The 54344-nt window shown below is 71.2% G+C and carries 59 protein-coding genes (1 of these 59 running past the window's edge); 29 read left to right on the top strand and 30 right to left on the bottom strand.

What is annotated here, in order from left to right; translation table 11 throughout:
* The 6 genes from QBJ89_RS05260 to QBJ89_RS05235 all read left to right on the top strand — a co-directional run.
* Nucleotides 1-637, top strand: the 3' portion of a protein-coding gene (locus QBJ89_RS05260; protein ID WP_277979486.1) for a gamma-glutamyl-gamma-aminobutyrate hydrolase family protein. The gene continues 119 nt to the left of window position 1, outside the view; only the last 637 of its 756 coding nucleotides appear in the window; its start codon lies beyond the left edge, outside the window; it ends in the stop codon at nt 635-637.
* 368 nt (nt 638-1005) lie between these two features.
* Entirely contained in the window at nt 1006-2706 is a 1701-nt protein-coding gene (locus QBJ89_RS05255) for a DUF885 domain-containing protein (RefSeq protein WP_277979682.1), read from the top strand.
* Nucleotides 2707-2781: 75 nt separating this feature from the next.
* Nucleotides 2782-3696 (top strand): dihydrodipicolinate synthase family protein, encoded by a 915-nt coding sequence (locus tag QBJ89_RS05250; protein WP_277979485.1) that lies wholly within the window; start codon nt 2782-2784, stop codon nt 3694-3696.
* Nucleotides 3697-3709: 13 nt separating this feature from the next.
* On the top strand, nt 3710-4708 hold the full coding sequence (locus tag QBJ89_RS05245; RefSeq protein ID WP_277979484.1) for a 4-hydroxyproline epimerase: 999 nt from the start codon (nt 3710-3712) through the stop codon (nt 4706-4708).
* Nucleotides 4709-4834: 126 nt separating this feature from the next.
* Nucleotides 4835-5140 carry a hypothetical protein gene (locus tag QBJ89_RS05240; protein WP_277979483.1) on the top strand — a complete coding sequence of 102 codons (306 nt, stop codon included), beginning with the start codon at nt 4835-4837 and terminating at the stop codon, nt 5138-5140.
* The gene (locus QBJ89_RS05235) at nt 5137-6729 is read left to right on the top strand and encodes a methyl-accepting chemotaxis protein (protein ID WP_277979482.1); all 1593 of its coding nucleotides are present in this window, start codon (nt 5137-5139) and stop codon (nt 6727-6729) included. Before QBJ89_RS05240 ends, QBJ89_RS05235 begins: the two co-directional genes overlap by 4 nt.
* 117 nt (nt 6730-6846) lie before the next feature.
* On the opposite strand, the gene QBJ89_RS05230 is transcribed toward QBJ89_RS05235, so the two are convergent.
* Nucleotides 6847-8019 (bottom strand): phospholipase D-like domain-containing protein, encoded by a 1173-nt coding sequence (locus QBJ89_RS05230; RefSeq protein ID WP_277979481.1) that lies wholly within the window; start codon nt 8017-8019, stop codon nt 6847-6849.
* Nucleotides 8020-8155: 136 nt separating this feature from the next.
* Here QBJ89_RS05230 and rpoZ point away from each other — a divergent pair, with 136 nt between their 5' ends.
* Entirely contained in the window at nt 8156-8500 is a 345-nt protein-coding gene (rpoZ, locus tag QBJ89_RS05225; protein ID WP_183922344.1) for a DNA-directed RNA polymerase subunit omega, read from the top strand.
* A gap of 286 nt (nt 8501-8786) precedes the next feature.
* Here rpoZ and QBJ89_RS05220 read toward each other — a convergent pair whose 3' ends face one another.
* From QBJ89_RS05220 to rpmI, 6 genes are all read right to left on the bottom strand, one after another.
* A complete protein-coding gene (locus tag QBJ89_RS05220) occupies nt 8787-9662 on the bottom strand; it encodes an aldose 1-epimerase family protein (RefSeq protein WP_277979480.1) in 876 nt (291 codons plus the stop codon).
* On the bottom strand, nt 9655-12045 hold the full coding sequence (gene pheT / locus QBJ89_RS05215; RefSeq protein ID WP_277979479.1) for a phenylalanine--tRNA ligase subunit beta: 2391 nt from the start codon (nt 12043-12045) through the stop codon (nt 9655-9657). The genes QBJ89_RS05220 and pheT overlap by 8 nt, the downstream gene beginning before the upstream one ends.
* A gap of 25 nt (nt 12046-12070) precedes the next feature.
* Entirely contained in the window at nt 12071-13180 is a 1110-nt protein-coding gene (pheS, locus tag QBJ89_RS05210; RefSeq protein ID WP_277979478.1) for a phenylalanine--tRNA ligase subunit alpha, read from the bottom strand.
* Nucleotides 13177-13494: a GIY-YIG nuclease family protein gene (locus QBJ89_RS05205; protein WP_277979477.1), complete on the bottom strand. Its 318-nt coding sequence runs from the start codon at nt 13492-13494 to the stop codon at nt 13177-13179. Before QBJ89_RS05205 ends, pheS begins: the two co-directional genes overlap by 4 nt.
* A 311-nt stretch (nt 13495-13805) precedes the next feature.
* Nucleotides 13806-14171, bottom strand: coding sequence for a 50S ribosomal protein L20 (gene rplT, locus QBJ89_RS05200; protein WP_183922336.1), 366 nt, complete (start codon nt 14169-14171; stop codon nt 13806-13808).
* 20 nt (nt 14172-14191) lie between these two features.
* Complete coding sequence (rpmI, locus tag QBJ89_RS05195; RefSeq protein ID WP_223011588.1) at nt 14192-14395, bottom strand: 50S ribosomal protein L35; 204 nt, start codon at nt 14393-14395, stop codon at nt 14192-14194.
* Between the two features lie 193 nt (nt 14396-14588).
* On the opposite strand from rpmI, the gene QBJ89_RS05190 reads away from it, so the two are divergent.
* Nucleotides 14589-16739, top strand: coding sequence for an AsmA family protein (locus QBJ89_RS05190; RefSeq protein WP_277979476.1), 2151 nt, complete (start codon nt 14589-14591; stop codon nt 16737-16739).
* Between the two features lie 7 nt (nt 16740-16746).
* Here QBJ89_RS05190 and QBJ89_RS05185 read toward each other — a convergent pair whose 3' ends face one another.
* From QBJ89_RS05185 to QBJ89_RS05175, 3 genes are all read right to left on the bottom strand, one after another.
* Entirely contained in the window at nt 16747-17400 is a 654-nt protein-coding gene (locus QBJ89_RS05185; protein WP_277979475.1) for an NADPH-dependent F420 reductase, read from the bottom strand.
* Nucleotides 17401-17479: 79 nt separating this feature from the next.
* Nucleotides 17480-18712, bottom strand: coding sequence for an MFS transporter (locus tag QBJ89_RS05180; protein WP_277979474.1), 1233 nt, complete (start codon nt 18710-18712; stop codon nt 17480-17482).
* Nucleotides 18713-18717: 5 nt separating this feature from the next.
* Nucleotides 18718-18945 (bottom strand): hypothetical protein, encoded by a 228-nt coding sequence (locus QBJ89_RS05175; protein WP_277979473.1) that lies wholly within the window; start codon nt 18943-18945, stop codon nt 18718-18720.
* 377 nt (nt 18946-19322) lie between these two features.
* Between QBJ89_RS05175 and QBJ89_RS05170 the strand changes: the two genes are divergently transcribed.
* The 6 genes from QBJ89_RS05170 to QBJ89_RS05145 all read left to right on the top strand — a co-directional run bounded on the left by QBJ89_RS05170 (nt 19323) and on the right by QBJ89_RS05145 (nt 25001).
* Complete coding sequence (locus QBJ89_RS05170; RefSeq protein ID WP_277979472.1) at nt 19323-20456, top strand: hypothetical protein; 1134 nt, start codon at nt 19323-19325, stop codon at nt 20454-20456.
* 196 nt (nt 20457-20652) lie between these two features.
* Nucleotides 20653-21849, top strand: coding sequence for a hypothetical protein (locus QBJ89_RS05165; RefSeq protein WP_277979471.1), 1197 nt, complete (start codon nt 20653-20655; stop codon nt 21847-21849).
* A 65-nt stretch (nt 21850-21914) separates the two neighbouring features.
* Nucleotides 21915-22262 (top strand): hypothetical protein, encoded by a 348-nt coding sequence (locus QBJ89_RS05160; protein WP_277979470.1) that lies wholly within the window; start codon nt 21915-21917, stop codon nt 22260-22262.
* A complete protein-coding gene (locus QBJ89_RS05155; RefSeq protein WP_277979469.1) occupies nt 22259-22987 on the top strand; it encodes a C39 family peptidase in 729 nt (242 codons plus the stop codon). The genes QBJ89_RS05160 and QBJ89_RS05155 overlap by 4 nt, the downstream gene beginning before the upstream one ends.
* Nucleotides 22984-23664: a hypothetical protein gene (locus QBJ89_RS05150; RefSeq protein ID WP_277979468.1), complete on the top strand. Its 681-nt coding sequence runs from the start codon at nt 22984-22986 to the stop codon at nt 23662-23664. The genes QBJ89_RS05155 and QBJ89_RS05150 overlap by 4 nt, the downstream gene beginning before the upstream one ends.
* Nucleotides 23664-25001 carry a transporter gene (locus QBJ89_RS05145; protein ID WP_277979467.1) on the top strand — a complete coding sequence of 446 codons (1338 nt, stop codon included), beginning with the start codon at nt 23664-23666 and terminating at the stop codon, nt 24999-25001. The genes QBJ89_RS05150 and QBJ89_RS05145 overlap by 1 nt, the downstream gene beginning before the upstream one ends.
* Nucleotides 25002-25019: 18 nt before the next feature.
* Here QBJ89_RS05145 and QBJ89_RS05140 read toward each other — a convergent pair whose 3' ends face one another.
* A complete protein-coding gene (locus QBJ89_RS05140) occupies nt 25020-25754 on the bottom strand; it encodes a hypothetical protein (protein WP_277979466.1) in 735 nt (244 codons plus the stop codon).
* Nucleotides 25755-25838: 84 nt separating this feature from the next.
* Entirely contained in the window at nt 25839-26573 is a 735-nt protein-coding gene (locus QBJ89_RS05135) for an SDR family NAD(P)-dependent oxidoreductase (RefSeq protein ID WP_277979465.1), read from the bottom strand.
* 89 nt (nt 26574-26662) lie between these two features.
* Here QBJ89_RS05135 and QBJ89_RS05130 point away from each other — a divergent pair, with 89 nt between their 5' ends.
* The 5 genes from QBJ89_RS05130 (at nt 26663) to QBJ89_RS05110 (ending at nt 29848) form a co-directional block, all read left to right on the top strand.
* Entirely contained in the window at nt 26663-27079 is a 417-nt protein-coding gene (locus QBJ89_RS05130) for a winged helix-turn-helix transcriptional regulator (protein WP_277979464.1), read from the top strand.
* Between the two features lie 94 nt (nt 27080-27173).
* Nucleotides 27174-27752, top strand: a complete 579-nt coding sequence (locus QBJ89_RS05125; protein ID WP_431522510.1) for a LemA family protein — start codon at nt 27174-27176, stop codon at nt 27750-27752.
* Between the two features lie 144 nt (nt 27753-27896).
* Complete coding sequence (locus QBJ89_RS05120) at nt 27897-28703, top strand: TPM domain-containing protein (protein ID WP_277979463.1); 807 nt, start codon at nt 27897-27899, stop codon at nt 28701-28703.
* Nucleotides 28703-29362, top strand: coding sequence for a TPM domain-containing protein (locus tag QBJ89_RS05115; protein WP_277979462.1), 660 nt, complete (start codon nt 28703-28705; stop codon nt 29360-29362). The genes QBJ89_RS05120 and QBJ89_RS05115 overlap by 1 nt, the downstream gene beginning before the upstream one ends.
* Nucleotides 29363-29419: 57 nt before the next feature.
* Nucleotides 29420-29848, top strand: coding sequence for an acyl-CoA thioesterase (locus QBJ89_RS05110; protein WP_277979461.1), 429 nt, complete (start codon nt 29420-29422; stop codon nt 29846-29848).
* Between the two features lie 241 nt (nt 29849-30089).
* Here the strand turns inward: QBJ89_RS05110 and QBJ89_RS05105 are convergent, their stop codons facing one another.
* The 5 genes from QBJ89_RS05105 to QBJ89_RS05085 all read right to left on the bottom strand — a co-directional run bounded on the left by QBJ89_RS05105 (nt 30090) and on the right by QBJ89_RS05085 (nt 34873).
* Nucleotides 30090-30281 (bottom strand): hypothetical protein, encoded by a 192-nt coding sequence (locus QBJ89_RS05105; RefSeq protein WP_277979460.1) that lies wholly within the window; start codon nt 30279-30281, stop codon nt 30090-30092.
* A gap of 47 nt (nt 30282-30328) precedes the next feature.
* Nucleotides 30329-30979, bottom strand: a complete 651-nt coding sequence (locus tag QBJ89_RS05100; RefSeq protein WP_277979459.1) for a peptidylprolyl isomerase — start codon at nt 30977-30979, stop codon at nt 30329-30331.
* Nucleotides 30980-31020: 41 nt separating this feature from the next.
* Nucleotides 31021-32145 (bottom strand): alpha/beta fold hydrolase, encoded by a 1125-nt coding sequence (locus QBJ89_RS05095; protein ID WP_277979458.1) that lies wholly within the window; start codon nt 32143-32145, stop codon nt 31021-31023.
* A gap of 41 nt (nt 32146-32186) precedes the next feature.
* On the bottom strand, nt 32187-33413 hold the full coding sequence (locus QBJ89_RS05090) for a histidine-type phosphatase (protein WP_277979457.1): 1227 nt from the start codon (nt 33411-33413) through the stop codon (nt 32187-32189).
* Nucleotides 33414-33562: 149 nt separating this feature from the next.
* Nucleotides 33563-34873: a gluconate:H+ symporter gene (locus tag QBJ89_RS05085; protein ID WP_277979456.1), complete on the bottom strand. Its 1311-nt coding sequence runs from the start codon at nt 34871-34873 to the stop codon at nt 33563-33565.
* A 123-nt stretch (nt 34874-34996) separates the two neighbouring features.
* Between QBJ89_RS05085 and ubiA the strand changes: the two genes are divergently transcribed.
* The gene (gene ubiA / locus QBJ89_RS05080; protein WP_277979455.1) at nt 34997-35902 is read left to right on the top strand and encodes a 4-hydroxybenzoate octaprenyltransferase; all 906 of its coding nucleotides are present in this window, start codon (nt 34997-34999) and stop codon (nt 35900-35902) included.
* A 16-nt stretch (nt 35903-35918) separates the two neighbouring features.
* On the opposite strand, the gene msrA is transcribed toward ubiA, so the two are convergent.
* From msrA to pabB, 4 genes are all read right to left on the bottom strand, one after another.
* On the bottom strand, nt 35919-36581 hold the full coding sequence (gene msrA, locus QBJ89_RS05075) for a peptide-methionine (S)-S-oxide reductase MsrA (protein WP_277979454.1): 663 nt from the start codon (nt 36579-36581) through the stop codon (nt 35919-35921).
* An 89-nt stretch (nt 36582-36670) separates the two neighbouring features.
* Nucleotides 36671-36811 (bottom strand): hypothetical protein, encoded by a 141-nt coding sequence (locus tag QBJ89_RS05070; RefSeq protein WP_277979453.1) that lies wholly within the window; start codon nt 36809-36811, stop codon nt 36671-36673.
* 205 nt (nt 36812-37016) lie between these two features.
* The gene (locus tag QBJ89_RS05065; RefSeq protein WP_277979452.1) at nt 37017-38216 is read right to left on the bottom strand and encodes a pyridoxal phosphate-dependent aminotransferase; all 1200 of its coding nucleotides are present in this window, start codon (nt 38214-38216) and stop codon (nt 37017-37019) included.
* 49 nt (nt 38217-38265) lie between these two features.
* Nucleotides 38266-40011, bottom strand: coding sequence for an aminodeoxychorismate synthase component I (pabB, locus tag QBJ89_RS05060; RefSeq protein ID WP_277979451.1), 1746 nt, complete (start codon nt 40009-40011; stop codon nt 38266-38268).
* Between the two features lie 191 nt (nt 40012-40202).
* Here pabB and QBJ89_RS05055 point away from each other — a divergent pair, with 191 nt between their 5' ends.
* The 6 genes from QBJ89_RS05055 to QBJ89_RS05030 all read left to right on the top strand — a co-directional run bounded on the left by QBJ89_RS05055 (nt 40203) and on the right by QBJ89_RS05030 (nt 44180).
* On the top strand, nt 40203-40862 hold the full coding sequence (locus QBJ89_RS05055) for an MBL fold metallo-hydrolase (protein WP_277979450.1): 660 nt from the start codon (nt 40203-40205) through the stop codon (nt 40860-40862).
* Between the two features lie 262 nt (nt 40863-41124).
* Nucleotides 41125-41304, top strand: coding sequence for a 50S ribosomal protein L32 (gene rpmF, locus QBJ89_RS05050; RefSeq protein WP_056633974.1), 180 nt, complete (start codon nt 41125-41127; stop codon nt 41302-41304).
* A gap of 43 nt (nt 41305-41347) precedes the next feature.
* A complete protein-coding gene (plsX, locus tag QBJ89_RS05045; protein WP_277979449.1) occupies nt 41348-42382 on the top strand; it encodes a phosphate acyltransferase PlsX in 1035 nt (344 codons plus the stop codon).
* Nucleotides 42379-43359 (top strand): beta-ketoacyl-ACP synthase III, encoded by a 981-nt coding sequence (locus QBJ89_RS05040; protein ID WP_277979448.1) that lies wholly within the window; start codon nt 42379-42381, stop codon nt 43357-43359. The genes plsX and QBJ89_RS05040 overlap by 4 nt, the downstream gene beginning before the upstream one ends.
* Nucleotides 43360-43452: 93 nt before the next feature.
* Entirely contained in the window at nt 43453-43752 is a 300-nt protein-coding gene (locus tag QBJ89_RS05035) for an integration host factor subunit alpha (protein ID WP_183922282.1), read from the top strand.
* A gap of 5 nt (nt 43753-43757) precedes the next feature.
* A complete protein-coding gene (locus tag QBJ89_RS05030) occupies nt 43758-44180 on the top strand; it encodes a MerR family transcriptional regulator (protein ID WP_431522509.1) in 423 nt (140 codons plus the stop codon).
* On the opposite strand, the gene QBJ89_RS05025 is transcribed toward QBJ89_RS05030, so the two are convergent.
* A complete protein-coding gene (locus QBJ89_RS05025) occupies nt 44177-44623 on the bottom strand; it encodes a MarR family winged helix-turn-helix transcriptional regulator (RefSeq protein WP_277979447.1) in 447 nt (148 codons plus the stop codon). The genes QBJ89_RS05030 and QBJ89_RS05025 overlap by 4 nt on opposite strands.
* A 126-nt stretch (nt 44624-44749) precedes the next feature.
* On the opposite strand from QBJ89_RS05025, the gene QBJ89_RS05020 reads away from it, so the two are divergent.
* The gene (locus QBJ89_RS05020) at nt 44750-45175 is read left to right on the top strand and encodes an organic hydroperoxide resistance protein (RefSeq protein WP_277979446.1); all 426 of its coding nucleotides are present in this window, start codon (nt 44750-44752) and stop codon (nt 45173-45175) included.
* A 13-nt stretch (nt 45176-45188) separates the two neighbouring features.
* Complete coding sequence (gene gloA, locus QBJ89_RS05015; RefSeq protein WP_277979445.1) at nt 45189-45701, top strand: lactoylglutathione lyase; 513 nt, start codon at nt 45189-45191, stop codon at nt 45699-45701.
* A 138-nt stretch (nt 45702-45839) separates the two neighbouring features.
* On the opposite strand, the gene QBJ89_RS05010 is transcribed toward gloA, so the two are convergent.
* From QBJ89_RS05010 to argH, 5 genes are all read right to left on the bottom strand, one after another.
* Nucleotides 45840-46793 (bottom strand): zinc transporter ZntB, encoded by a 954-nt coding sequence (locus tag QBJ89_RS05010; RefSeq protein ID WP_277979444.1) that lies wholly within the window; start codon nt 46791-46793, stop codon nt 45840-45842.
* On the bottom strand, nt 46790-47578 hold the full coding sequence (locus tag QBJ89_RS05005) for an NAD(P)-dependent oxidoreductase (protein WP_431522508.1): 789 nt from the start codon (nt 47576-47578) through the stop codon (nt 46790-46792). The genes QBJ89_RS05010 and QBJ89_RS05005 overlap by 4 nt, the downstream gene beginning before the upstream one ends.
* Before the next feature lie 4 nt (nt 47579-47582).
* Nucleotides 47583-48839: a diaminopimelate decarboxylase gene (gene lysA / locus QBJ89_RS05000; protein ID WP_277979443.1), complete on the bottom strand. Its 1257-nt coding sequence runs from the start codon at nt 48837-48839 to the stop codon at nt 47583-47585.
* Between the two features lie 172 nt (nt 48840-49011).
* Nucleotides 49012-49257 (bottom strand): hypothetical protein, encoded by a 246-nt coding sequence (locus QBJ89_RS04995; protein WP_277979442.1) that lies wholly within the window; start codon nt 49255-49257, stop codon nt 49012-49014.
* Nucleotides 49254-50633, bottom strand: a complete 1380-nt coding sequence (gene argH / locus QBJ89_RS04990) for an argininosuccinate lyase (RefSeq protein WP_277979678.1) — start codon at nt 50631-50633, stop codon at nt 49254-49256. The genes QBJ89_RS04995 and argH overlap by 4 nt, the downstream gene beginning before the upstream one ends.
* Nucleotides 50634-50649: 16 nt before the next feature.
* Here argH and QBJ89_RS04985 point away from each other — a divergent pair, with 16 nt between their 5' ends.
* Nucleotides 50650-51246, top strand: a complete 597-nt coding sequence (locus QBJ89_RS04985) for a TlpA family protein disulfide reductase (protein ID WP_277979441.1) — start codon at nt 50650-50652, stop codon at nt 51244-51246.
* Nucleotides 51247-51467: 221 nt separating this feature from the next.
* On the opposite strand, the gene QBJ89_RS04980 is transcribed toward QBJ89_RS04985, so the two are convergent.
* From QBJ89_RS04980 to QBJ89_RS04970, 3 genes are all read right to left on the bottom strand, one after another.
* Nucleotides 51468-52583 carry a lactonase family protein gene (locus tag QBJ89_RS04980; protein WP_277979440.1) on the bottom strand — a complete coding sequence of 372 codons (1116 nt, stop codon included), beginning with the start codon at nt 52581-52583 and terminating at the stop codon, nt 51468-51470.
* A 19-nt stretch (nt 52584-52602) separates the two neighbouring features.
* A complete protein-coding gene (locus QBJ89_RS04975) occupies nt 52603-52977 on the bottom strand; it encodes a response regulator (RefSeq protein WP_277979439.1) in 375 nt (124 codons plus the stop codon).
* Nucleotides 52974-54344 (bottom strand): sensor histidine kinase (locus QBJ89_RS04970; RefSeq protein WP_277979438.1); only part of this gene is annotated, 1371 nt, incomplete at its 5' end. The genes QBJ89_RS04975 and QBJ89_RS04970, both read right to left, overlap by 4 nt.

The following is a 54344-nucleotide window of genomic DNA, read 5'->3' as shown; positions in this document are numbered from 1 at the left end:
GCTGCTGGTGCCGGCGCTGACCGGCGCCAACGACGCCGCCGCGCTCGCCGCGCCGCTCGACGGGCTGTTGCTGACCGGCTCGCGCTCGCATGTCGCGCCGGAACGCTACGGCGGCACGCTCGACCTGCCGCCCGAGGCGCTCGACCCCGAGCGCGACGAGGTGGCGCTGTCGCTGGCGGACGCGATGATCGCGGCGGGCAAGCCGGTGTTCGGCATCTGCCGCGGGTTGCAGGAGATCAACGTGCTGTTCGGCGGCTCGCTTTCGGCCGAGCCGTGCTGCGGCCGCCACCTGCGCGGCGGCAGCTGGACGCAGCGCGACTATGCCGAGCTGTTCACGCTGCGCCACGACGTCAGCCTGGCCCCCGAGGGGCAGCTGGCGCGCGCGACCGGGGAGCGGCAGCTGACCGTCCACTCCGTCCATGAGCAGGCGATCGACCGGCTCGGCGGCGGCTTGCGGGTGGAGGCGCGGTCGAGCGACGACGGCGTGATCGAGGCGGTCGCGGCGCCGGGCTGCGGCGCGGAGGTGCTGGCGGTGCAATGGCACCCGGAGTGGGACGTCGAGTCGAGCGCGGGCAGCCAGGCTTTCTTCACGCTGATCGGCGCGGCGCTGCGCGGTGAAGGCGGGCGGGCGAGCTGAGGCGATGTGGCGCGGTGACGTCGCGGTGTCCGCTCCCGCGGGAAGAGCGATGGGCGCCGCCACCCCCGGACCCACTGCCACCGTCCCGAACTCGTTTCACGGTCCACGATCCCGCGGACCAGCCGGCTGTTGAACAAACGGTGTGGTGGATCCTGAACCAAGTTCGGGATGACGCAGGAGGGGCGGGGCGCGACGGGGCGACGCTTGCGCCCCACGCGACGCGGCACGCGCGGGGACGAGAAAGAAGGTGTGGGAACGCTCGCCGCACTCTACGCCGACGTCATGGCGATCGGGGAGGGAATGTGAGCACTCGTTGGACTGCGCTGCTGGGCGCGACCGTGCTGGCGGCGGCACCCTATACTTCTGCGATGGCCGCCCCGACCCGCGGCAGTGCCGACGCGGCGCTGCGCCAGCTTTACACCGGCGAATATAGCTGGCGGCAGCAGCAGCTCGCCGCCGACGAGGACAGCCGCCGCGAGGCGCGCGCGCATCTGCCCGATGTCGGCCCGGCGGCGCAGGCGGTGCGGCTGAAGCGGTGGGAGGACACTGCGGCGCGGCTTCGCGCGATCCGCCCCGCCGATCTCTCGCCCGCCGAGCAGGTCAACTATGCGGTCTATCGCCAGCAGATCGACGCGCTCCTCAACGAGCAGCGCTTCCGCGACTATGAGAAGCCGCTCACCGCCGACACCAGCTTCTGGGGCGACGTCGCGGCGGCGGCGCGCGACCCGCTCGCGAACGAGAAGGAATATCGCGCCTATCTGTCGATGCTCGGCGAGCTGCCGCGCTACTTCGACCAGCAGATCGTCAATATGCGCGCCGGGCTTCGGCGCGGCTTCACCCCGCCCAAGGTGACGATGGCGGGGCGCGACATCGGCGTGGCGCAGGTGGTCGAAGCCAAGACGATCGCCGACAATCCCTTCTACGCGCCGTTCGTCACCATGCCCAAGCAGATCCCGGCGGCGACCCAGGCCGAGCTGCGCCGCGCCGGCGAGGCGGCGATCGGCGATTCGGTGCTGCCCGCCCACCGCAGACTGCTCGCCTTCCTCCGCACGGAATATTTCCCGGGCGCGCGCACCGCGCTGGCCGCCTATGACCTGCCCGACGGCAAGGCCTATTATCAGTCGAAGGTGGCGGAATATACGACGCTGCCGCAGACCCCCGAGCAGGTCCATGCGATCGGCCTCGCCGAGATCGCCAAGATCCGCGCGCGCATGCTTCAGGTGATGGCGCTGGTGAAGTTCCAGGGCGACCTGCCCGCCTTCCTGACCTTCCTGCGCACCGACCCACGCTTCTACGCGACCACGCCGCAGCAATTGCTCGACCGCGCGGCGTGGATCGCCAAGACATTCGACGGCAAGGCGGCGCGCTATTTCGGCCGGCTGCCGCGCAGCCGCTTCGCGATCCGGCCGGTGCCCGAAGACGTCGCGCCCTTCTACACCGCCGGGCGCGGCGGACCGGGCGTGTACCTCGTCAACACCTATGACCTGCCCGCACGCTCGCTCTACGCCCTGCCCGCGCTGACGCTGCACGAGAGCGCGCCTGGCCACGCCTTCCAGATGCCGCTCGCGGCCGAGAACAAGGACCTGCCGCCGTTCCGCCGCGACACCTACCTTTCGGTCTACGGCGAGGGCTGGGCGCTCTATTGCGAGACGCTGGGCGAGGAGATGGGGATGTACGAGACGCCCTATGACCTCTTCGGCATGCTCAGCTATCAGGCGTGGCGCGCGTCGCGGCTGGTGGTCGATACCGGCATCCACGCGATGGGCTGGAGCCGCGAGCGCGCGCAAGCTTATCTGCGCGACAATACCGCGCTGTCCGACCACGAGGTCACCACCGAGGTCGATCGCTACATCTCCTGGCCGGGGCAGGCGCTGAGCTATTACATCGGCCAACTCGCGATCCAACGCGCTCGCGCCCGCGCGGAGCAGGCGCTCGGCCCCAAGTTCAACGTGAAGGCCTTCCACGACGCGGTGCTGGCGCTCGGCTCGGTCCCGGTCAGTGAGATCGATCGCCGGGTCGACCAGCTGATCCGCGACGGCGGCCGCGGCCCCTACCCCGAGGAGGAGTAGTCGGACAGGTTGCGCCTACGTAATATACTTAGTATACGATCCAGCCTCGAGAAACTGAGAGGGGCAGGGTCGGCGATGACGATCGGTTGGAGGGGCGTGTTCCCGGCGGTGACGACCCAGGTGCGCGAGGATCTCACGCTCGACCTCGCCGACACCCAGCGCGTGGTCGACGATCTGATCCGCGACGGCGTCACCGGGATCATCGCGCTGGGCACGGTGGGCGAGAACAACTCGCTCGACTTCGACGAGAAGGTCTCGGTGCTCTCCGGCATCGTCGAGGTGGTGAAGGGGCGCGTGCCCGTGATCACCGGCGTCTCCGAATATGACACGCGCCGCGCGGTGCGTTACGCTCAGGCGGCGGAGAAGGCCGGCGCGGACGGGCTGATGCTGCTGCCGCCGATGGTCTATGTCCCCAAGCCCGACGAGCTGGTGGCGCATTTCCGCGGCGTGGCGGAGCGCACCGCGCTGCCGATCATGCTGTACAACAACCCGCCGGCCTATCGCACCGTGATCGACCGCTACGTGCTCGAGCAGCTGGTGCCGGTGGAGAATATCGTCGCGGTGAAGGAGTCGGCGCCCGATACGCGCCGCTTTACCGATTTCCGCAACGATCTCGGCGACCGCTACGTGCTGTTCGCGGGCCTCGACGACGTCGCGCTCGAAGGGCTGTATCTCGGCGCGCGGGGCTGGGTCTCCGGCCTGACCAACGCCTTCCCCAAGGAGTCGGTCGAGCTGGTCGCGGCGGTCGAGCGCGGCGATCACGCCAAGGCGCTCGAGATCTATCGCTGGTTCATGCCGCTGCTCCACCTCGATGCCGAGCACGACCTGGTCCAGTCGATCAAGCTGGCCGAGCAGGTCATGGGGCGCGGCTCGGAGCGCGTACTGCCGCCGCGCTACGTGCTCACCGGCGCACGCCGGGCCGAGGTGATCGCGATGGTCGAACATGCCGCGGCGACGCGCCCGAGCTTGTCGCTGCCCGCCGCAGCCTGATAGCCTGCGCTGCATGCGCCACACCTTCTTCTGCGTCGACGGCCATACCGCGGGCAACCCGGTGCGGCTGGTCGCCGGGGGAGCGCCGCTGCTGCGCGGCGCCTCCATGTCCGAGCGCCGGCAGGATTTCCTCGCCCGCTACGACTGGATCCGCACCGGGCTCTGCTTCGAGCCGCGCGGGCACGACATGATGTCGGGCGGCTTTCTCTACCCACCCACCACCGCCGACGCCGACATCGGCATCCTGTTCATCGAGACGAGCGGCTGCCTGCCGATGTGCGGCCACGGCACGATCGGGATCATCACCTTCGGGCTGGAGCACGGGCTGATCCAGCCGGTGACGCCGGGGCGACTCAGGGTGGAGGTGCCCGCCGGCGTGATCGACATCGCTTACGCGGTCGCGGGCGAGAAGGTGACGTCGGTGCGGATCACCAACGTGCCGAGCTATGTCGCGGCGCGGGGAGTGGAGGTGGAGGTGGCCGAGCTCGGGCGGCTCCGCGTCGACGTGTCCTACGGCGGCAATTATTATGCGATCGTCGAGCCGCAGGGGGCATATGCGGGGCTCGACCAGATGGGCGCGGACCGACTGATCGCGGCATCGCGACTGGTACGCGCGGCGGTACGCGAGAAGGTCGAGCCGGTGCACCCGCTCGACCCGACGATCCGGGGGGTCAGCCACGTGCTCTGGGCCGACCGCCCGCGCGGCAACGACGCCGATGGGCGCAACGCGGTGTTCTACGGCGACAAGGCGATCGATCGCTCACCCTGCGGCACCGGCACCTCGGCGCGGCTCGCGCATCTCGCCGACCGCGGCGATCTTCGCGTCGGCGACCGCTTCGTCCACGAAAGCTATATCGGCAGCCGCTTCATCGGGCGGGTCGAGGCCGCGACGACCCTCGGCGACGTGCCCGCGATCGTCCCCTCGATCGAGGGATCGGCCGTGGCGACCGGCTTCAACACGATCTGGATCGACCGCGCCGACGCGTTCTGGGCGGGGTTCCAGGTGACGTGAAGGGAGTGCCCGCGTTGCTCAAGGACAATCGCGGGGCGCCGACCGGAAGACACGCAGCGGCTCGGACGCGACGCTAACCTAGGTGAGATAAGGGGCGCGTTAACTAAAGTCGGCTAGACGGTCTGCATGGCGCGCCGTCTTCCGCTCCCGCTTCTGCTTCACGCCACGCTCTTCGCGGCCATGCTGCTGGTGCTGGCCCTGCGACCGCCGGCCGAGGGAACGCTGCTGATCGTGCCGCTCGCCGCCGCCCCGGGCGTACTTGCTTCGGCCGCGCTCGCCGCCGACGCGCGGCTGGTCGGGCGCGGTCCGGGACGAAGCCTGGTGGTGCGCGGCACGCGCGACCGGATCACCGCGCGGCTGCGCCTCGGCGACGCGCTGCTGCTCGCCGCACCCTCGCCGCTCTGCGGCGATGATATCGGAGTGACGGCATGACCGTGATCGGCTGGCGCGCGCTCGACACGCTGACGCTCGAGCAGATGCGCCTTCTCGGCATGCGGCTGATCGCCGCGCTCGGCTGGCTCGCGCTGGCTGCGGTGGCGGTGATCCAGCTGGCGCTCACCGGCGCGATCGATCCGATCGTGCTCGGCGCGGGGCTCGCGCTCACCGCGGCGCCGACGTGGCTCGCCATCAAGGGCCGCACCGACGCGCAGGCGCGCACCATTGCCGGCACGCTTGCCGCCACCGCGCCCGCGCTGCTTGTGTATGTGCTCGAGGGCCATCCCTGGCAGATGGACGGGCATATGTTCTTCTTCGTTGCACTCGCCGCTCTGGTGGTGCTGTGCGACTGGCGGCCGATCGTCTTCGCCGCGGGGCTGATCGCGCTTCACCATCTGCTGCTCGAATGGTTCGCGCCGGCCTGGGTGTTCGCGGGCGAGGGGCGGCTCGGCCGCGTGCTGGTTCACGCGCTGGCGGTGGTGATGCAGGCGGGCGTGCTATGGCTGGTGACGGGCGCGCTCGAGCGGCTGCTCGAACGCCAGCGGCTCTCGCTCGAGCGCAGCCGCGCGCTGGTCGCCGAGGCGGATGAGGCGCGAACCGCCGCCGAGCAGGCGCGCGCCGTCGCCACCGAGGCGTTGCGCCAGGCGCGCACCGCCGAGGACGCCGCGGCCGCCGAGCGCGCACGCTTGCGCGGCGTCGAGCAGGACGCGTCCGCGCGGCGCCGCGACGAGCTGCTCACCGTCGCCGAGGCGTTCGAGGGCTCGGTGGCGCAGGTGGTGCGCGCGATCGGCGCTGCCGCGGACCAGCTCGAGCGCTCATCGATCGCGCTCGACGATCTCGCCGCGGGTGCCGGCGTGCAGGCCGCGGCGGTGGCGAGCGAGGCGGTCGAGGCGACCGCGCAGATCCGGCACGTCGCCGACTCGATCCGCAATCTCGGCGGCTCGATCCGCGCCATCGCCGACTCGGCCGACCAGCAGAGCGCGCTCACCGCGGTGGCGCAGGCAGCGGCGGGCAGCGGTGTCGGCCGCATCGGCGAGCTCGAGGAGCATGGCCAGCGCATCGGCCAGTTGGTCGGCGATATCCGGGACATCGCCGAGAAGACCAACCTGCTCGCGCTCAACGCGACGATCGAGGCGGCACGCGCGGGCGAGGCGGGGCGCGGCTTCGCCGTGGTCGCGGGCGAGGTGCGCTCGCTCGCGGCCGATTCGACGCGCGCCAGCGATCGGATCAGCGCCTTGCTCGGCGCGATCTTCGCCGGCGTCGGTGACGCTGCCGCGGCGCTGACGCGCGCCGACTCGGCGGTGGCGCAGGTCTCCAGCGCCGCCGGCGGGATCGCCGCCTCGGTGTCGGATCAGCGCCAGCTCGCTGCCGGGATCGAGGCGGGCGCGTCTCGTACGGCGAGCGGTGCCGAGCTGATCGAGCGCCGCATCGACGAGGTCGCCGCCGCGGTGCGCACCACCGCCTCGCTGTCGCAGACGGTGCGCGGCAGCGCCGGCGAGCTCGCCGCCAGCGCGCGCGCGCTGGACGGCGCGACCGAGCGCTTCGTCGGCTTCCTCAAGGGCGAGGTGCCGCGCCGCGCGGCATAGCGGACTAGCGCCGACGATGTGCCCCCGCGCACGCGGGCCTAGGGCGGAGAGCGTGATGCCCGCGAGCTTGGGCTCCGGCGTCCGCCGGAGCATGATCCACGCTGCGCGGTACGATCCCTAGCCCTCGTCTATCCCCCAGTTGAGCCCGCGCGAGATGGCGGGGTCCGCCACCGCGGTGAGCGCATAGGCGACCAGCTGCTTGCCGCGCTGCCACCAGCCTGTCGCGGCGCGATAGCCCTCGGGCGTCACCTCGTTCGATTGCGCGATCTCGCCCTCGACATAGGCGCGCGCGTGCGCGGCGAAGGCGGGATCGTCGACCCGCAGCATCAGCTCGAGGTTGATGAAAAGGCTGCGCATGTCGAGGTTGGCGCTGCCGATCCAGGTGGCGTTGTCGACCACATACAATTTCGTGTGCAGCTTGGTGGCGGCATATTCGAACACGCGTACGCCGCGGCGCAGCAGGCCCGCATAGGTGAAGCGCGCCGCCGCGATCGTGACGTTGTTGTCCGATTTGGACGCGGTGATCACACGCACCGCCGCGGCGCGGCGACCAGCGCGATCGAGCGCGCGCAGCAGCGTCGGGCTCGGCGTGAAATAGCCCGCGATGACGTCGATGCGCGTGGCGCGCCGCATGTCGTCGCGGATCGCGCGTGCCCAGGGCGACAGTTGGCGGGTCGGCCCCCCGATCAGCCAGCGCAGCCTGCCCTCGCTCTCGCTCCACCGCGCCAGCGCGCGGTTGAGCCGGCGTACCCGGCTGCGGCCGTGGATGCCCTGTTCCAGCGCGTCGAAATAACCCGCCATCCGCGCCGCGGCGGGACCGTCGACGAGCAGGCCGAGGTCGCGCCACGCCTGCTCGCGCGGCGTGCCGAAATAATCGTCCTCGATGTTGAAGCCGCCGATGATGATCCGCGCACCTTCGGTCTCCGCGTCGGCGAGCGCGAGCTTCTGGTGGTTGCGCAGCAGGTAGCGTCGCCCCAGCCGCGGCGAGAAGCGACACACCGACACGCCTGCGCGCTCCAGCGGCGTGAAGAACTCGGGGTCCGCGCCCTCGCTGCCGAAGCCGTCGACCACCAGGGCCACGCGCACCCCGCGCCGCGCCGCGGCCGCGAGCGCGGCCTTGACGCGGCGGCCCGAGTCATCGTCGGCGTAGATATAATAGAGGACGCGCAGCGAGCGGCGCGCGCCGTCGATCAGCGCGATCAGCGCTTCCAACCGGCGCGGGCCGGTATCGAGCAGCGTCAGGCGGTTGCCGTCCACGGTGAACGTCGGCTGGGCGGGAGCGTCATCCATCGCTATCAGATGGCGGGTCGCGCCGCGGCGGGCAAGCGCGCCGCTGCCGCAGCGCTGGGCGCGGCTTCCTTGACGGCTGGCCGATGCTCGACTAGAGGCGCACTCTTCCCTGAAGTTTACGACAAGAGGATACGCGATGGCGCGCGTCACCGTCGAGGATTGCGTCGACAAGATCCCGAACCGCTTCGATCTCGTCCTGCTCGCCGCCCAGCGCGCGCGGCAGGTGTCGGGCGGCGCCGAGCTGACGATCGACCGCGATCGCGATAAGAACCCGGTGGTCGCGCTGCGCGAGATCGCCGAGGAGACGGTCAAGCCCGACGAGCTCCACGAGTCGGTGGTGCAGAGCCTGCAGCGCGTCCAGATCGACGACGAGGAGGAGGCCGACGCGATCGGCAGCCTCGCCGCCTCGGCCGAGGCGCTGCGCCTCACCGCGGTCGCGCCGCCGCGCAACCAGAATCTCGGCGCCGACTACGACGGCTGAGGCTTTCTGTCGTCATCCTCGTGCTCCAGCGCAGGCGGGAGCCCTGGGGTGGCGAACGTTGCGTGGCGCTGGGCTCCGGCGTACGCCCGAGCGCCGACCGGCTTGGGTTAGGCACGCGGTGACGTGGCGCCGGCGGCAGCGATTTTACTGCCTCTCCCGCTGGCGTCATCCTGAACTCGTTTCAGGATCCGCCGCACCACAGGCGCCGCCGCTGCTGAGAGCGCGGTTACGTGGATCCTGAGCCAAGTTCAGGATGACGCGAGTAGACTGGGGACGGCGCCCCCTCTCACCCCACTAACGTCACGCTCATTGTGATGCGTTTCTCGCCCCCGGGCGCCACCGCGAACACGCCCGGCTTGTCGCGATACTCGCCGGTGTAGCCCTCGGGATCGGCGATGCCGTGCCACGGCTCGACGCACACGAAGGTCGCGCCCGGCTTCGTCCAGATCCCCAGCATCGGCGTATCCGCGAAGGCAATCTCCAGCTGCGGGCCGGCATCCGCGCCGTAGCGCACCGACTGCGAGCGTACCGCGTCCCACACCAGCGCGTCATGCGCGAACAGCGCGTCGTCGAGCCGCAGCACGCGCCCGTCGAGCGGGGAGGGCACCGTCGCCGCTGCGATCGTGCCGTCGGCGGCGATGCTGCGCAGCTGCGCCGGCTCGTCCGCGGCGAAGACGATGCGGTGATCGCCGCGCGCCTGACCATAGGGCAGCGGCCAGGCGAAGGCGGGGTGGAAGCCGAAGCTTGCCGGGAGCGGCACGTCCGCGGGGTTGGAGACGGTCGCCTCGATCGCCAGCGTCGCTTCCTTGAGCGCGAAAGCCAGCTCCAGCCGGAACGCGAACGGATAGTGCGCGCGCGTCGCGGCGTCGTCGGTCAGCGCGAACACCGCGCGGGTGGGTGTCGCCTCGATCACCGCGAAGTCGCTGCCGCGCGCGAAGCCGTGTTTGCGCATCGGATAGTCGACGCCGTCGACGCGAATCGTCTCGCCCGAGGGCGCACCCACCACCGGGAAGAGAATCGGCGCGCGGCCGGTCCAGAAGCGCGGGTCGGCGTCGGTCATCAGCTCGCGCCCGTCGGCGTCGGTTAGCGACGAAAGCTGCGCGCCGCGCGGGTCGATCGCCGCGCCCAGCACCCCGTTCGACAGTCGGATCCACTCAGCCACGTAAGCTCGCTCCCAATTTGCCCGCCGCGGCGACCACCTTGTCGGCGATCGCCTTGAGCTCGGCGTCGGTGAAACTCTTCTCGCCCGGCTGGAGCATCACCTCCAGCGCGACCGACTTCTGCCCCTCGGGCACGCCCGTGCCGGTGAACACGTCGAACACGCGCGCGCGCACGATCGCGGCCTTGTCGGCGCCCTTGGCGGCGCGCGCCAGCGCCTCGGCGGCGAGCGCGGCGGGCGCGAGGAAGGCGAAGTCGCGCCGCACCGGTTGGAGCGCGGGCGGCGCATAGGCCGGGCGCATGAAGCCGGTGCCGCGCTTCGCCGGCAGCGAGTCGAGGTACAGCTCGACCGCGGCGACCGGGCCGGACAGGTCGAAGGCGCGCAGCACCGCGGGGTGGACCGCGCCGAACGCCGCCAGCACCGTCTTGGGGCCGAGCCGCAGCGTCCCCGAGCGACCGGGATGGAAGGCGTCGCCCGCCTCGCCCATCACCTGCAGGTTGTCGACCGGCGCGCCGGCGGCGGCGAGCAGCGCGAGCGCCTCGGCCTTGGCGTCATAGGCGTCGAAGCCGGCGGCCTTGCCCTCGCGCCAGCCGCGCGGGCGGCGGTCGCCCGCCAGCACGATGCCGAGCGTGGCGCGCTCAAGCGGGGCGCCGTCCTTCGCCAGGTAGCGCCGGCCCAGCTCGAACAGCCGCACATTGTCGCTGCCCTGGCGCAGGTTGCGCTCGGCCGCGGCGAGCAGTCCGGGGAGCAGCGACGGCCGCATCACCTTGAGCTCCTCGCTGATCGGGTTGGCGAGCGTCCAGTCGCCCCCGCCGAACACCGCGGCGTGGCGCTCCGCGACGAAGCTCCACGTCACCGCCTCGTCGAGCCCGCGCGCCGCCGCGGCGCGGCGGACGCGGCGCTCGACCTTCTGCTCGGCGGTGGCGGTGGGGCGCGCGACACCGGACAGGCGCGGCAGCGCGACCGACTCGACGCGGTCGAGCCCCTCGATCCGGATCACCTCCTCGACGAGGTCGGCGGTGCCGTCGACGTCGGGGCGCCAGGTCGGCGGGGTGACCTGCCACTCGGGCGAGACGGTGAAGCCGAGCGACTCGAGGACCGCGCGCTGGCGCTCGGCCGGCACGTCGAAGCCCCCGAGCGTCGCGGCGCGCGCCGGGTCATAGGCGTAGCTCGGCATCGTCACCGGCGGCGTGCCCGCGCGCGTGACATCGCTCACCGTGCCGCCGCAATATTCCCGGACGAGGAAGGTGGCGATCGCGAGCCCGTCGTCGAGAAATGCCGGATCGACGCCGCGCTCGAAGCGCTGGCGTGCGTCGCTGGTCAGCGCCAGCGTCTGGCCGGTGCGCGCGATCGCGTCGGGCGCGAAATAGGCGCACTCGATGATGACGTCGGTGGTGGTCGCGGACACGCCCGAGTGCGCGCCGCCCATGATGCCGCCGATATCGTGCACCGCGACGTCGTCGGCGATCACGGTCATGCCCGCGGCGAGCGCGTAGGTGCGGCCGTTGAGCGCCACCACGCTCTCGCCGTCGCGGGCCTGGCGCGCGACGAGGCCGCCGGAGAGGCGGGCGCGGTCGTAGACGTGCAGCGGGCGGCCGAGGTCCACGGTGAGATAGTTGGTGATGTCGACCAGCGTCGAGATCGGCTTCTGCCCGATCGCGCGCAGCCGGCGCCGCATCCAGTCGGGCGAGTCGCCGTTGGCGAGACCGGTGACCGCCTGCGCGTAGAAAGCGGGGCAGCCCGCGGCATCCTCGATCCGCACCTCGGGGCCGGGGCCCTCGCCCGGCACGTCCGGCACGGTCAGCGGCACGAGCGTGCCGAGTCCCGCCGCGGCGAGGTCGCGCGCGATGCCGCGCACGCCCATGCAGTCGGGGCGGTTGGGCGTGATCGACACGTCGATCACCGCGTCGTCGAGCCTGGCATAGTCGGCGAAGGCGGCGCCGACCGGCGCATCCGGGGCCAGCTCGATGATGCCGTCATGGTCGTCGCCCAGCTCGAGCTCGCGCGACGAGCACATCATGCCGTTCGACTCGACCCCGCGGATCGCGGCGACGCGCAGCACCATGCCGTTGGCGGGGACGGTCGCGCCCGCGGTGCCGAACACGCCGACCAGCCCGGCGCGCGCGTTGGGCGCGCCGCACACCACCTGGAGCGGCGCGCCGCCGTTGACCTCGGGGCCGGCCTCGACCGTGAGCACCTGGAGCTTGTCCGCCTGCGGATGCGGCGCGGCGGTGAGCACGCGCGCGACGCGGAAGCCGCCGAGCCGCGCGGCGGGGTTCTCGACCTCTTCCACCTCGAGCCCGACGCGGGTGAGTGCGGCGACGATCGAATCGAGCGACTCGCCCGTGTCGAGATGGTCCTTGAGCCAGGAGAGCGTGAATTTCATCGGTTCGTCCGAAGCTGAAGGGAGATCAGGCGGGGGTGCCGACGCCGCCCGACAGGGTCGGGACGTCGAGCGCGGCGAAGCCGTAATGGTGCAGCCAGCGCGTGTCGGCCTCGAACATCGGGCGCAGGTCGTCGATGCCGTATTTGAGCATCGCCAGCCGGTCGATCCCGCAGCCGAAGGCGAAGCCCTGCCACTCCTCGGGGTCGAGCCCGCAATTGGCGATCACGCGCGGGTGGACCATGCCGCTGCCGAGCACCTCCATCCACCCCTCGCTACCGCCGATGACGCGCTTGCCCTTCTCGACCGAGAAGCCGACGTCGACCTCGGCCGAAGGCTCGGTGAACGGGAAATAGCTCGGGCGCAGCCGCAGCACGACGTCGTCGCGCTCGAAGAACGCCTTGAGGAAGGTCTCCAGCGTCCACTTCAGATGGCCGAGCGTGATGCCCTTGTCGATCACCAGCCCCTCGACTTGGTGGAACATCGGCGTGTGCGTTGCGTCCCAGTCGGAGCGATAGACCCGGCCCGGCGCGATGATGCGGATCGGCGCGCCGGCACCGTTCTGGCGGCGCGCGACCTCGACCATGGTGCGGATCTGCACCGGCGAGGTATGCGTGCGCAGCACCAAAGGCGCGGCCTCGGCGCCCTCCGCTTGCGCGACGTAGAAGGTGTCCTGCATCGCCCGCGCCGGGTGCGTGTCCGGAATGTTGAGCGCGCCGAAATTGTGCCAGTCGTCCTCGATCTCGGGACCGGTGGCGACCGCGAAGCCGAGGTCGGCGAAGATCTCGGCCAGCTCGTCCATTACCTGGCTGACCGGGTGGACCGTGCCGCCCGCGGGCAGGTCGACCGGCAGCGTCATGTCGAGCGCCTCGCTGGCGAGCTGCGCGTCGAGCGCGACCTGCTCCAGCAGTGCCTTGCGCGCGGCAATCGCGGCGGTGATCGACTCGCGCAGCTGGTGGATCGCAGGGCCGCGCGCCTGGCGCTCCTCTGGTGACAACGCGCCCAGCGTCTTGAGCAAAGCGGTGACGCGCCCCTGCTTGCCGAGCGCCTCGACCCGCACCGCCTCCAGCGCGTCGAGCCCCGCGGCCGCGGCGATTGCGGCGAGCAGGTGGGTCTGGAGCTCGTCGGTATCGGTCATTGCTCTCTTCCGTTCGTCGCCGGTACCAGGCCAAGATCGATCGCGCGGTCCGGCCAATGCGGGTTGGTCGCGTCGATCAGCCGTAGCGTCCAGTCACGTTTCCACTTCTTCATCTGCTTCTCGCGCCGGATCGCCGCTTCCATGGTGTCCGCCGTCTCGAACCAGACGAGCCGCGTCACGCGATAGCGGCTGGTGAAACCCGGGATCAATCCTTCGCGGTGCTGAATCACGCGTGCGGTGAGATGGGATGTGACACCGATGTAAAGCGTGCCGTGCTGTCCGCTCGCCCTGATGTACACGCACGGAGTGTTCATCGGTCACGTTCGGTGGTCGGCGGACCCGGTTGACGCGCGGTCGGCCATGCTCTCGCTGACCGCATCATATCTGGATCCGCGCCAGCGCGGGGATGACGATCGGGGCGAGTTGGCTCGCGATGGCGCTACGGGCTTGTCCCCGGCCCGCTCCCCTTCTCCGTCATCCCCGCGCAGGCGGGGATCCAGAACCGCGCAGGCGGGGATCCAGAGCCGATGTCGCCCGCGCTAAAGCACCACGCCACCACGACCCGCCAACGAGAAGGGGCGCCGGTGTCGCCACCAGCGCCCCTCGTCTCATCGCGGAGGAAGCCTCACGCCGCCTGCGGCAGCGCGGCCTTCGCCTGGGCGATGATCGCGGTGAAGGCGGCGCCCTCGTTCATCGCGATGTCGGCCAACACCTTCCGGTCCAGCTCGACGCCCGCGAGCTTCAGCCCGTGCATGAACTGGCTGTAGGTCAGGCCCTCGGCGCGGACGCCGGCGTTGATGCGCTGGATCCACAGGCCGCGGAAGGTCCGCTTCTTCACCTTGCGGTCGCGATAGGCATATTGGCCGGCCTTCTCGACCGCCTGCCGCGCGACGCGGATGGTGTTCTTGCGACGGCCGCGATAGCCCTTCGCCTGTTCCAGGATGTTCTTGTGCTTGGCGCGAGTGGTTACGCCCCGCTTGACGCGTGCCATAGATTATTCCTCCTCGTCGCTCAGCTGAGACCGTACGGTGCCCAGGCCTTCACCGCGGCGGTGTCGGCCTTCGACAGCACCTTGGTGCCGCGATTCTGGCGGATGTACTTGGCGTTGTGGCTGATGAGGCGGTGGCGCTTGCCGGCGACGCCGTGCTTGAGCAGGCCGCTGGCGGTCAGCTTGAAGCGCTTCTTCACGCCACTCTTGGTCTTGAGTTTGGGCATTTTCGTCCTTTCTGCTGGAGCGTTCGGCTGAAACGGCCGCGGCAGCCCTGGATGGCCGGGCCGTTCGTCACCGCCGATCGCTCGGAGAAGCGCGCGCCTTAGCCGCGCTCCCCACGAAAAGCAACCGTACGCATCTGGCACGGTTGCGCGTGGCAGCGGGAACCGCGCCGCCGAGTCGCGCGATTGGACCGCCATGGCAACGATCCCGCCCGACACGGTCGCGCCCGCTCCCGTCGCGGTGTCGGCCGGTGCGAGTGGCCCACCGCCGCCACCCCGGCCGTCAGGCGCCGCACGCCCGCGCGGGCGCGGCTGGCGGATCGTGCGCAACGTCGCGCTGGGGCTCGTCGCACTGCTCGCCGCGATCTGGCTGGTGCTCTTCGTCACCAAGGGTCGTTTCCTCAAGCGACCGTTCGAGAGCGTCGTCGGCAAGCTGACCCACCGGCAGGTGACCGTGGCGGGCGACTTCCAGCTCTATTTCGCGCCGCTCCAGATCAAATTCTACGCCGAACGACTCGCCATCGCGAACCCTGGCTGGGCCACGCGGCCGAACCTCGTCGCCGCGGAGCGGATCGATACGCGGATCGCGCCGCTGTCGCTGCTGTTCGGCAAGCGGCGGCTCTACTGGCTCGATCTCACCAACGGCGCGGTCGACCTCGAGTGGGATCCCGCGCACACCCGCAACACCTGGACGTTCAGCGAGGACAAGGGCGCGGGCAAGCCGCTCGACCTGCCGCGGATCGATCGCGCCACCGTCACGGGCACGCAGGTGCGCTACCGCGACCCGCGGATGAAGCTGCTCGCGGACCTGAACCTCGACACGATCCGCTCGACCGACGCGCGCATCGGCCAGGCGGTCGGGCTCAGTGGCACCGGGCAGCTGCGCGACACGCCCTTCACGCTGGCAGCGCGGCTGCTCTCGCCCGACGCCACGGTGGCGCGCGGCCGCAACGAGTTGGTCGCGCGCGCGCGCGCCGCGGGCAATACGGTTGACGTCGCCGGGACGCTGCCGAGCCTGGCCGAGTTCGAGAACGTGCCGCTGGCGGTGCGCGCCACCGGCCGCAACCTGGCGACCCTGCTCGACGTGATCGGCGTGGTGATCCCCACCACCCGCACCTACCGGCTCCGCGCGCAACTGGTGCAGAGCGGCAACGAATATCGCTTCACGCGGATGAGCGGTACGTTCGGCGCCAGCGATGTCGCCGGCCGGCTGACGATCACCAACGCCGCGCGGCTCCATCTCGACTCGGAGCTGACGACGCGCCGGCTCGACATCGTCGATGCCGCACCGTTCATCGGCTACAATCCCGATATCGTGGCGGAGAAGGGCGCCATCGCCGCCGCCGCCGCGACCGGTGCGGCGCCGGCGCGGATCCTGCCCGACGCCGCGCTGCCGGTGGCGACGATGCAGCGCTTCGACGCCGACCTGAAGTGGCACGTCGGCGTGGTGCGCTCGCGGCGCGTGCCGATCTCCGACATCGACATGGTGCTCGATCTCGAGCGCGGCCGGCTGGCGCTGTCGCCGCTCACCTTCGCGATGGCGCGCGGCAACGTCGCCGCCGACGCGATCTTCGACACGCGCGAGCGGCCCAGCGCGGTGCGCTACGACATCCGCCTCGCCCCGACGCCGATGGGCCGCCTGCTCGCCGGCTACGGCGTCGCCGAATCGGGCACGTCGGGGACGATCCGCGGTCGCATCCAGCTGGCGGGGCGCGGCGACACGATCCACGACTCGCTCGCCAGCGCGCGCGGGCGGATCGCCTTCGTGATGCCGGCGGGCACGTTATGGACGCGCAACGTCGAGCTCGCCGAGATCGACCTTGGCACCTTTATCCAGAAGATGTTCCAGCAGGAGCTCAAGGAGCCGGTGCGGATCAATTGCGGCCTGGTCGCCTTCACTGTGCGCGACGGTATCGCGGCGACCGACCCGGTGTTGATCGACACCAAGAACAACGTGATCCTCGCCCGCGGCGGGTTCAGCTTCAAGACCGAGGCGCTGGACCTCGCCTTCCGCGCCGACTCGAAGAAGTTCAGCCTCTTCTCGGGACAATCGCCGGTCGGGCTGGGCGGCTATTTCGCGCAGCCGCAGCTCAACGTGATCTCGCCGCAGCTGGTGGCGCGCGCCGGCGTCGGGCTCGGGCTGGCGGTGGTGGCGACGCCCGTCGCGGCGCTGCTGGCGTTCGTCGATCCTGGTGACGCCAAGGCGGCGCAATGCGGCCCGATCCTCGCGGGCAAGACCGCGGCGGCGCAGCGCGACGAGAAGGGCGAGCCGCGCACCGACGTCGGTACCGGCACGCCCAGCAAGGCGCCGGCACCGAAGCGGAAGAAGTTCCTGGGGATCTTCTAGGGCGCGGTCACCGCCACGATCCTTCGGGGAGGTCGACGTCGCGCTCAGCGGCATCAAGCGCGGCGACCAGCCCGGCGCGGTCGAGCGGCACGCAATAGGCAGGCTTGGCGCGCTCGAACCGCCACCCTTCCCGCAGCGGCCCGGCGTCGACCGCGCCGTAACCGAGCGAGCCGTGCAAGGCCGCGACCTGCGCGCAGGCGCCCTCGTCGTCGCCCGCGATCGGCAATGCGCGGCGTGCCCCGCCCGGCAGCAGCGGCGGCGCGCGCAGGTCACGCGCGAGGATGGCGTTGAACGCCTTCACCACAGTCGCCCCGGGGAAGTGGCGCGCCACCATCTCGCTGGTCGTGGTCGAGCGCGAGTCGAGCGCGGCGACCCGGCCGTCGCGGTCGGGGTAGTAATTAATGGCGTCGGCGACGATCCGCCCGGCCAGCAGCCCCGGCGCGAGCGTGAACACCGCGGTGAAGGGGATCGCGAGCACCACCAGCTCGCTCAGCGCGGGCACGTCCTCGACGCGCGCGACGGCGCAGCCGATCGTCGCGGCGAGATCGTAGATCGTCTCGGGCGCGCGCGAGTTGGCGAGCGTCACCTCATGCCCCGCCACGATCGCGCGCCGCGCCAGCGCCTGGCCGACCTGACCTGCCCCGATGATGCCGACCCGCACCGCTCACTCCACGCTGACCTGAAGGCTTTATAGCGGCGTCACCCGGGAGGGGGGCGCTGCGATCGGAAGTGTTGCGTTGTCACGCCGAGGCGGGCGGCGGCACATTGGTCGGTTCCTCCGCCGCCGGGAGCGGTCGCACCCGCACCAGCAGCAGGGCACCGACCAGCGCCAGTCCGCCGAGCGCGGCGCAGAAGAGGACGACTCCCGACCAGCCGTGGCGAGTCCAGGCGACGCCGCCCGCCGATCCGAGCACGCTCGATCCGAGATAGTAGAAAAACAGATACCAGGCGGCGGCCTGCCCTCGCGCGGCACCGCCGCGCCGGCCGACCCAGGCGCTCGCGATCGAGTGGGCGCCGAAGAAGCCGATCGTGAGCACCGCGATGCCGAGGATCACCAGCCACAAAGGCGCCGCCGCGGTGAGCGCCACCCCCGCGATCAGCAGCACGACCGGGGCCCAGAAGACTCGACGCCGCCCCAGTCGGCCGGCCAGACCGCCGAACAGCCGCGAGCTCAGCGAGCCGAGCACGTAGAGCAGGAAGATCGCGCCGATCGTTGCCTGCCCGAGGCCGTACGGCGGCGCGAGCAGATGGAAGCCGGCGTAATTGTAGATGGTCACGAAGGCGCCCATCAGCAGGAAGCTTTCGAGATAGAGCAGGCGCAGGGCCGGATCACGGAACAGGGCGGCGGCGCCGCGCGGCAGCGCCAGCCAACCGGCATCGTGCGGCGCAAACCGGCGCGACGGCGGCGCGAGCCGGCGGAACGCTTCGGCCAGCGCGAGTCCGATCAGGCCGACGCTCGCCAGCGCCCAGCGCCAGTCCGCCACCGCGGCGACGAGGCTGGCGACCAGCCGGCCGCCCATGCCGCCCAGCGCGCTGCCGGCGATATAGAGGCCCATCGCCGCGCCGATCGAGGCCGAGTCGACCTCCTCGGCGACATAGGCCATCGCCACCGCCGGCACGCCCGCGAGTGCGAACCCGGCGAGCAGCCGCAGCGCGAGCAGCCCGGACCAGCCGGGCACCACCGCCGCTGCCACCGTCAGCAGCGCCGCGGTGATCATCGCCGCCACCATGAGCGGGCGCCGCCCGACCCGATCGGAAACCGCGCCGGCGACGAGGATGCCGAGCGCGAGCGGTCCCGTCGCCAGCGACACCGCGAGCGATGCCGCCTCCGCGCTCAGCCGGAAGTGTGTGGCGAGCAGCGGCAGCAGCGGTTGCACCGCGTAGAGCGTCGAGAACGTGGCGAAGCCGGCGAACAGCATCGCCAGCGTGAGGCGTCGATAGGCCGGCGAACCTGCCGCCAGCGCGGGCGGCACGGCGCTCAGCCCATGCCCTGCGCGCGCGCGCCGGCGATCATGCGGCGCGCGATCCCGCGCACGCCCTCGTCGTCCTTGCTGTCGTCCTGCGCCGGGTCGCCCAGGTGCGGCAGGCTCGCCTCGAGGAAGTCGAGCAGCCCGGGATCGCGCGACTCGACATATTCGATGAGCTTGAACAGCAGATGTTCGGTGGCAATCTCGCGCTGCCGCGTTCGGCTGACGTCATCTCTCATGGAGTGCTCCTTTCGAGTTCCTCTAACCCGTTGCGGTCGCGGCGGCTCCCCCGGGGAGGGACAACCTTTGGCGTAGGCTCGCACGAACCACGATGTTTCCGCCGCAGACCCGTTCGCAAAACGAACAAGGCGTTGATTGTGCTTCATTCTTCGGAGACTGCGCGGCATCATCCGACGGGCCGAGCGAGCGGCAGGAGCGCGTCCCTTTTCGGGAAGGCAGTGCGCGCTTGGTCGCTTGTCGGTCCGCGGCAATCCCGCATGCTCACCGGGCTTGTCAGCTAAGCTACGGTGACGACGCGAAGAACGAGAGACCTATCACAACCACCGCATCGAACGCGGGGCGACCGGCACGACCGGTTGGATAACAGGAGAGAGCTATGGTCAGCGTGCTGCACGGCTCGGCCGTCGTCGCGATGGTGGGGCAGGGCCAGAGCGAGGCGCGGCCCGCCAGCGCGCTGCCGCCCGATCGCGTCTCGAACGCGGTCGCGTCGGTGGAGGTCGACGACCCGCTCGTCGCCCTCGCGCGCGACCATGCCCAGGCGCTTGACGCCGACGCGCTGCTGATCACCTGGCAGCCCCCCGCCGGCGCCCCGGTGGCGCTCTACGCCGGCGGCGCGGGGCTCACGCGCGAGCGGATCGATCGGCTCGTCGCCGAGCAGGCCGCCCACCCGGCGCGCGCGGCGCGCGAGTGGCGCCCCGAGAGCGGCGCAGTCGAGGCCAGCGCGCAGCTGCTCGCCGTCTATCCCGCAGGCGACGGCGTGGTGACCATCATCACGCTGTTCGCGCGAGCCAGCGACACGGCGCGGCGGCGCGCCGAGGCGGAGGCCGCGCGCCGTCAGCCGCTGCTCGAGCCCTTCTTCGCACTATGGGCACAGCGCCTGCGCGCGCAGGCACAGGCGCGCGGGTTCGCCGAGGCGGTGAACCACAGCGACGTCGGCGTGCTGCTGATCAACGCGCGCGGCCAATTGATGCTCGCCAACGGCGTCGCCGAGGCGCTGATGGCGCGTCAGGACGGATTGCGGCGCAGCGGCACGCTGCTGAGCGGCAGCCGTCTGCCCGACACGCTGCGGCTGCAGACCGCGATCGATCATGTCGTCGGCGGTGGCATGTCGCGCGCACGTGCCCCCGCGCCGGTGATCGCGCTGGGTCGCGCCGACCGGCGGCCGCTGCTGGTCGCCATCGTCGCCACCGACCAACCGCCCGCCAGCGCCGAGGACTGCGCCGCGATCCTCTACGTCTTCGATCCGGCGCAGGAGCTGCGTCGGCTGATCGAGCCGGTGTGCAAGCTCTACGGCCTGTCGCCGGTCGAGACCCGGCTCACCTGCCTGCTGGCGGACGCGCTGAGCCTGGCCGATGCCGCAGCGGCGATGCACGTGCGCGAGCAGACCGCGCGCTCATATCTCAAGCAGATCTTCCTCAAGACCGACACCAACCGACAGGCCGAGCTGGTGTGGCTGATGCTGAAGAGCGCGGTGCGCGTGGCGCCGATCTGCCGCACGTCTTTCGTCTGAACACCCCCTGAACGAGGGGGGCGGCTTTCCCCGAACGAGGGCAATTGAATCACTTATGTCGGGGCAGAGAAGCGCCAGCGGAGTCCGCATACCGGCAGCGTACCGAGGATACGGTGCCGCACCGCTCCTCCGACGACGGCGACGTCGCGCGGTCAACAGGGGGCGTGGCGATCACGTGATAGCGAGGAACGCCGACATGAAAGCACCATTCTACCGCTCCTGCTCCGTCGCCGCGCTGCTGATTGCAGCCCCCGCAGTGGCGCAGACCGCCGACCCCAGCAACGGCGCGAGCGCGGGGCAGAACGCCGCCGCGGGCGGCTCCACCGCGTCGACCGACAGCTCGAACAACTCGACCAACGACTGGTCGAACAACTCGACGAACGACTGGTCGAACAATTCGACCGCGGACAATTCGAACAGCTCGACCACCGATAACTCGAACAGCTCCACGAACGACTATTCGAACAACGCGGTGACCACGTCGGACAGCTCGAACAATTCGACCAACACCGCGGACAGTTATAATTCTTCCACCTCGGACAGCTCGAACAATTCGACCACGACGACTGACGCGTCGAACAATTCGACTACCGACAATTCGGTGACCACCAGCGACAGCGGCAACGCCACCGCTTCGGCTGGCCGCGTCGCTGCCAACAACAGCGCATCTGCGACCGACAATACCAACAACTCGTCGAGCGACTCCTCCAACAGTTCGACCAACACGACCGATAGCTACAACGACAATTCGACGACCACCACGACGACGACCGACGCGTCCGACAACTCGTCGACGGATAATTCCGACAGCTCGATGACGGACAACTCGAACAGCTCCACCACCGACAATTCCAACAGCTCGACGACCGATAACTCCAACAGCTCAACCAACAACAGCAACAACGACAGTTCGACCACGACAACGACCGACGCGTCGGACAATTCGACGACCGACAATTCGAACAACTCGACCAATGACAACTCGAACAGCTCGACGACCGATAATTCTGATAATTCGGTCAACAACAGCAACAACGACAGCTCGGACAACTCGACCGACAATTCAGTCGCCAACAGCAACAACGACAGCTCGGATCACTCGATCTCGCTGGTCGGCACCTCGGCGACCGCCTCGGCGTCCAACGCCAACGTGTTCGGCGATAATGCCATCGTCGCCAGCTCGACGCTGTCGAGCTACGTCACCGGCGTGTCGGTGAGCTTCGGCGGTGGCGGCGAAGGCGGCACCCCCGGCGCGGCCAACCAGCTGAGCAACAGCGGCGGCGCCTTCCAGAACTACGCCGGCATGCAGGCGCTCAACCAGAACACCGGCGTCGGTGCCTCGCAGAACGCGAGCGTGTCGGTCGCGGTGTCGACCGGCGACGTCACCTTCTGATGCCCCCGGGCCGGCGGCGGTGCCCCCCGTCGCCGGCCCACCTTCGACCAACGAGGAGCGTGCCGATGCCCCGCCTCATTACCTTTTGCCTCTGGGCATCGCCGCTGCTCCTCGTCGGCGCGCCCGCCGCGGCACAGACCGCCGCGACGCCCTTCGCCACCGCGGCGCTGGACGAGGACGCGCTGGCGCGGATCGCCGGCCGCGAGGACACCCGTCAGTCGGCGCTGGCCGAGCAGAACGCCGGCGTCGCGCACAACAGCGTCGGCGACAATGTCCGCACCGGCGACGCCACGATCGACGGCCAGGCCTTCCAGAACATGTCCGGCCTGTCGGTGCTGAGCGTGAACACCGGCAACAATGTCGCGATCAACGCCGCCATGAACGTCACGATCGCGCTCTCGCCGGCTCCATGATCTGCGTTGCGCCCGTCTACCGGCCCGTCGCGGTCGTGCTGCTCGCGCTCGGCGCGGCGGCGTGCGCGGGTGACGTAGCGCCCGGTTCACGCTTCGTCGGTGGCGCGGGCGCGGGGCCGGTCGGCGACTATCGCGTGCCGGTCCGCTCCATGGCGGAGCGGCGCTTCGACGGCATCGTGCGCCAGCGCTACGACTTCAGCTGTGGCTCGGCCGCGCTCGCGACGTTGCTGCGCTACCATTACGATCTCGACGTCCGCGAGGATCTCGCCTTCCGCGGCATGTGGCTGCGCGGCGACCAGCAGCAGATTCGCCGGCTCGGTTTCTCGCTGCTCGACATGAAGCGCTGGCTCGCCAGCCGCGGGCTGCGCGCCGACGGGTACAAGGTGACGCTCGACAAGGTGCGCCAGACCGGCGTGCCCGGCATCGCACTGATCGCGATCCGGGACTATCGCCATTTCGTCGTGGTGAAGGGCGTGAGCGCGCGCGAGGTGATGCTCGGCGACCCCTCGAGCGGCGTCACCGTCATGTCGCGCGCCGCCTTCGAGCAGGCGTGGAACGGCATCTATTTCGTGCTGGCCGACGACCAGCCGCTCGCCAAGACACGGTTCAACCGCGAGGCGCAGTGGCTCGCCTATGCGCGCGCGCCGATCGGCGGCCGCTTCTCCGATCCGGTCAGCCAGCAGGCGCTGTCGATCACCGCACCGTCCTACGGAGACATATCGTGAGCGGCGCGGCGCTGATGCTGCTCGGGCTGGGCCAGGCGCTGTTCGGCGCGCTCGCGCCGGTCCCCGATGCGACGCTGGCGCAGGAGCGCGGCGGCTTCATGCTGCCCGGCGGGATCGACGTCGCGCTGACGGTGCAGACGCAGACCGCGGTCGACGGCGCGGTCGTGCTGCGCACCGTCTTCCAGGCGAGTCAGGGCGCCCCGACGCTGACGGTCTACGCACCGCGCGTGGGCGAGACCGTCGCCGCCGCGCCTGCCGTGGGCGCCGGCAGCGCCGGTTCGCGGGCACCGAGCGTCACGTACGACACGCGTAGCGGCTTTCAGGTGACGCCCGGCACGAGCGCATCGGGGATCGGCGTCGCCGCGGCGGGAGCGGCGGCGTGGCCCGCGGGACTCGAAGCGGTCGTGGGGGGTATGACCGACCATGGCGTGATCACACAGGGGCAGCAGGGGGGCACACGGACGGTGGAACTGAGTGGCAGCGATCTCACGGTGACTCATCTCGCCGGCAACGTCTTCGGCACGGCGATCGCCAATTCGGGGAGCGACCGCGTGATCGACACGGAGACCAGCGTCGCGATCGATCTCGGCGCGGCGGGCGCGGAACTGCTCGCCGGCTCGGCGCTGCTGCGCGTCGGCGAGATCGCGGGCGCCGCCACCGCGATGCGGGCGCAGTGATGCGGCGAGTCGCGCTCGCGCTGCTCGCCACGACGATCATCACCGCCCCCGCTGAGGCGCAAACGGCGCGCCGGCGCGTGCCGCTGCAGCGCCAGCTCGATCAGGCGCTCCAGCTGATCGAGGCGCAGCGCGCGCGGCTCGATGCGCAGGCGGCGGAACTCGCCGAGCTGCGCCGCCGCGTCGACGCTCAGTCAGAGGCGGTCGCGCGCGCCGAGTCGGCGCGGCTGCCGCAGCTCGCCGCCGCGCCGCCGCGCGCCCCCGCGGTGGCCGCGGCGCAGGGGGCGGCGCCGGGTGCCCCCGGCGATCCCGCGGGCGTGCTCCAGCCGCCGCTCGAGCGAGTCGGCCAGGCGCCCGAGGACGCCGAGCAGCCGATCCAGCTCGCGGTCCTCGACAGCCAGTCCAGCGTCGTCACGCGGAAGGGTCAGCTCACCGGCGAGTTCCAGGTTGATTACGCGCGCGCCGATCGCAGCCGCGCGGTGTTCCGCGGCGTCGAGCTGGTCGAGGCGGTGCTGGTCGGCGTGTTCGACATCAACGAGAGTCGCCAGGACGTCATCACCGCCTCGGCGGCCCTGCGCTACGGGCTCACCGACCGATTCGAGCTGGGCGTGCGCGCGCCTTTTATCCATCGCGCCGACGCCTCGATCATCGCGCCGATCGCGGGCAGCACCAACAACGATCAGGCGGCGACGATCGACAGCTCGGTCAAGGGCACCGGCATCGGCGATATCGAGTTGACCGCGCGCTATCAGCTGCTCAGCGGCGGCAACGGCCGGCCCTATATCATCGGTAACCTCCAGGGCGTGCTCCCGACCGGCACCGATCCCTTCGCGATCCGCCGCGACGACCTCGGCCGGCCGACCCGCGCCGCGACCGGCGCGGGCTTCTGGGGCATCGCGCCGAGCGTTACCGCGATCTTGCCGAGCGACCCGGTCGTGTTGTTCGGCACGCTCGGTTATACGTTCAACCTGCCGCGCGACGTCAACACGCGCATCCCGCCGGTGGTGATCACCTATGTCGACCCGGGTGATGCGATCTCGGGCTCGGCGGGGATCGGCATCTCGCTAAACCAGCGCACCACGGTAAACTTCGGTTATGCGCACACCTGGGCGTTCGGGACGCGCACGCGCACCATGCTGATCGAGCCGACCGCCGCGTGGCCGGGCGAGCGCGAGACGATCTCGCGCGACCTTCAGATCGGGCGCTTCCTGTTCGGCGTGACCTATCGCGTCACCGACCGCGCCAGCCTCAACTGGTCGGTTGAGGTCGGCGCGACCGAGGATGCGACCGATCTGCGCACCGTGCTGCGCGTGCCCGTGGTGCTGCTGACGGGTCGGTGAGGGGGGCGGGGGGCGAGCTCAGCGCAAGTCGCCGTCGGCGTCGTACTTCAGCTCGAGGTAACGGCCCTGCACCGCGATTCCGTCGAGCGCGCCGCGGCCGAGCTGCGAATCGACCCGGGCGAGCTCGCCGTCGAGCAGCCGCAGCCCATTTTCGAGCAGCAAATCCGGCGCGGGCGCACCGTCGCGTGCGCTGCCGCGCAGCGAGATCGGTACCGCGCGCCAGCCGTCGACCAGCTCGGGCAGCTCGACCGCGATCAGCGCGCGGACCTGCGCCGCCGCGGGGCTGCGCGGGTCGAGCTGCGCGAGCCGCGGCGCGAGCGTCTCGAGCCGCTGCGTCATCGTCTCGCTCAGCCGCAGCGCGGGCGGCGGCAACCCGCGGCGCTGTGCGGCGAGCCACAGCGCCGCCTCGGCGGCGAGATCGGGCAGCGCCGCGCCGGCGAGCGCCTCACGCCCCGGCGCACTGGGAGCCGCGCGGAGCAGCACCAGCGTCGTCAGCAGCAGCATCAGCGCCGCGGCGACGGCGAGCGCGACCGCCGGCGCGACCGCGAGCGCGAGCAGCGCCCAGACCAGCAGCGACGCCGCCGCCGCGAGCACGAGCCGCGCGAGCAGCCGGCGATGACGCCGCGCGCGCGCCTCGCGCTCGCGCCGCGCCTGCGCGCGTCCCTCGGGCGAGACGCGCCGCAGCAGCTCCTCGGCCTGGGTGAGGCCGACGTCGGCGAAGCCCGCGGCGACGCTGCGCGCGCGCTCGACCATGGGTGCACCTCGGCGGGAATCAGGTTCCATTTGCCGAGGTTGCCGCTGTTCTGCGGCGCGGTCCAGTGAGTCGCCGCGGGGCGCTCAGATCTGCGCTAGGCCGCCGTCGGCGAAGACTTCGCTGCCGGTCATGAAGCTGCTGTCCGACGAGGCGAGGAAGGCTGCCACCGCGGCGATTTCGTCGGGCTGCCCGACGCGGCCGATCGGGGTGCCCGCACCCAAATCAAGCATCGCGTCGCGGCCGACCACTTCCTGCGCCAATTCGGTCAGCGTCGGTCCGGGCGAGAGCACGTTGACGCGGATGCCGGTGCCGCGCAGGTCCTGCGCCCAGCTGCGCGCGAAGTTGCGCACCGCCGCCTTGGTCGCGCTGTAGACGCTGAACGCGGGGGTGCCCATCGAGCCGGTGGTCGAGCCGGTGAGGATGATCGAGCCGCCCACGCGCATCAGCGGCAGCGCCGCCTGCACCGTGAACAGCACGCCCTTCACGTTGATGTCGAAGGTACGCTGATACTGTTCCTCGGTGATCTTGCCGAGCGGCACGAGGTCGCCGTGGCCGGCGTTGGCGAACAGCACGTCGAGCGTACCGCGCTCGGTTTTCACCTGATCGAACAGCCGCGCGAGGTCGGCGAGGTCGGACACCGATCCCTGCACCGCGCGCACGTTGCCGCCGAGAGCTTCCACCGCGCGGTCGAGCGGTTCCCGCCGGCGCCCGGTGACGTAGACGAACGCGCCCTCGTCGATGAAGCGCTTGGCGGTCGCGAAGCCGATGCCCGTCCCGCCGCCGGTCACCACCGCGGTCTTGCCTTTCAGTCTCTTCATGGTCGTCTGCTCCGTTCTTCGAACTGGCGCAGAGCTGATGGCGTGCCTACCTGTCGGCAAGTATGCACCTTTTGGTAAGTACCTTAATTATGACGAATGCCACCGACCTTCCTTCGCCGGGCTTCAGCTGCGGACTCGACGCCACGCTCCGCGTGATCGCGGGCAAGTGGAAGCCGCTGATCATCTACTTTCTCGTGTCGGGGCCGAACCGCTACGGCGCGCTCAAGCGCGCGGTCCGGGGCGTCAGCGACAAGGTGTTGATCCAGCAGCTCAAGGAGCTTGAGGTCGACGGCATCGTCACCCGCCGCGACTATCACGAGGTGCCGCCACGCGTGGATTACACGCTGACGCCGCTCGGCCACGGCCTCGCCGCCGCGCTGGCGCCGTTGTGCGAGTGGGGCAGCGCGAACATGGCCGCGGTGACGCGCCTGCTCGAGGAGCGCGCACGCTGGCAGGTGCCTTCGTCCGTGCCCCCGTCCACCTCCGCGCCGGCCGCCAGCGGCTGACCACCGCAAGAAGATCGTTACTCCCCTGGTAACTTTTACCGCTACGCCCGCGTTGGCGCCGGCGTATAGTTCGCGGGAAAGAGGGGATTTCGAGATGATGCACCGCCGCACCGCCGCGCTCGTGATGGCTTTGCCGCTCGCCGCCTGCGGGGTGAACAGCGTCCCTACCGCCGAGGAGAATGCCAAGGCGCGCTGGGCCGACGTGCAGAACGAATATCAGCGCCGCGCCGACCTGATCCCCAACCTCGTCGCGACGGTGAAAGGCTATGCCAAGCAGGAGTCGGACGTGCTCACCCGCGTCACCGAGGCGCGCGCCTCGGCCAATCGCATCCAGGTGAGCGGCGACCAGCTCAGCGACCCGGCCGCGGTGCAGCGCTACGCCGCCGCGCAGAACGCGGTGACGCTGTCGCTGCAGCGGTTGCAGGAGGCCTATCCCGACCTCAAGTCGAACCAGAACTTCCTCTCGCTCCAGTCGCAGCTGGAGGGGACCGAGAACCGTATCACCATCGCGCGCCGCGACTACAACCAGGCGGTGCAGGACTACAACACCCGCATCCGCACCTTCCCCGACGCGGTCGGCGCCAAGATCTTCTACGGCGCCAAGCCGCTCGTCCCCTTCCAGGCGACGAGCCCCGGGGCCGAGCAGGCGCCGACGGTCAACTTCGGCAGCTGAGCCGCGACGATGCTCGCGCGCGGATCGAGGTCCGACTCATCGAAGCGGAAGCGTGCTCCGGCGAACGCCGGAGCCCCGAGCCGCGGGATCGGCGTTCGGGACCATGGGTTCCCGCGTGCGCAGGAGCACGCCCGCGCTTTCGGCATGGCGGACCAAACGTCCGCGATGGTGGAGCGCTGGTGCGCGCTTCTGGTCGCGGCGCTGTGGCTGCTTGCCGCGACGACCGCGAGCGCACAACAGTTCCCGCCGCTGACCGGCCGCGTCGTCGACGCCGCCAAGCTGCTCGACGCCGACCAGGTCACCCAGCTCGACCAGCTCTCCGCCGCAGTCGAGCAGGCGTCGTCGCGCCAGCTCGTCGTCGCCACCGTGCCGAGCCTGCAAGGCTATACGATCGAGGACTATGGCTATCGGCTCGGGCGCGCTTGGGGCATCGGCCAGAAAGGCGCGAACAACGGCGTGATCCTGCTGGTGGCGCCGAGCGAGCGCAAGGTGCGGGTCGAGGTCGGCTACGGGCTTGAGCCGATCGTCACCGACGCCTACGCCAGCATCGTCGTCAACCAGACCATCCTGCCGCGCTTCCGCGACGGCGACATGGCGGGCGGCATCGTCGCGGGCGCGCAGCAGCTCGCCGAGCAGCTCAAGCTGCCGCTCGAAGCTGCCGAGCGCCGCGCCGCGCAGGCCAGCGCCAAGCCGGCACCAGCGCAGGATGAGGGCGGCGAGTGGACGGTCGCGGCCTTCTGGATCGCGGTCGTGCTCGTCTTCGTGCTGCTGCCGCTGCTGCGCCGTTCCGCCGGCGGCCGGCGCTATCGCGGCGGGTTCGCGCCGGTGGTGATCTGGGGCGGTGGCGGATCGGGCTGGGGCGGCGGCTCGTCAGGAGGCGGCTTCTCCGGTGGGGGCTTCTCCGGCGGGGGCGGCTCGTTCGGCGGTGGCGGCGCGAGCGGCAGCTGGTGATGGCGCGACTGGTGCTCACTCCCGCGGAACGCGCCGCGGTGACCCGGGCGGTCACTACGGCCGAGCGCGCCACCGACGGCGAGATCGTCACCGTGGTGAGCGAGCGCTCCGACGCCTATCACGATGTCGCGCTCCATTATGCGCTGCTCGCCACGCTGGCGGTGCCCGCGGTGGCGGCGCTGTGGCCGGCGTCGCTCGCGCCCGGCAACGGCTGGGGCGAGTCGCGTGCGCCCGCACTCGCGCTGCTGCTGGTGGCGCAGGCGGCGACCTTTCTGCTCGCGCGATTGCTGCTCGCCTGGATGCCGCTGCGACTCGCGCTGACCCCGCGCGCGACCCGGCGACGGCGGGTGCGGCGGCGCGCGCTGCTCTACTTCCGCCTGGCCGCGGAGCGCCGTACCGCGGGGCGCGAGGCGGTGTTGCTCTACCTCTCCGCCGACGAGCACGCCGCGGAGATCGTCGCCGACCGCGCGGTCCACGCCGCGGTGCCGCCCGAGCGCTGGGGCGCGGCGATGGCGGCGCTGGTCGACTCGGTGCGCGCGGGGCAGCCGGGCGAGGGCATGGTCGCGGCGGTGGGTGCGATCGGCGCGATTCTGGCCGAGCAGCTGCCCAAGAGCGCGAGCGACGTCAACGAGCTGCCCGACCGCGTGATCGAGCTATAAGGCGCGTGGCCCGTCGCGGTTGACCCGACGCGTCCGCGTCGTCACAGCGCGCCGCCTATGACCCGTCCCGGCTTCGCCTTCTCCACCCGCTTCCGCGTGCGCTACGCCGAGATCGACGGCCAGCGCGTCGTCTTCAACTCGCGCTACCTCGAATATGCCGACGTCGCCGCGACCGAGTTCTGGCGGGCAAGCGGCATCGCCGCGGTACTCGGCGCGGCGTGGGAGGAGAGCGAGTTCCACGTTCGTCGTGCCGAGCTCGACTATCTCGCGCCCTTCACCTGGGGCGACGAGGTCGAGGCCCATGTGCGAGTCGAGAAGCTCGGCACCACCAGCATGACGCTGCGCTTCGAGCTGACCAACCCGGCCACCGGCGCGCTGTGCAGCGTGATCACGATGGTGAGCGTCAACGTCCACCTGCCAACCGGACGTCCCGTGCCGATCGCCGACACGGTGCGCGCCTTCGTCGAGGCTATGCCGCGGGGGTAGGCGAACGACGCCGGGCAAGCGCGGGACGTTGGTGGAAGATCCGCGTCGCCCGCGACGAGTGCTCCGGCGCAAGTTGGAGCGCAGAGCGGCAAGCGGTAATGCTGGTCGCGCTGGGCTCCGACGTTCGCCGGAGCACGCCGACGTCGAGGTGGACCAAACGCCAAACAGACCGGTCGCTCGGCCCGCCAAGGTCTCCTGGGCTCCCGCCTGTGCGGGAGCTCAAGGGAGCGTAGCGGTCTCGCTACTGCCCGTCGCTCTCCCCGCGGCCAGCACCGACCGCGCTGTCCTCGCCGGTGGCGCGACCGCCGTCTTTCTTCGGATACGCCTCGGGCGTGGTGCCGCCCTGGTTCTTGACCGCCTGCTCATCGCCCGCGTCGCGGATCTTGCCGTCCTCGCGGAAGTCACCGCCCGGCTTGTTCGGCTGCTCGCTCATGTCATTCTCCTTCGCTGCGATCCTAACGAGCCGCAAGCGCCAGGAGTTCAGCCGTCGCGGCGGCGCTCGATCAGCCAGGGGCGCGGGCGGCCGGTCGGCTTGGCCGTGCCGTCGAGCCGGATCGCCTTGTCGACGCGAACCGGCTGGAGCATCAGCGTACCCTTCATCCCGCCCCCGGTGGGTTCGGCGAGGATGCGCTTTACCGTCGCCTGCCCCGCGACGACTCGACCGAAGGCGGCATAGCCCGGGTTGGTCGGGCTCCAGTCCATCGACGGGATCGCGCCGACGGTGATGAACCAATTGCCGTTGGCCGCGCCGGGGGGGCCAAGGCGTGCCATCGAGATCGTCATGTCGAGATGCTTGATCCCGGTCTGCTTGGTCGACTCGTGCGGGATCGTGTCGAGGAAGCGCCGCGCGTCGGTGCGGATGCCCGACTGGATGAAGCCGTAGCGCGGGTCGCGCTTGTTACGCGCGGTGCGATAGAAGCTGACGCCGTCAAACCGGCCGTCATCGACGTAGCGCATGAAATTGGCGGTTGTCACCGGCGCGTGACGGGCGTCGAGCGCGAGCACGATCGGGCCGTCCGCGGTCTCGAGCCGGACCCGCACCCAGCCGGGCGTAGCGCGGTCGGCGCGCTGCGCCGCGACGGGCGGGGAGAGCAGCGCGGCGAGCGCGACGAGCGGGAGCAGGGGACGCATGCGCTCGGCGCTAGGTCGGGCGGGCCGCGCGTGCAAGCCGATCAGCGCGGGGCAGAGCGCGCAAGCAGTTCGATGAGGTCGTCCTTCCACAGCCGCGCCCAGGTGTGGCTGCCGTGGCCGCGCGTATCGACGCTCTCCGGGATCAGCCGGAAGCGCGCATCGTGCATCCGCTTCACCGCCTGGGTAGGATAGTCAAGCGCGCGCGGATTGATGAAATCGTCCGCCGAGTTGATCCAGGTCACCGGCGCGGTGATCGCCTCCAGCCGCGGCCAGGGATCGTAGCTGCGCGACGAATCGAGCGCCCAGATCAGGTCGTTGGCGTCGAGCCCTTTGAGCGAGGAAGCGACGCGCTGGCGCGCGTAATCGGCCGCGGCGTCGCGCGCCGGATAGGCGTCCTGCAGGTAGATCGGCGCGCCGCCCGCGACGAACAGCAGCGCGGCCGCGCCGCGCAGCCCGGCGAGCGGCTGCGCGCGATAGCGGCCGCCCGCGTAGGCCGGGTCGGCGGTGATCGACTCGATCGCGAGCTGGCGCCACATCCGGTTGAGCCCGGCGATCGGGACGGCCTCGCAGCCGAGCGGCATCAGCGCGCGCGCGGCATCGGGCCAGCGTTCGCCCCACAGCAGCGCGTGCATGCACCCCATCGACGTGCCCATCAGCAGCCGCAGCCGCTTGATGCCGAGCGTCTCGGTCACCAGCCGGTGCTGCAGCGCGACCATGTCGTCATAGTCGTAGCGCGGGAAGTCGGGGCCCATGCCGTCGGACGGCTTGGACGAGCCGCCGTGCCCGATATTGTCGGGCAGGATGACGTAGAAGCGCGTGATGTCGAGCGGCTGGCCCGGGCCGTAGAGCTGGTCGGCGAACTGCGGCTGGAGGAACTGCTTGCCGGTGCCGCCGGTGCCGTGGAGCACCATGACCGCATTGTCGATCTCGCCGCGCCCGTCGCGATGCGGGGTGCCGAGCGTCGTGTAATGAAGCCGCACCCGTGCCATCGTCCCACCCGCGGCGAAGGTGACGTCGCGCAGCTCGGCGTCGGCCTCGCGCGTCGGCCAGGTGCGGGCCGCGCCGGGCTGCGGCGCCGCGGCGGTGATCGGCGGGCGCTGACCCTGCTGCTGGGCGAGCGCGGGCGACGCGGCGAGCCCGAGCAGGGCGAGGAGGAAGCGGATCATGCCCCCTTGTCGGCGAGCCAACGCGGGGGTGCAAGCCGCACTCAGCTCGCGGTGCGCGCGCGCAGCAGCCGCACGAACTCGCCGAGCGGGCAGCTCCGCTCCGGGCCGCCGGCGCAGCCGGGGATCGCCAGCCTGGTCACCGAACCGCCGCGCGCGAGCCGACGCAGCTGGGTCGGCGACTGGGTGCGATAGGTCGCACGGACGAAGCGCGCTCCGGCGCGGCCGCGCAGCAGCTCGAGCACCAGCGCACCGCCGGGCGCGACGTCGCCCGCGGCATAGCCCGGCGCGGTCAGCGTCACCCTCAGCACCGCGGCGAGCGCGGCGACGTTGGTGTCATGCCCGACCAGCAGCTCGATCGCGGGGGCGTCGCGCGCGGTGAGCCGCTCCTCGATGCGGCGTGCGAGCGGCCCCGCCTGGCGCGCCGCCATGTAAGGCGGCCGCGAGAAGACGTCGAACAGCGCGGCGTGGAGCGCCCCGAGTCGGCGCAGCGCGGCGGCGTCGATCCGCGCCCACGGCGTGTGCGCGGTCAGCCCCTCGGCATATTGCAGCAGCAGTACCTGCGCGGTGCCCGACTGGTCGCGGATCGGGCCGCTCAGCTCGATCGCGCGACCGTCGGCGCTGGGGCGCAGCGCCGCGGGTGTGGCTGGGCCGCAGCCCGCCGGATCGCCGCAGCCGAGCGCGCGGTCGAGCTCGGCGAGCTGCGGGCGGTAGCGATCCGCCATGCGCTCGACCCCGCCGGTATAGGCCTGGATCGACTCGATCGCGGCGCGCGCGTCGAACGGCGCGGCGCCGGTGCGGAGCGGCTCGAACAAGGGGTCGACCTCGCCCGCGCCGCGATGCCCGGCCGGCACGGCACAGCCGGGCGCGAGCCCCGCCAGCAGCGCGGCGCCGCTGGCGATCGTCCGCTCCGCGGTGTTGGTCCAGACGCTGAGCTGCCCGGCCGCGGGGCAGCGCCCGCGCGCGGTGAGGCCGAGCGAGTCGAGCCAGCGTCGCGCCAGCGCGCCCTCGATCCGCAGCGCGCGCGCGCCGTGCGGGGTGAGCCGCTCGGGCGCGACCGGCCAGCGCGGCCACGCCGCGTCGGTGCGCGTGCCCTCGGGCACTTCGCCCGGGATCGGCGCGCGCACGCCGTGGCGCACTAGCGCGACCACGCGCTCGATGCGGAGCTCGTGCGGCCGCACCGCGCTGCGCGACGCGGCGTCGAGCGGCGCGGCGAGCAGGAGCGCGAGCGGTGCCAACGATCGTGTCCAGCGCGTGATCTGTTCTGTCATGCCCGTCTCCGTCACCAGCCGCGGCTACCATTATAGCCGCGCGGCGCCGGCCCCCGTTGCATCGGAGTGACGACGATCGCGTGACAGCGTGTGACGGACGTTGAAGAGCACGCGCCGGAGCGCGTCGCCAGGAGCAGGTCGGTCCCTGGCTACACCAAAGCGTCGAGCAGCAGCACGAACACCAGCCCGAAGGTACCGACCAGCGTCTCCATCAGCGACCAGGAACGGAACGTGTCGCGCAGGCTCAGCCCGAAATATTCCTTGAACATCCAGAAGCCCGAATCATTGACGTGGCTGCACATCAGGCTGCCCGCGCCGATCGCGAGCACCATCAGGTTGGGGTTGGCCCCGCTGGTGGCGAGCAGGGGCGCGACCAGTCCGCCGGCGGTCAGCCCCGCCACCGTTGCCGAGCCGAGCGCGATCCGGATCACACAGGCGAGCAGCCAGCCCAGCACCAGCGGCGGGATCGGCAGCGTCGCCAGCTCGGCGGCGAGCACGCGATCTGCGCCGCTCTCCACCAGCACCTGCTTGAGCGCGCCCGCGCCGGCGATGATCAGCAGGATCGGCGCAATATCGCGCGTCGCGCCGGCGAAGCTCTCCATCATGCGCGGCAACGGCAGGCCGCTGCCCGCCCCCAGCGCGAGCATCGCGATCGCGATCGCCACCAGCAGCACCACGGTCGGGTTGCCGACGAAGCGCACCGCCGCGGCGAGCTCGGGCGACAGCGCGAGATAACCCAGCGCGGTGGTGCCCGCGATCAGCCCGACCGGCAGCAGCGCGCACAGGAAGCTCACCGCGGTGCCGGGCAGCCGGCGGTCGGCGGCATCGTCGCTGCCGAACAGCGCCGAGGGCGGCGACTGGATATGCTTCAGCGTCATCGCGAACAGCGGGCCGGCGATCAGCAATGTCGGCACGCCGACGATCAGGCCGTAGATCAGTGTCTGTCCCAGGTCGGCGTGGAGCTGGGTCACCAGCGCGGTCGGCGAGGGGTGCGGCGGCAGGAAGCCGTGCGCGATCGACAGGCCCGCGAGCAGCGGCATGCCGACATGCACCGGCGGCAGCTTGGCCCGTGCGGTGATCGAGAAGATCAGCGGCACCATCAACACGAAGCCGACATTGTAGAAGAGCGGGATGCCGACCAGAAAGCCGGTGGCCGCCATCGCCAATGGCAGCCGCGACGGGCCGAACAGTGCGATCAGCGCGTCAGCGATCCGCCGCGCCGCGCCGCTGTCGGCGATCAGCTTGCCTGCCATCGCGCCGAGCACGACGATCACGACGAGCGGGCCAATCGTGTCGCCGATGCCCTTCTCGATCGCCTTGGGGATGGTCTCGAGCGGCACGCCGAGCAGCACGCCGCCCAGCAGCGCGGCGATGACGAAGGCGACCAGCGGCGGCGCCTTGGCGAGCGCCACCAACAGGATCAGCAGTACGATGACGAAGGAGATGGCGAGCAACGTCATGCCGGCCGGGCGACCATGTTTATCCTCTCCCGCGGAGACGGTTGACGCGTGACCATGGCGGCGGTGCCGTCGCACCGCAACCGCGGCTTTGGTCGCGGGGCAGGACGCGGTAGAGCGACGCGCGTGACCGAGATCGTCCCTGACAGCCAGCACCGCGGCCTCGTCGCCGCGCTCCCACCGCTCCCGCGCGCGCTCGCGCTGCTCGCCCGGCTGGATCGGCCGATCGGCTGGTGGCTGCTGTTCTGGCCTGGCGCCTGGGCGGTGGCGCTCGCCGGCGGCGCGGCGGAGCGCTGGCCGCTGCTGCTGTGGCTGCTGCTCGGCAGCGTCGCGATGCGCGGCGCCGGCTGCGTCTACAATGATATCGTCGACCGCGAGCTCGACGCCAGCGTCGCGCGCACGCGCCACCGCCCGCTCGCCAGCGGGCAGGTGTCGCTCGGCGCCGCCTGGGCGTGGCTGGTGGCGCTGTGCCTGATCGGCCTGGTGGTGCTGCTCCAGCTCCACCTCTACGCCGCGATCGTGTCGCTCGCCGCGCTCGCGCCGGTCGCGGCCTATCCCTTCATGAAGCGGATCACCTGGTGGCCGCAGGTGTGGCTCGGGCTGGTCTTCTCCTGGGCGGCGCTGGTCGGCTGGAGCGAGGTATGGGGCGCGCTCACCGCGCCCGGCCTGCTGCTCTACGCCGGCGCGATCTGCTGGGTGGTGGGCTATGACACGGTCTATGCGCTGCAAGACCGCGAGGACGACGCACTGATCGGGATCGGCTCGTCGGCGCTGGCGATGGGGCGGCACGTCCGCGCCGGAGTCGCGCTCTGCTACGCGCTCGCGCTGGCCTTATGGGCGGTGGCGTTCTGGCAGGTCCGCGCCGACGCGCTGGTGCTCGCCGCATTGGCGCCGATGGCGCTCCATCTCGGCTGGCAGGCGCGGACGCTGGTGCCGGACGACGGCGTCGGTGCACTCGCGCGCTTCCGCAGCAATCGCTTCGCCGGGCTGCTGATGTTCCTTGCCTGCGCCGTGGTGGGAACGCGCCTGTAGCGCGTTCCGCGCCGGCTCAGCTCGCCAGACGCGGGAAGCCGGCGCGGAAGGCAGCCACCTTGGGCTTGTCCCAGCGCATGATATAGGGATGGTACGGGTTGCGCTGGAAAAAGTCCTGGTGCTCCGCCTCGGCCGGGTAGAAGGCGCCGCTCTCCAATTTGGTCGCGATCGGGCGCTGGAAGGCATGCGCGGCACCGAGCTGCGCGATATAGGCGCTCGCCACCGAGCGCTGCTCGGGCGTCTGCGCGAAGATCGCGGAGCGGTAACTGGTGCCGACATCGGGAGTCTGGCGGTTCACCTGCGTCGGGTCGTGCGCCACCGAGAAATAGACGCGCAGCAGCGTCGCGTAACTCACCACGCGCGGGTCATAGCGAACCCGGATCGCCTCGGCGTGGCGCGTCGTCTCGCTGCTGACGTCGCGGTAGTTGGCGGTCGCGGCGGTGCCGCCGGCATAGCCGGCGGTGACGTCGCGCACGCCGCGGACCTGCTGGAACACCGCCTCCATGCCCCAGAAGCAGCCGCCCGCGAGCACCGCGGTCTGCAGCCCCGGCGCCGGCGCGACGTCGCGCGCGGCGGCGGGGATCGGCACCGCGCGCTCCGCCTCCGCCGCGCCGCAGCTCGCCAGCGAGAGGGCGCCGAGCGCGAGCGCGGCGAGACGGTTCGGAAGGAGCTTGGTCATGCCGCTGAAGATGGGGAGCGAACGGCGCGCCGGCAACATGGATCAGCGCGTTTCATCGCCCATGCCGGTCGCGGGCGACACACCGGCGGTCAGCGCGCGACGTGGGTCGCGGCGTAGGCGTGAGTAGGCGTCTCGGCCTGGCTGGCGTGGATCCCGAGCATGGCCGCCGCGCCGATCAGAAAGCCGCCGGCGAACTGGCGCGCGAAGCTGGACTTGATGAAGCGGTTCATGGCGTTACTCTCTTCTCTTCGGCCGCTCGCGCGACCGCTCCGGTTCGACGAGCGCCGCGGGCGCCCCATGGCTGGAGGAATACGGATCGGACGATGAACGGACTCCGATCGAGCCGTTCATCTGGCGCCCATATAGGCGCGGCGTTTCCGCGCCGGTATGTCAACGTTCGAACAGAATCGTTTCCGTTCGTAACCGTCAGGCGACTCAGCGCAGTGCGGCGCAGGCCTGCTGGATGCGGTGGCACGCCTCGGTCAGCAGCGCCTCCGAAGTGGCGTAGCTGATCCGCATCGCCGGCGAGACGCCGAACGCGACGCCTTGCACCGCCGCCACCTTGGCGTCGTCGAGCAGATAGCCGACGAAGTCGCTGTCGGTCTCGATCTTGCGTCCTGCCGGCGTCGCCTTGCCGATCACGCCGCTGACGTCGGGGTAGACGTAGAAGGCGCCCTCGGGCGTGGGGCAGGTGATGCCGTCGGCCTGGTTGAGCATGCCGACGACGAGGTCGCGGCGCTTCTGGAAGGCGGCGGCGCGCTCCTTCAGGAAGGACTGGTCGCCGGTCAGCGCCGCGACCGCGGCGGCCTGCGCGATCGAGCAGGGATTGCTGGTCGACTGCGACTGCAGCTTGCTCATCGCCTTGATCAGCCACGGCGCCCCGCCGGCGAAGCCGATCCGCCAGCCGGTCATCGCATAGGCCTTGGAGCAGCCGTTCACGGTCAAGGTCCGCTCATACAGCGACGGGCAGACCTCGGCGATCGTGGCGAAGCGGAAATCGTCGTAAATGATATGCTCGTACATATCGTCGGCGAAGATCCACACGTGCGGGTGGCGCTCGAACACCGCGCCCAGCTCGCGGAGCTCGTCGACGGTATAGGCGGCGCCGGTCGGATTGGACGGCGAATTGAGGATCACCCATTTGGTGCGCGGCGTGATCGCCGCCTCAAGCATCGCGGGGGTGAGCTTATAGCCGACATCGCCGCCCGCCGCGACGATCACCGGGGTGGCGCCGGCGAACTGCACCACGTCGGGGTAGCTCACCCAATAGGGCGCGGGCACGATCACCTCGTCGCCGGCATCGAGCGTCGCCACCAAAGCGTTGAACAGCGTATGCTTGCCGCCGACGTTCACGCTGATCTGCGCGGGCGTGTAGTCGAGGGAGTTGTCGCGCTTGAACTTGGCGACGATCGCCTCCTTCAGCTCGGGCGTGCCGTCGACGTTGGTGTATTTCGTCTTGCCCGCGCGGATCGCCGCGATTGCGGCTTCCTTGACGAAATCGGGCGTGTCGAAGTCGGGCTCGCCCGCGCCCAACCCGATCACGTCGACCCCGGCGCGCTTCAGCTCCAGCACGCGGCTGGTGATCGCCAGCGTCGGCGAGGGGTTGATGCGGTCGAGCGCGGCGGAGGGGTGCATGGGGGGCGCCTTGGTTGAGGAAGCGCGCGTGCCTATGCGACGGTCGTTCTCATAGTGCAACCGCGAGCGTGGCCCGCATCAGCCCGCGCAGCGCATTGCCGAGCAGGAAGCCGCCCGCGAGCTCGGCCGGGGTGAGATCGCCCTCGATCGCGCGACCCTGCGCGATCAGCTCGGCGCGCAGCACGCCGGGCAGCAGCGGGCCGGCGCGCGGCGTCACCAGCGTCTCGCCGCGCTCGACGAAGACGGTCGTGAAGCTGCCCTCGGTCAATCGGCCGTCGGGAGCGACGAACACCACCTCGTCCTCGCCCGCGGCGCGGCGCGCGCGATCGTAGAAGCCACGGTCGCTGGTCTTGTGGCGCAGCCGCCAGTCGTGCGCCGACACCGGCAGCGGCGCCAGCGCGACGCGCAGCGGGGCGAGCCGCGGCAGCGGTGGTGGGGTCACCTCGATCGCGATCGCGCCCGACGGCGCCAGCAGCAGCCGCACGCGCGCGCGCTCGCGCAGCCGGAAGGTCGCCGCCTGCAGCTCGTTGCGCGCGGCGTGACGATCGAAGTCGAAGCCGAGCGCCGCCGCGCTCGCCTTCATCCGCGCGAGATGGCGGTCGACCAGCAGCAGCCCCTCGAGCGGGTCGAAGGCGATCGTCTCGATCAGGTCGGGCGTGGTCACCGCGCGCGTGACGAAGGCGGTCTTGGCGAGCGCCTCGTCCCATTCCTCGTCGGCGCGCGAATCGGCGACGATCCCGCCGCCGACGCCGAGCAGTGCCGCGCCCGCCCCTGCGGCGAGCGTCAACGTGCGAATCGCGACGCTGAACTGCGCCGTGCCGTCCGCGTCGATCCGCCCGATCGCGCCGGTATAGACGTCACGCGCGCTGCCGCGCTCGATCGCGGCAATCGCCTGCATCGCGCGCACCTTGGGAGCGCCGGTGATCGAGCCACACGGGAACAGCGCGGCGAGCACGTCGGCAGCGTCGCGCCCCGGCGCCAGCGCGGCGGTGACGGTGGAGGTGAGCTGGTGGACGCTGGGATAATGTTCCACCGCGTACAGCTCGGGCACCGCGACGCTGCCTGCCACCGCTACCCGTGCGAGATCGTTGCGCATCAGGTCGACGATCATCAAGTTCTCGGCGCGCTGCTTGGCGTCGCCGGCGAGCCGCTCGGCCGCCGCGCGGTCCGCCGCTGGATCGGTCTCGCGCCGTGCCGTCCCCTTCATCGGGCGGCAGGTGAGCCGGTCGCCGTCGAGCGCGACGAACAACTCGGGCGAGAAGGACAGCAGCCAATGCTCGCCGGTGGCGACGATCGCGCCCCAGCCGGCGCGCGCGTGCGGGCGCAGCCGGGCGTAGAGCGCGAGCGGGTCACCCAGCACCGGCACGCGCGCGCGGAACGTGAGATTGAGCTGGTAGAGGTCGCCCGCCGCGATCAGCGCCTGCGCCTGAGCGAACATCGCGTCATAATCGTCGCGCGTCGGCTCGGGCTCGGGCATGCCGACCCAGCTCGCCGCCGCCTCGGGCAGCAGCGCGGCGAGGTCGTCCACCGTCTGCCAGCCGTCGAACAGCCCGAACCAGGCGAGCGGCGGTGCGCCGTCCTTGGGGAGCAAAGCGCCTGCGCTCGGCTCGAACGCCGCGCACGCGGCATAAGAGAGGAAGCCCGCCGCGTCCGCCCCGGCCGCCGCGCGCAGCACGCCCGGCACCGCCGCGAGCGTGTCGGCGCGCAGCACGCGGCGCGGGTTCGTGTAGAGCCGCGCCGGACCCGCACCCGGTCGCGCGTCGTCGAGCAGCACGAAAGGCGGTTCGAGCACCATCACACGGTGATGCCCGTGTGCTGCCGCGCCGGCAAGTCGCCTCGCCGCGACTCGTCGCGGTGAAGTCGCGGGAAGTACGGCGATCCGCCCATCACGACGCACGCCGACGCTGTGACAAGCGCGGTCGCCGCGGCTATGCGGGGCGCGCGCGGTGCTCCGGACCGCGCCAGAAGCGAGCCCAGGAGCGAGCAATGAGCGACACCCCGCTGCGTGCGGCGATCATCCCGGTCACCCCGCTTCAGCAGAATTGCACCCTGATCTGGTGCACTGCGACGATGCGTGCCGCGGTGGTCGATCCCGGCGGCGACCTGCCCAAGATCACTGCCGCGATCGCGCGCGCCGGCGTGACGGTGGAGAAAATTCTGCTGACCCACGGCCATATCGACCACGCCGGCGCGGCCAAGCCGCTCGCCGACTCGCTCGGCGTGCCGATCGAGGGGCCGCACGAGGACGATCGCTTCTGGCTGGCTCGGCTCGACGAAGACGGCCGGCAATGGGGTGTTGAGGGCACCGTGTTCGAGCCGAACCGCTGGCTGGTCGAGGGCGACACGGTGCGCATCGGCGAGCTGGTGCTCGACGTCTATCACACGCCCGGGCACACCGCCGGTCACGTCATCTTCCACCACGCCCCGTCGAACTTCGCGCAGGTTGGCGACGTGCTGTTCCAGAACTCGATCGGGCGCACCGATCTGCCGCAGGGCAATTTTCCGCAGCTGATCGAGTCGATCGTCACGAAACTATGGCCGCTCGGCGACGCCACCGCCTTCATCCCCGGCCACGGCCAGCCGAGCACCTTCGCGCACGAGCGCCGCCACAACATGTTCGTGAGCGACCGGGTGCTGGCGCAATGACCTCGGCGAGTGATTCGCGCGAGGATGCGGGGACTTGCGCTCGGTCGTCCGCGGCATCAATTGCGCCGCTCGCTCGTTGGTGACGCAACGGAGAGACAGGTGACGGCGACTTGCAACAGTGGCGGAAATCGCTATAGGCGCGTGGCTTCGCGATACGAGCCGATGCCCGGCTGTCCGCCGCGGCCGGCTCATGCGTCGGCCGCGCGGCCCCGGACATCGGCTTGTCGCTGTTACGAACTCTTAGATAGATCAAGGTGCCGCGATGGCCGTCCCCAAGCGAAAGACTTCCCCCTCCCGCCGCGGCATGCGCCGCTCGCACGACGCGCTGTCGGTGGAGGCGTTCCAGGAGTGCCCGAACTGCGGCGAGCTGAAGCGCCCGCACAACCTGTGCACCGCCTGCGGTCACTACAACGGTCGCGAGGTCGTCGCGGTCGACGCCTGATCGCGGGTCTTCCGCGGTTGAGCATCAGGAGTTGGGTCCAGTGATGTCCGACAGGTCCCGGATCGCCGTCGATGCGATGGGCGGCGACGAGGGGTTGGCGGTCATGCTGGCCGGGGTGGCACGTGCGCGCCGCCGCTTCGACGACGTCAGCTTCCTGCTGGTGGGTGACGAGGCGGCGATCGCGGAGGGGCTGAAGAGCCACCCGAACCTCTCGCAACATTCCGAGATCGTCCACGCCCCCGACGTGATCGCGGGCGACGAGAAGCCGAGCCAGGCGATCCGCCGCGCGCGCACCACCTCGATGGGCGTCGCGATCGATCTGGTGAAGCAGGGCCGCGCCGGTGCGGCGGTGTCGGCGGGCAACACCGGCGCGCTGATGGCGATGGCCAAGCTGTCGCTGCGCACCATGCCCGGGATCGACCGCCCCGCGCTCGCCGCGCTGCTGCCGACGCTGGGCGACAACGACGTCGTGGTGCTCGACCTCGGCGCCAACACCGAGTGCGACGCGCGTAACCTCGTCCAGTTCGCGGTGATGGGCGCGGCCTATGCGCGCACGACGCTCGATCTCGAGGCGCCGCGCGTCGCGCTGCTCAACATCGGCAGCGAGGACCAGAAGGGCACCGAGGAGATCCGCGACGCCGCGCAGATGCTGCGGGTGGCGGGGCATCTTCCGATGAACTTCACCGGCTTCGTCGAGGGCGACCGGCTGTCGCGCGGCGAGCATGACGTGATCGTGTGCGATGGTTTCTCGGGCAATATCGCGCTCAAGACCGCCGAGGGCACCGCGCGCTTCGTCGGCGATCTGCTCAAGCGCGCCTTCACCAGCTCGGTCCGCTCCAAGCTGGGCTTTCTGATCTCGCGCCCCGCGACCGAGCTGCTGCGCGACCATCTCGATCCGAACAACCACAATGGTGCGGTCTTCCTCGGGCTCAACGGGTTGGTGCTCAAGAGCCACGGCAGCGCCAACGAGCGGGGTGTCGCCACCGCGATCGGCAATGCCGCCAAGATGGTGAAGGCCGATCTGGCGCGCCGCATCGCCGAGGACCTGCGCCACTTCGAAGCGAAAGCCGCCGCATGATCCGGGCCGTGCTGACGGGGACGGGTTCCGCTCTCCCCGCGCGCCGCGTTTCCAACGCCGAACTGGCCGAGCGCGTCGACACGACGGACGAGTGGATCGTCGAGCGTACCGGGATCCGCTTTCGCCATATCGCGGGCGAGGGCGAGACCACCGCGACGCTGGCGCGTGACGCCGCGGTCGCCGCGATCGCCGCCGCGGGGGTGACGCCGCAGGACATCGACCTGATCGTGCTGGCCACCGCCACGCCCGACAACACCTTCCCCGCCACCGCCACCAAGGTGCAGGCGATGCTGGGGATCAACGACTGCGTCGCGTTCGACGTCGCCGCGGTCTGCTCGGGCTTCCTCTACGCGGTGCAGGTGGCGGACAGCATGATCCGCGCCGGCGCCCACCGTCGCGCGCTGGTGATCGGCGCCGAGACCTTCAGCCGGCTGCTCGACTGGGAGGATCGCACCACCTGCGTGCTGTTCGGGGACGGCGCAGGCGCGATCGTGCTGGAGGCGCGCGACTCGGCCGACGACAACGCCGATCCCGCGGCGCGGGGTATCCTGGCGACTCGGCTCCACGCCGACGGTCGCCACAACGAGTTGCTTTACGTCGACGGCGGCCCCTCGACCACCGGCACGGTCGGCAAGCTGCGCATGAAGGGCCGCGAGGTGTTCCGCCACGCGGTGATCAACCTCGCCGCGGTGATGGAGGAGGCGCTCGTCGCGGCGGGGCTGCCGATCGAGGCGGTCGACTGGGTCGTCCCGCACCAGGCCAATGCGCGCATCCTCGACGCCACCGCGCGCAAGCTGTCGCTGCCTGCCGAGAAGGTGGTGATGACGGTCGACCAGCACGCCAATACCTCCGCCGCCTCGGTGCCGCTGGCGCTCGATCAGGCGGTGCGCGACGGGCGCATCCAGCCGGGCCATATCGTCGTGCTCGAGGCGATGGGCGGCGGCTTCACCTGGGGGGCAGCGGTCGTCCGCTTTTGACCCTCCGTGGCGGTCGACCCGATCGACAGGAAAACGATTGCGCTATAACAAACCGTAATGACAGTCTTTTAACCTTGAAGGGGGGTTACGGTCATGGTGGAGGCGGGCACGCTCACGCGCGCTGATCTGGCGGAGGCGCTGCACCGGCGCGTTGGTCTATCGCGCGCGGATTCGGCGCGCATGGTCGAGCAGATCCTCGAGAAGATGTGCGGCGCCCTGGCCGAGGGCGAGAACGTCAAGATCTCGGGCTTCGGCACTTTCGTGCTGCGCGACAAAGGCGAGCGGATCGGGCGCAATCCCAAGACCGGCGTGGAAGTCCCTATCGCACCGCGCCGCGTACTGACCTTCCGCGCCAGCCAGATGATGCGTGACCGCATCGCAGGCGCCAGCTGACGATCGTGGCGTCGGACGAGAAATCCGCCGCCGCCTTCCGGACGATCGGCGAGGTCGCCGCTGCGACCGGGGTCGCCCCGCATGTGCTGCGCTACTGGGAGGAACGCTTCCCGCAGCTGCGCCCTGTGACCCGCGCCGGCAATCGCCGTTACTACCGCCCCGCCGACGTCGTGCTGATCGAGCGGATCGCCGCGCTCCTCGGCGGGGAGGGCTATACCATCCGCGGTGTCCAGCAGCTGCTCGCGCGCGAGCGCCCGAGCGGCCGCCGCGGCGCCACGCCCGCGGCTCCGCCCGAGTCGAACGACCCGGCTGCCTCCGCGCCGAGCGAGACGAACTCGCCGGAGGGCGAGTTGCAGGGTGAGGCCGCCACGCTCGCGCGTGTGCGGGTGGTGCGCGACTGGATCGCCGCCGCGCTGCGGGAAGACTAAGTCTGGTCTCCGCTGCTCGCGACCAGCGCGTCGCGCAGCGCTTGCACCTGCTGGTTGAGCGCGGCGAGCTGGTCAATCGACAGGCGCGAGCGCTCCAGCAGGCGTTCCGCCAGACAGCCGCAGTGAGTGCGTATCGCATGCCCCGCCTCGGTGAGGAACACCTGCACCTGCCGCTCGTCGTCCGGATTGCGCCGGCGCTCGACCAGGTTCGCCGCCTCCATCCGCTTGACCAGCGGCGTGATCGTGCTCGACTCGAGCGCGAGCCGCTCGGCGATCGTGCCGACGCTGCGCCCGTCCTGCTCCCACAGCGCATGCAGCACGAGATATTGCGGGTAGGTGATGCCGAGCTCGTCGAGCAGCGGCTTGTAAGCGCGCCCGACCGCCATGCTGGCGGCGTAGAGCGAGAAGCAGAGCTGTTGGTCCAGCGGCAGCGGAACGGGCATTCACGTCATCCTTTCTCGCTCCATAGCGAATTGCTTATCGCGATACAAATTCTGGTAGACAGACAGAACAAGGCGGGCTACCAGGAGGATATCGAGGCAACCATTATCGCGATAGGAGAAAGCGCCATGTCCGTCGATGTCAAGTATAGCACCCGCGCCACCGCCACTGGCGGGCGTGACGGCGAGGCGCGCAGCGAGGACGGGAAGCTCACCGTCGCACTTTCGACGCCGAAGGAGCTCGGCGGCGCCGGCGGCGAGGGTGCCAACCCGGAGCAGCTGTTCGCGGCGGGTTACTCGGCGTGCTTCATCGGCGCGCTCAAGGTCGCCGGCCAGCAGCTTAAGGTGAAGGTGCCCGCCGAGACCAAGGTGACCGCAACCGTCGGCATCGGTCCGCGTTCGGAGGGCGGGTTCGGTATCACCGCGGACCTGCTCGTCGACCTGCCCGGGGTCGAGCGCGCCGACGCGGAGCGGCTGGTCGAGACCGCGCACCAGATCTGCCCGTATTCGAACGCGACCCGCGGCAACGTCGACGTCGGCCTCACGCTCGCTTGACGGAGACTCGCTCATGCCCCGCCCTGCCGGAACCGAGGGGTTCACGTTGAACCAGACGATGCTGCGGGTGCGCGACCCGGTGGCGTCGCTGGCCTTCTACCAGCAGGTGCTGGGCATGACGCTGCTGCAGCGGCTCGACATTGAGGACATGCGCTTCTCGCTCTACTTCCTCGCCTTCCTCGGCGAGGGGGAGAGCGTGCCGGACGATCCGGCCGAGCGCGCGCGCTTCGTCTTCACGCGCGAGACCACGCTGGAGCTGACGCACAATTGGGGCACCGAGAGCGACCCCGACTTCGCCGGCTATCATAACGGCAACGACGAACCGCGCGGCTTCGGCCATCTCGGCGTGTCGGTGCCCGATGTCGCTGCCGCCTGCGCGCGATTCGAGGCGCTGGGCGTCCCGTTCCGCAAGCGCCCCGATGAGGGCAAGATGCGCGACATTGCCTTCGTCACCGATCCCGACGGCTATTGGATCGAGATCCTGTCGCCCGCCAGCATGACCGCGCGCGTCGCCGCGGCGGGCTAGAGGATGCCGCGGAGCCGGGTGTGCTCCGGCGAACGCCGGAGTCCAGGGTCGCGGCCGTTACGCTTGCGGCTCCGGGCTCCTGCGTTTGCAGGAGCCCGCGGGTGAGTGAGGGGAGATGAAGCGGGGTATCAGCTGCGCTCAGCGGAACCAGTGCCGCCGCAGGAAATAGATCACCGTTCCCGCCGCGATCAGCGTGCAGACGCCCATGATCGCGTCGAACGCCCAGGGCTCCTTGGCATAAGGCAGTCCCTCGACGTTCATCCCGTACAGGCCGGTGATGAACGTCAGCGGCAGGAACACCATCGCCGCGATCGCGATCACCAGCCCGCGCTGGTCGAGCTGCTCGGCGCGCAGGTCGGTGAGCGCCTCGTGCACCAGCGCGGCGCGCTCGCGGATCGCCTCCACCTCCTCCGCCATGCGCGCGGCGCGGTCGGCCGCGGCGGAGAGGTGCGCGCGATCGTCTTCGGCGAGCCAGTCGCCCGGCAGGGTCGCCAGTTTCTCCAGCGCGGCGCGTTGCGGGGCAAGGAAGCGGCGATAATTGATCGCCTCGGATCGCACCTTGGTGACGCCGCGGCGGAGCTCGAAGATATGCTCGGCGGCCAGCTTCTGCTCGCAATCGTCGAGCCAGTCGCCGAGATCGCCGACCACGGGATCGAGGTCCTCGGTGATCTCGGTGGCGAAGGCGGCGATCAGGTCACCGGGATCGTGGATCGCGCCGGCACGCATCTGGCTCACCACCTCGTCGAGCGCGACCAGATGCTTGCGCGAAACAGTGACGACCCGTCCCTTGGCGGCCCAGATGCGGATCGAGGCGAGCATGTCGGAGCCGTCCAGCTCCTCGTCGGTGCGTCCGCGCAGGTTGACGAAGGCGGCGTCGGCCAGCTTTTCGGCGCGCGGGCGCGTCTCGGCCGCGGTCAGCGAGTCGACGATATAGGGCGGCAGCCCGGCCTCGTCGCGCAGCCACGTCTGCGCGTGCTCGGCGTTGGTGGTGAGATGGACCCAGACGAACGGCGCGCCACAGCCGAGCGCGCCCTTGACCGATATCTCCTCGACCTTGCCCTCGCCGGTAAGCCGCCAGGCGGTGCCGCTCATCGCTCCTCCTCCATCGCGAGATCGACCACCAGTCCGGTCGCCGGGGCGAGCGGCGGCGCGGCGCACTCGATCCGCTCGGCGTCGGCGCGCGCGCGATCGAGGATTGCGGGCGGCACGTCAGCGCGATGGGTCACCACGTCCGCGGCGGCGAGCAGGCGCGCCTGGCGCAGCGTGAGCTCGTCCGGGTCGTGCGAGCGCAGCCTCATGCGGGCGAGACCGGTGGCGGGCTGCGCCGCGCTCACCGCCGCTGCGACGTCGTCGAGCGCGGGCGCGCCGAGCGGGTCGAGCGCGCCACCCGAGGCAAGCGCGGCGCCGATTGCGCGGCGCCGCTCGCCCATGTCGGGCAGTGCGGCGCGGAGGGCGGGCCGCGCGGCGTGGAGCGCCTCGGCGAGCCGGCCGAGCGATGCGGGCAGCAGCGTCTCCAGCCGCTGGCGCAGTGCCGCGGCCAGCCCCGCCGACACGCCCGCGCTGCCGATCGCAACCAGCACCGGCGCGCGGTCGACGATCGCGGGGAGGGTGAAGTCGCAGAGCTCGGGCCGGTCGACCGCGTTGACCAGCACGCCGCGCGCCTTGAGCCGCGCGACCGTGGCCTCGTCGTCCGCCACCACAGCGAGCCGTGCCACGCCATCGTCCTCGCCGACGATCATCGCGCCCGCGCGCTCGAGCAGCCGCCGCTTCGCCGCGGCGGGCTCGCCTTCGCCGACCAGGATCACGGGACGGCCCGCCAGCCGCAGGAATACCGGCAGGCTCGGCAGCGCCGCCGCGGCGTCGTGGGAGTCGCTCACCGGATCACAGCCACTCGGGCACCCGCTCGGCGGCGAGGATCGTCTCCGCCGCGATCCGGTCCGCCACCACCGCGAAACGGTCGCCGTCGACCAGCACCTCGGGCACCAGCGCGCGGCTGTTGTAGGTCGAGGCCATGGTCGCGCCATAGGCGCCTGCGCTGCGGAACACCGCGAGATCGCCCTTGGCGACACGGTCGATCTCGCGCGCCATCGCGAAGGTGTCGCCGGTCTCGCACACGGGGCCGGCGATGTTGGCGGTGACCCGCTCGCCGCTCGGCACCACCGGATCGAAGTCGTGCCAGGCGTCGTAGAGCGCGGGGCGCGCCAGGTCGTTCATCGCTGCGTCGACGATGACATAGGGGTTCACCACGCCCGGCTTCACCCAGATCACGCGGGTGAGCAACACTCCCGCGTTGGCGGCGATCACGCGACCGGGCTCGAACATCAGCGTCACCTCCCAGTCGCGCGTGACGCGCTCGACCATCGCGCCATAATCGGCCGGCGAGCGCGGCTCGTCGCCCTCCTTGTAGCGGACGCCGAGCCCCCCGCCGAGGTCGACGCGGGTGATGCGGTGGCCGGCGGCGCGCAGCGACGCGACCAACTCGCCGACGCGGCGGTAAGCGGCCTCGAGCGGCGCGAGGTCGAACAGCTGGCTGCCGATATGGATCGCCACGCCCTCGAGCGAGAGGCCGGCCAGCCCCGCCAGCCGCGCGAACATCGCCGGCGCCTGGTCGATCGGCACGCCGAACTTGTTCTCCTTGCGCCCGGTCGAGATTTTGGCGTGGGTGCCGGCGTCGACGTCGGGGTTGACGCGCAGCACCGCGCGCGCGGTCAGTCCCCGCGCCGCGGCGAGCCGGGCGAGCGCCTCGCCCTCCTCCTCCAGCTCGAGATTGAACTGGCCGATCCCCGCGTCGAGCCCGCGCACCAGCTCGGCCTCGGTCTTGCCGACGCCCGAGAAGACGACCGACTCGGCCGGCATCCCGGCCGCGAGCGCACGCGCCAGCTCGCCGCCGGAGACGACGTCGGCGCCGTAGCCTTCAGCGGCGAGCAGGCGCAGCACCGCGACATTGGGATTGGCCTTGATCGCATAAGCGAGATGCGCGTCGCGCACGCCGGCCAGCCCGGCGCGGAAAGCGCGCGCGTGGTCGCGGAAGGCATTGGCGGAATAGACGTAGACGGGGGTGCCGACGTCCGCGGCGATGCGCGCCAGCGGCACGCCCTCGCACCACAATTCTCCGTCGCGATAGTGGAAATGGTCCATCGTGTCTCTTCTAGCGTGGTTCGCGCGATGGCGGGACCGATACGATGCAGGATATTGCCCGCGCCATCCGCCGGTCTCTCGGCGTCATCCCGAACTCGTTTCGGGATTCACGGTGCCGCGGACCCCGCGGTCGCGGCGGGCCGGTGGATCCCGAGACAAGTTCGGGATCCACTCACCGCGGCGGCAGGTCGAACTCGTCGCTCTGACGGTCCTGCGAGCGGGTCAGCACCTCCCCGGTGCGGCGCGGGCGCGCCTGGACGCTGGGGGTGAGGAGGTCGTTGATCCCGGGCGTCGCGGCGGCGCCGTAGGGCGCGACGGGCAGCGGCGTACCCGGCCCCGGCTTGAGCGCCTGGGTCGAACCGCATCCCGCCAGCACGGTCGCCGACACGAGAGCGACGAGCGATCGGCTTATCGTCATGCCGGCTCTCCCGTCCGCTCAGCCCGCGCGGCGGCGATCGCGGCGCGCACATTGTCGGGAGCGGTGCCGCCGAAGCTGCGCCGGCTCGCCACCGAGGCGTCGACCGACAGCACGTCATACACCGCAGCGGTGATCCGCGCGTCGATCGCCTGCAGCTCGGCCAGCGGCACGCGGTCGAGCGTGCAGCCCAACGCTTCGGCGCGCGCCACCGCGCGGCCGGTGATATGGTGCGCCTCGCGGAACGGCACGTCGCCCTCGCGCACCAGCCAGTCGGCGAGATCGGTCGCGGTAGCGAAGCCGCTCTCCGCCACCTGGCGCATTCGCTCGGTGCGGAAGGTGGCGCTCCCGACCATCCCGGTCATCGCCGCCAGCGACAGCGCGAGCAGGTCGTGCGCTTCGAACACCGGCGGCTTATCGTCCTGCATGTCCTTGGAATAAGCGAGCGGCAGGCCCTTCATCGTGATCATCAGGCTGACCAGGCAACCGGTGATCCGCCCGCTGTGCCCGCGCACCAGCTCGGCGGCGTCGGGGTTGCGCTTCTGCGGCATGATCGAGCTGCCGGTCGACCATTGGTCCGATAGCGCCACGAAGGCGAAGGGCTGCGACGCCCACAGCACGAACTCCTCCGCCAGCCGCGACAGATGGAGCGCGCACTGGCTCGCCGCCATCAAATAATCGAGCGCGAAGTCGCGATCGCTGACCGAGTCGAGGCTGTTGCGCGTCGGCGCGTCGAAGCCGAGCGCGCGCGCGGTGGCCTCCCGGTCGATCGCGAACCCGGTGCCCGCCAGCGCCGCCGCGCCCAGCGGGCAGAAGTTGGCGCGCGCGCGATTGTCGGTGAAGCGCGAGCGGTCGCGGCGGACCATCTCGTGATAGGCCATCAGATGGTGGCCGAGCGTCACGGGCTGCGCCGACTGGAGATGGGTGAAGCCGGGCATCACGCTGGCGGCATGTTCCTCGGCGCGCGCGAGCAGGGCGTCGTCGAATCGATCAAGCGCGGCGACGACCTGGTCGGTGGCGTCGCGCACCCACAGGCGGAAGTCGGTCGCGACCTGGTCGTTGCGGCTGCGCGCGGTGTGGAGCCGCCCGGCCGCGCCGCCGATCACCTCGCCGAGCCGCGCCTCGCTCAGCATATGGATGTCCTCCATCGCGAGATCGTCAGGCACGCCCTCGGCGGCGTAGCGCTCGGCGACCTGCGCCAGCCCCGCGTCGATCGCGGCGGCGTCCTCGGCCGAGACGATCCCCTGCGTGCCCAGCATCGCGGCATGCGCGCGGCTGCCCGCCACGTCCTGGCGCCACATCCGCTTGTCGAAGGGGATGGAGGCGTTTATCTCGCGCATGACGGCGGCCGGACCCTCGGCGAACCGCCCGCCCCACATCTGGTTGGAACCGCTCATGGTCTCGCGTGTCGCGATCGTCTGTCTCCTCGGCGCCGCGCTGGCGGTCAGCGCGTGCGATAAGGGCTCGGGGAGCGGCGGGCAAGCCGCGCCCGCGGACAACGCCGTCGCTACGGCAAGCGCGGACGAGGTGCCCGCCACCGGCGCGGCGCGTCCGGACAAGGTCGAGCGCAGCCACAAGGGCGAGCGTGCACCCGCCGCCGGCTTCACCACGCTGACGGGAGCCCCCACCACGCTGACCGCGCTGGGCGGCGGCAAGCCGCTGCTGGTCAACCTGTGGGCGACCTGGTGCGCGCCCTGCGTCAAGGAAATGCCGACCCTCGACGCCGCCGCGGGTGCGCTCGCCGGCAAAGTCCGCGTCGTCGCGGTCAGCCAGGACATGGAGCCCGGCAAGGCGAAGGACTTCCTCAAGGCGCGCGGCTTCGCCAAGCTGGAGCCGTTCCTGGACGAGAAGCTGGCGCTGAGCACCGCTTATGGCGCCAACCTGCCGACGACGATCCTGTACGATGCCACGGGCAAGGAAATCTGGCGCGTGACCGGCGACCTCGACTGGACCGGGGCACAGGCCAAGGCGCTGCTCGCCGAGGCGGGGTGAGGGCGCGTTCTGACCCAGATGGAGGTAGCGCGCTTCATCGCGGCTAACGCTTTGCCGTCATCTCCGGCTCGACCCGGGAACCATGCTTCCCGCGCGGCAACGACGCGCGGCAGGCGCGGGACGATCGATCACGGGTCGAGCCCGGGATGATTGACAGGTCGCAGGATGGCAGCCTCACGCGTCAGCCCCGCGCCATGCGCGACGACGACCGCGTGATCTCCTCACACCTCGCCGATGAACGCCACGCCGGGCGCGCGCGCCGCGGTGCCGAACGGCGCCAGCCGCCCGTCGCTGCCCACCTGGAAGCCGTCGATCGTGCCGCTGCGCTCGTTGGCGACGAGCAGGCGCGAGTCGAGCACGCGCAGGTGCCGTGGCCAGCGCCCGCCGCCCGCGATATGCTGGATCGGGGTGAGCGCGCCGTCCGCGGCGATGGCGTAGACCGCGACATTGTCGGCACCGCGGTTCGAGGCGTAAAGCGCGCGTCCGTGCGGATCGATCGCGATCGCGCCGGCCTGGCTCTTGCCCGCAAACCCCGTTGGCAGCGTCGAGTGGCGCGCCAAAGCGGTGAAGCCCGAGTCGGCGCCGCGGTGTAGCACCGTCACGCTGTTGTCGAGCTCGGCGACGAGATAGGCGAGCGGCAGCCGCGGGTGGAAGGCGAGATGGCGCGGGCCGCTGCCCGCGACCGCGCGATAGGCGGCGCGGGTCTCGCCCAGCCGCGTGCCGGCGGCGTCGAGCCGGTGCGCGAAGATCGTGTCGGCGCCGAGATCGACCGACCACAGCCATCGCCGGTCCGGACTGAAGCCGACCCAATGCGCGTGCGGCGCGGCCTGGCGCTCCGCGTCCGGCCCGTGCCCGCGGTGCGCGACCACCTGCGCCGCCGCGCGCGGCAGGCCGGTACGCCGGTCGAGCGCGATCAGCCCCACGCTGCCGCTGCTGTAATTGGCCACCGCTAGCGCGCCGCCGTCGGCGCTCAGCGCGAGATGGCACGGATCCGCGCCGCCGGAGCCGACCAGCGCGAGCCGCTGCCACGCGCCGCCGCGCTGGCGGAGGACCGCGACCTTCCCGGCGCTGCCCTCCTGCACCAGATAGTGCAGCCCGAGTCGCGGGTGGCGCACGCCCCAGGAGGCGTCAGGGGCGACGGCGACGCTGGCGTGCGTTCGCCATGCCCCTGCGGCAGGGGCATAGTCGAGCGGCAGCAGTCCCGCGCCGCCCTCCTTGTTATAGCCGCCCGCATAGAGCGCGCGGGTCGCCGCGGGGGCGGCCAGCGCGGCGCCGGGCAGCGCGGCTAAGGTGGCGGCGCCGAGCAGCGCGCGGCGGGTCAATCGGTCGTCGATCATCATCGTCTCCGGGCTCGGCTCATCCCGGCGCGCGCCCGGTCAGCCGCTCGAGGCAGCTGCGCAGCGTCGCCATGGTCAGCGGCTTGTTGAGGTGGGGCGCGTCGGCAAAGGCAGGGTCGCGGTCCGCCGCGTCATAGCCGCTGGCGAAGGCGAAGGGCACCGCGGCGGCGCGCAGCGCGGCGGCGACGGGATAGGCCTTCTCTCCGGCGAGATTGAGGTCGAGCACCGCGACGTCGGGCAACGCGCCCGCCGCTAGCGCCGCCAGCGCCGCCGCGACCGAGGGGGCCACCGCGACCACCTCGGCGCCGTCGCGCTGGAGCGCGCGCTCGAGCTGGCGTGCGAGCAGATACTCGTCCTCTACCACCAGCACGCGCAGGCCGGCGAGCGCGGTCACGCCGCCGCGCCGCGCGCCAGCGTCTGCGACACCGGCAGCACCATCGCGCAGCGCACACCGTCGGCGGTGAGGGCGTAGTCGACCGTCGCCTCGAGCTGGTAGGGCACCGCGCGCTCGATCAGCTCGCGTCCCTGGCCGACGCGCTCGGGCGGGTCGCCGCGCGCCGGCATGATGACCCCGCGCTCCTCCCAGTCGAAGCGCAGCCGCGGTCGTTCGCCCGCCGCAACCGGCAGCAGCGCCCAGCGCACCGACAGCGTCGCGCCCGGCTGGCTCAGGGCGCCATATTTTACCGAATTGGTGATGAGCTCGTGCAGCGCCAGCGCGAGCGTCTGGATCCCGCCCGAGCGTAGCGGGATGCCGCGCGGCCCAGCGAGCGACACGCGCGCGTCGTCGTCGGGTAGCGCACCGAAGGCGGCGAGCTCGCTGCGCAGTAGCTGGTCGAAGCCGACCCGCTCGAGTCCCTCGATGCGCGACAGCAGCTGCTGCACGCGGGACAGCGCGTCGAGCCGGGCCGAGAAGGCGCGCTCGAAGTCGGTCAGGTCGGCGCTCGCCTCGAGCGTGCTCTCCGCCACCGCCTGGATCACGCCCATCAGGTTGCGCGTGCGGTGCTGCAGCTCGCCGATCAGCATCTGCAGCCGCGCCGCGGTGTCGCGCTCCTCGGTGACGTCCTGCGCGATGCCGCCGATATGGCTGACGCGACCGTCGGGCTCGCGCAGCGGGAAAGCGGTGTTCTTGAGCCAGCGCACCTTGCCGCTGCCGGGGATGCGCGCGCGGAAATCGTGCGTGACGCGCTCGCCCTGGCGGACGCGGCGCAGCGTGGTGGCGGCGAGCTCGCGGTCCTCCGCGATGATTGCGGTCTGCCAGTCGAAGCTCAGCGGCGCGCCGCGCCCGCTCGCCACCCCGATCCCGTACAGCTTGCGCAGCGCCGGGCTGAGATAGGCGAACCGCGCGCTGTCGATGTCGAACAGCCACAGCACGTCGGACGAGGCTTCCGCGAACTCGCGGAAGCGCGCCTCGCTCGCGCGCAACGCCGCCTCGACGCGGTCACGCTCGGTCGTCTCCTCCACCACCGCGCCGATGCCGACGACCTGGTCTCCGCTGCGGATCGGGAAGAAATGCTCGCGCCAGCTGCGCTGCTTGTCGCTGTTCGCCGGGGTGCCGCCGTGGACCTCGACATCGAGCCACGGCTCGCCGGTGGCGATGATCGCGCGCCAGCGCTCCATCAACGCGTCGATCCCGGCGATGTCGGGCAGCAGCTCGCGCGGGGTGAAGCCGATATGCGCCTCGGGCGGCAAGCCGTTCATCTGCGCGAGGCTGGCGTTGACGCGGACGAAGCGCAGCTCGCGGTCCCAGATGCCGAGCCCGAG

This window comes from Sphingomonas phyllosphaerae (assembly GCF_029623345.1).
Classification (GTDB): domain Bacteria; phylum Pseudomonadota; class Alphaproteobacteria; order Sphingomonadales; family Sphingomonadaceae; genus Sphingomonas; species Sphingomonas phyllosphaerae_C.
Note: the sequence above shows the minus strand (reverse complement) of the source record. Positions and strands in the feature narration are given on the sequence as shown.

Coding starts and splice junctions, on each gene's coding strand:
- QBJ89_RS05255 (WP_277979682.1), top strand. CDS start 1,006: ATGGCCGCCCCGACCCGCGGCAGTGCCGACGCGGCGCTGCGCCAGCTT.
- QBJ89_RS05250 (WP_277979485.1), top strand. CDS start 2,782: ATGACGATCGGTTGGAGGGGCGTGTTCCCGGCGGTGACGACCCAGGTG.
- QBJ89_RS05245 (WP_277979484.1), top strand. CDS start 3,710: ATGCGCCACACCTTCTTCTGCGTCGACGGCCATACCGCGGGCAACCCG.
- QBJ89_RS05240 (WP_277979483.1), top strand. CDS start 4,835: ATGGCGCGCCGTCTTCCGCTCCCGCTTCTGCTTCACGCCACGCTCTTC.
- QBJ89_RS05235 (WP_277979482.1), top strand. CDS start 5,137: ATGACCGTGATCGGCTGGCGCGCGCTCGACACGCTGACGCTCGAGCAG.
- QBJ89_RS05230 (WP_277979481.1), bottom strand. CDS start 8,019: ATGGATGACGCTCCCGCCCAGCCGACGTTCACCGTGGACGGCAACCGC.
- rpoZ (WP_183922344.1), top strand. CDS start 8,156: ATGGCGCGCGTCACCGTCGAGGATTGCGTCGACAAGATCCCGAACCGC.
- pheT (WP_277979479.1), bottom strand. CDS start 12,045: ATGAAATTCACGCTCTCCTGGCTCAAGGACCATCTCGACACGGGCGAG.
- pheS (WP_277979478.1), bottom strand. CDS start 13,180: ATGACCGATACCGACGAGCTCCAGACCCACCTGCTCGCCGCAATCGCC.
- QBJ89_RS05205 (WP_277979477.1), bottom strand. CDS start 13,494: ATGAACACTCCGTGCGTGTACATCAGGGCGAGCGGACAGCACGGCACG.
- rplT (WP_183922336.1), bottom strand. CDS start 14,171: ATGGCACGCGTCAAGCGGGGCGTAACCACTCGCGCCAAGCACAAGAAC.
- rpmI (WP_223011588.1), bottom strand. CDS start 14,395: ATGCCCAAACTCAAGACCAAGAGTGGCGTGAAGAAGCGCTTCAAGCTG.
- QBJ89_RS05190 (WP_277979476.1), top strand. CDS start 14,589: ATGGCAACGATCCCGCCCGACACGGTCGCGCCCGCTCCCGTCGCGGTG.
- QBJ89_RS05175 (WP_277979473.1), bottom strand. CDS start 18,945: ATGAGAGATGACGTCAGCCGAACGCGGCAGCGCGAGATTGCCACCGAA.
- QBJ89_RS05170 (WP_277979472.1), top strand. CDS start 19,323: ATGGTCAGCGTGCTGCACGGCTCGGCCGTCGTCGCGATGGTGGGGCAG.
- QBJ89_RS05165 (WP_277979471.1), top strand. CDS start 20,653: ATGAAAGCACCATTCTACCGCTCCTGCTCCGTCGCCGCGCTGCTGATT.
- QBJ89_RS05160 (WP_277979470.1), top strand. CDS start 21,915: ATGCCCCGCCTCATTACCTTTTGCCTCTGGGCATCGCCGCTGCTCCTC.
- QBJ89_RS05155 (WP_277979469.1), top strand. CDS start 22,259: ATGATCTGCGTTGCGCCCGTCTACCGGCCCGTCGCGGTCGTGCTGCTC.
- QBJ89_RS05145 (WP_277979467.1), top strand. CDS start 23,664: ATGCGGCGAGTCGCGCTCGCGCTGCTCGCCACGACGATCATCACCGCC.
- QBJ89_RS05140 (WP_277979466.1), bottom strand. CDS start 25,754: ATGGTCGAGCGCGCGCGCAGCGTCGCCGCGGGCTTCGCCGACGTCGGC.
- QBJ89_RS05135 (WP_277979465.1), bottom strand. CDS start 26,573: ATGAAGAGACTGAAAGGCAAGACCGCGGTGGTGACCGGCGGCGGGACG.
- QBJ89_RS05130 (WP_277979464.1), top strand. CDS start 26,663: ATGACGAATGCCACCGACCTTCCTTCGCCGGGCTTCAGCTGCGGACTC.
- QBJ89_RS05125 (WP_431522510.1), top strand. CDS start 27,174: ATGATGCACCGCCGCACCGCCGCGCTCGTGATGGCTTTGCCGCTCGCC.
- QBJ89_RS05120 (WP_277979463.1), top strand. CDS start 27,897: ATGGCGGACCAAACGTCCGCGATGGTGGAGCGCTGGTGCGCGCTTCTG.
- QBJ89_RS05115 (WP_277979462.1), top strand. CDS start 28,703: ATGGCGCGACTGGTGCTCACTCCCGCGGAACGCGCCGCGGTGACCCGG.
- QBJ89_RS05110 (WP_277979461.1), top strand. CDS start 29,420: ATGACCCGTCCCGGCTTCGCCTTCTCCACCCGCTTCCGCGTGCGCTAC.
- QBJ89_RS05105 (WP_277979460.1), bottom strand. CDS start 30,281: ATGAGCGAGCAGCCGAACAAGCCGGGCGGTGACTTCCGCGAGGACGGC.
- QBJ89_RS05100 (WP_277979459.1), bottom strand. CDS start 30,979: ATGCGTCCCCTGCTCCCGCTCGTCGCGCTCGCCGCGCTGCTCTCCCCG.
- QBJ89_RS05095 (WP_277979458.1), bottom strand. CDS start 32,145: ATGATCCGCTTCCTCCTCGCCCTGCTCGGGCTCGCCGCGTCGCCCGCG.
- QBJ89_RS05090 (WP_277979457.1), bottom strand. CDS start 33,413: ATGACAGAACAGATCACGCGCTGGACACGATCGTTGGCACCGCTCGCG.
- QBJ89_RS05085 (WP_277979456.1), bottom strand. CDS start 34,873: ATGACGTTGCTCGCCATCTCCTTCGTCATCGTACTGCTGATCCTGTTG.
- msrA (WP_277979454.1), bottom strand. CDS start 36,581: ATGACCAAGCTCCTTCCGAACCGTCTCGCCGCGCTCGCGCTCGGCGCC.
- QBJ89_RS05070 (WP_277979453.1), bottom strand. CDS start 36,811: ATGAACCGCTTCATCAAGTCCAGCTTCGCGCGCCAGTTCGCCGGCGGC.
- QBJ89_RS05065 (WP_277979452.1), bottom strand. CDS start 38,216: ATGCACCCCTCCGCCGCGCTCGACCGCATCAACCCCTCGCCGACGCTG.
- pabB (WP_277979451.1), bottom strand. CDS start 40,011: ATGGTGCTCGAACCGCCTTTCGTGCTGCTCGACGACGCGCGACCGGGT.
- QBJ89_RS05055 (WP_277979450.1), top strand. CDS start 40,203: ATGAGCGACACCCCGCTGCGTGCGGCGATCATCCCGGTCACCCCGCTT.
- rpmF (WP_056633974.1), top strand. CDS start 41,125: ATGGCCGTCCCCAAGCGAAAGACTTCCCCCTCCCGCCGCGGCATGCGC.
- plsX (WP_277979449.1), top strand. CDS start 41,348: ATGTCCGACAGGTCCCGGATCGCCGTCGATGCGATGGGCGGCGACGAG.
- QBJ89_RS05040 (WP_277979448.1), top strand. CDS start 42,379: ATGATCCGGGCCGTGCTGACGGGGACGGGTTCCGCTCTCCCCGCGCGC.
- QBJ89_RS05035 (WP_183922282.1), top strand. CDS start 43,453: ATGGTGGAGGCGGGCACGCTCACGCGCGCTGATCTGGCGGAGGCGCTG.
- QBJ89_RS05025 (WP_277979447.1), bottom strand. CDS start 44,623: ATGCCCGTTCCGCTGCCGCTGGACCAACAGCTCTGCTTCTCGCTCTAC.
- QBJ89_RS05020 (WP_277979446.1), top strand. CDS start 44,750: ATGTCCGTCGATGTCAAGTATAGCACCCGCGCCACCGCCACTGGCGGG.
- gloA (WP_277979445.1), top strand. CDS start 45,189: ATGCCCCGCCCTGCCGGAACCGAGGGGTTCACGTTGAACCAGACGATG.
- QBJ89_RS05010 (WP_277979444.1), bottom strand. CDS start 46,793: ATGAGCGGCACCGCCTGGCGGCTTACCGGCGAGGGCAAGGTCGAGGAG.
- lysA (WP_277979443.1), bottom strand. CDS start 48,839: ATGGACCATTTCCACTATCGCGACGGAGAATTGTGGTGCGAGGGCGTG.
- QBJ89_RS04995 (WP_277979442.1), bottom strand. CDS start 49,257: ATGACGATAAGCCGATCGCTCGTCGCTCTCGTGTCGGCGACCGTGCTG.
- argH (WP_277979678.1), bottom strand. CDS start 50,633: ATGTGGGGCGGGCGGTTCGCCGAGGGTCCGGCCGCCGTCATGCGCGAG.
- QBJ89_RS04985 (WP_277979441.1), top strand. CDS start 50,650: ATGGTCTCGCGTGTCGCGATCGTCTGTCTCCTCGGCGCCGCGCTGGCG.
- QBJ89_RS04980 (WP_277979440.1), bottom strand. CDS start 52,583: ATGATCGACGACCGATTGACCCGCCGCGCGCTGCTCGGCGCCGCCACC.